This window comes from Nocardia sp. NPDC004582 (assembly GCF_053602115.1).
In genome coordinates, this window is sequence record NZ_JBSGCY010000023.1 from 1 (window position 1) to 55,932 (window position 55,932).

Here is a 55,932-nt window from a genome sequence, read left to right on the forward strand (position 1 = left end):
GCGGTCGCGAGCTCGACCGGCGGTGCCGAGGGCGCCCGCCTCGATCCGGAATCCACTGGCGCGCAACCGGAGCGCCTCCCGTTGCCCGAGCTGGCCGTGCCGCCCGCGTCCGGACCGGGCGTCCGGTACCGCCCCGCCGTGGCGGCGATCGAAGCGGCCCTGGACCCCGGGACCGATGTGGTCGCCGACGCCGGGAACACCGGCGCGGCCGTCGTGCACCACCTCGGAATCCCTGAGGGCGGACGGTTTCTCATCGCCCTGGGCATGGGCGGCATGGGCTATTCGTTCGGCGCCGGAATCGGTTGCGCGCTGGGCCGGGGCCGTCGCACCGTGGTGATCGCCGGGGACGGCGCGTATTTCATGCACGGCCACGAGGTGCACACCGCGGTGGAATACCAGGCGCCGGTCACGTTCATCGTGTTCAACAACAATGCCCACGCCATGTGCGTGACCCGCGAGCAGGTCTTCTACTCCGGCGCCTACAGCTTCAACAGATTCCGCGCGTCGGAGATCGGCGCGGGCGTGGCCGCCCTGTTCCCTGAGCTCCCGGCCTGGACCGCGCGCACCCTCCCCGAATTCGAGCGGGCCCTGGACAAGACGCGGGCAATACCGGGACCCGCGTTCATCGAACTGCAGTGTGACCCGGATGAGATCCCACCCTTCGCACCGTTCCTGAAGGAGTCTTTCGCATGACCGAGACCGTCACCGACGAGCCGATCGAAGTTCCGGAACTGGACGTGCCGGGCGTGTACCGCATCGAGACCACGGCCCTCAAGGAAGGCATGCCGCTGGTCCTGGACATGACCCGCGCGGTGTACCCGCACGACGAGATCTACGGACAGTACTGCACCGTCACCGAATACGTGGCCGCGCCGCCGGACGAGGTGTACGCCTACCTGGCCGACACCCGCAGCCTGTGCGAATGGACCTACAGCATGCGCGGTTTCGAGCGCACCGCCGACCCCGAGGTGTGGGTGTCCGACGACCGCATCGGCTCGCACACCCGCATCTACACCCGTACCGTCGCCAACCCCGAGGCCCGCACCGTCGACTACCACTGCGCCTGGGATCAGGCCGACCACCTGTGGATGGTCTACCTGATGCGAGTCGTGGACGCCCAGGTGGTGCTGAACAAGCCGGGGTCGGTCGTCACCTGGACCAATTGCCATCACCCGTTCTACGAGGACAACGCGTATCCCGAGACCGCGCCCGAGGGCCGCCCGGTGTGGGTCGGCGACTTCTGGCACCTCTTCGCCGCCGGGCACCTGCTGGAACTGCGCAATCTCAAAGCCATCTGCGAACACCGGCATGCCGCCGGACAGCCGATCAAGCCGGAATGGATGCACTGATCATGAGCGCCGACACCGTGAGCCTGCTCGACGTCGCCGGGTACCTGCCCGAAACCATCGTCCCCGCCGACTATTTCGCGCAGTACGCCGACCCGGACGAGGTCACCTCGAACCTCATGTTCAAGGCCCCCAAGTTCCGCCGCCATATCGCGCCCGGCGAGACCCCGGCCGATATGGCCGAACGCGCGGTCGCCCCGATCCTGGGCCGGCACGGCCGGGACGTGTTGCGCGGCATCGACATTCTGATCGTGCACACCCAGCTGCCCGATATCGGCATCGTCGGCAGCGGCGGCGACGTGGCCGCCCGGCTCGGCATCGCGCCGGAGTGGCTGATCGACCTGCACAACGGCGGCTGCGCGGCGTTCGTGTACGGCATGAAACTGGCCCGTCAGATCCTGCTGTCCTCCGACGCCCGCTCGGCGCTGGTGGTCACCATCCAGAACGTGGCCGGCCAGGTCTTCACCCAGGAACAGGTGCGCGGCAAGGCGCAGGCCGCCATTCCGGGCGACGGCGCGGGCGCGGGACTGCTGGTGAAATCCGGGGATTCGCCGATCCTCGACATCGAGACCCGCCACCTGCCCGAATTCGCCGGGCAGATGACCGTGATCGCCGACCCGCCGCGCCGCTACTGGGAGGCCGGCAGCGGCGAGATGCACGTCGGCTTCACCGAATCCAAGATCGCCAAGGTGCTGCAGCGCGGCAATCGGCTGGTCCCCGAGGTCGCGGCGGCGGTCTGCGGCCGGATCGGCGTGCCCACCCAGGACCTGGACCTGCTGGTCACCAACCAGCCCAACCGAGCCTTCCTGCGCAATTGGCGAGACGCCCTGCAACTGCCGCCGGAACGGCATCCCGACACCTTCGACGAGTGCGGAAACCTGTTCGGCGCGGGCATTCCCGTCACCTTCGATCGCGCGGTCGACGAGGGCCGGGTGCCGGCCGGATCGCTGGTCATGTTCGCGGGCTTCGCGCACGCGGGCGATTTCGCGGGGGCCGCGGCCCTCCGCTGGGGCGGACGCTGAAGGGCGGCACCGTGAGCCATCTGGTGACGGCCGGACATCGGCTGCAGCTCAACGAGATTCCCTACGGCCCGCCGCCCTCGGTGCAGGAGGCACTCAGCGCGGCGCTGGCCTCGGCCAACCGGTATCCGGAATTCCTGCCCCGCCGCCTGCCCGGGCTGATCGCCGAACGGCTCGGGTGCACGCCCGATCGGATCGTGGTGGGCGCCGGCGCGACCGGCGTGATCATGCACATCGTCCAGGCGTTCGGCGCGGGCGGGGCGGAGGTGGTGATGGCGACGCCCACCTTCGACGGATTCCCCATCCTGACCAGCATGGCCGGCGGACGGCCGGTCACCGTGCCGCTCGATGATTCCGGGCGCCAGGATCTGGCGGCGCTGGCCGCGGCGGTCACCGAACGGACCCGCCTGCTGGTGGTGTGCAGCCCGCACAACCCCACCGGAACCCTGGTCCCGGCACCGGAATTCGAGGCGCTGCTGAAGGAGGTCCCGGACACGGTGACCGTGGTGCTCGACGAGGCGTACGTGGACTTCGTGTCGAGTGCCGATCGCATCGATGTGTTCGCGCTGCTGGAACGGCATCCGAACCTGCTCGTCCTGCGCACCTTCTCCAAGGCGTACGGCCTGGCCGCGCTGCGGGTCGGCTACGCGCTCGGGACCCCGGGGCTGATCGCGCGAATCGCCCGCTGGCAGTTGCCCTTCGGCATGACCGCGCTGGCCGAGGTGGCGGTGCGGGCCTGCTACGAAGCCGAGGCCGAGATCGAGGCGCGGGTCGCGACCCTGGCCGCGCACCGCGACCGGCTCAGCACCGGACTGCGCGCCCTGGGCCTGTCGGTGCCCGACAGCTACGCCAATTTCTCGTACCTGACCCTGCCCGGCCCGGAGGCCGATCGGGTCGCGACGGCGCTGGCGGGCGCGGACATCCACGTCAAGTCCTATCCCACGGGTATCCGCATCACGGTCGGCGATCGGGCGGCCACGGACGCGGTGCTCGCCACGGTGCGCAGTACAGTGCAGTAATGCAAGAACATCCGCCTTCCGCACCCGCTGGGGCCGAAGCGGACGAGGAGATCGACTACGCGCTGCTCTCGCTCAATGCCCAGCTGTGCTTCGCGCTGTACTCCACGTCGCGATCCATGACCGCCGCCTACCGGCCGTTCCTGGACGATATGAACCTGACCTACCCGCAATACCTGGTGCTGCTGGCGCTGTGGGAGCGGCCCGGCATCGCCATGAAGGACCTGGGCGAACAGGTGCACCTCGACTACGGCACCCTCTCCCCGCTGGTCCAGCGGCTACAGACGCGCGGTCTGGTGGAGAGCGTGCGCAGCGCCACCGACGGCCGGGCCGTGGTCCTGCACGCCACCGAGGCCAGCCGCGAACTCCAGCGGGGCGCGCAACAGATGATCCGCACCGTGCTGGATCTGGTGGGAGTTCCGGTGGAGGACATCGAGGTGCTGCGCGATCAGGTCAAGGCCCTCGGCGCCCGGCTGGACGCCGCGGCGGCCGCCGCCCGCGCTCGCTGACCGTCGGCGTCGATCAGGCGAATTTGGCCAGGGCGTCCGCCACGATGGCGTCCAGGCGGGCGTGGTGCGCGCCCTTCCAATAGGTCTGGCCGCAGTCGACGCATTCGGCGAAGGTGTCGTAGCTCTGGCCGGTGTTGTCGGGCAGGCGGTCGCGGACCGTGGCCGGATCGGCGGGGCGCAGCGCGCCGTTGCAGGAGGTGCAGCGGGTCCAGGGGGCCAGGCGCGGGGCGAAACGGGACAGGATGTCGTCCAGCTGCTCGGCCGGGTGATGGCTGTAAACATAGGCGCCGGAATAGATTTCGCGGCGGCGCAGCAGGCCGCGATCGCGGGAGAGCAGGACCCGTCGCTCGGCGGCGGAGCGGGAGGCCAGGGCGGCGTCGCCGATATCCGGATTCTCGTAGGCCGCATCGATTCCCAGCAGGCGCAGCCGGCGCGCCAGGGTGCCCAGGTGGATGTCGAGCAGGAAGCGCAGGGGCTCGGCGCACACCTGCGGGCGGGCCACGGCCGACACCGCGATCTTCTCGCCGCCGTGCGGAATGTGGCCGGTGGCAACGGATTCGCCGTCCACCAGGACCGTGCCCACCTCGGTGAGCGGCACACCCAGCGACTCCACCACATGCCCCAGCGTCGAGGTGCCGTCCACCCGGACCGGCGTGCGGTCGCGCTGACCGACGAACACGCGCAGCTCCGGCGCGAACTCGACGGTGATCTCCCCTGCGTTCACCAGCCCAGGATCCCAGAAATCGGGTACCCGCGAGCAACTCGTTTTCCGGCGCCGGCGGGCAGGGCGGCCGCGGCCGAATGTGAAGTGGAGGCGAATTTCACCGGTGTAGTGGCCTGAAGCACAGGGGAATGGCGTGAGAACAGTCCGTTAACCAATTGTTTGCGCTCAGGCTGGTTGCGGATCTGTCCGGTAGATGATTTTCTTGGGTTCGCAGGTCTCATCTACCCATCGGGTGAAATCCTCGGCAGCGTCGCCAATCACAATTCGGACCTGCCCTCACCAAGTCGCCGCTCTCGGCGCGCTTGTCCTGATGAAGGTGAAAGGAAATCGGGCCATGTCTGCATTCGGATCTGCTCGTGCGGCCGCAGCCCTGCCGGCGGGAATCACCGCGCCCCTGCCTCGGGCATTGGGCTCGGGCAGCGCCGCCGCGGGCGCCGGGTCCGCCGGGAAATAGTGCTCGCCGACACAGTGGGCGGGGGATTTCGATGTGCGGCACAGTCGGCCGGCATATCACCATTCAATAGCTTCCAATTCGCCGGATAGCTCATAAACGGTCTCTATCGCGCTGGTTCGCGCACCGTGAATTCTTTACGGAAAGCGAACGGCCGCAGCGATACCGGCGAAGTCTCGATGAGGGAGACGGTCATGGATTACACCCACCTATCCGAATTCGCGGTGCGCTCGGGCGCACTCACCCTGTGGCGGGCCGAACTGGCCCCGGGAGCGGCGTGGACCACCGACGCCCGGCCCCTGACCAGCGTGCACGTCCGCCACTGCCGGGAGACGGACGCCGCCGACCCGCGACCGGGCCGGGGTCGCTGGATCGGAACCATCTTCGAAATGGACGCGCCGTTCCACCCCGCGCGCTGGCGCGAGACCGCGCGCCGCTGGCACGCCCGCCACGAGGGCCTGCGCACCACCCTGACCCGCCACGACATCCCCGAACCCGAGCGGCTGGTCTGCGCGGCCGCCGACGTCGACGTCACCGCCGAGCCGATCCCCGGTGTCACCGGCTCCCGCGCGATCAACGAATACCTCACCGCCACACTGGAATCGACACTCTCGCCACTCCAGTGGCCGCACTGCCTGCTCGCCACCGTGGAGCACGCCGACACCGGCGACTTCACCGTCCTGGTGGCCGCCGACCATTCCGTCCTGGACGCCTACTCGCAGGCCATCGTCATCCTCGAACTCCGCGCCCTGTACGCCGAGGTCACCCGCGGCGAGCCGCCCCGCGAATCGCCGACCTTCGGCAGCGCCGCGGACTTCGCCCAATGGGAACGCGACACGGCCGCCGCCCTCACCCCCGACTGCGACGCGGTCCGCTACTGGCGTGGCTTCCTCGACGGCTCCGGCGGCATGCTGCCCCGCTTCGAACCCGCAATCACGCCTCGGCGGAGGGCTGTAGCGCCCACCGGGGCCGGCGAATTCTCGCCGCCACCACAGACGTCGCTGTCGCGAAAGCTGTTGTCGCTCAGCGAACTCGAGCAGGTGGAGCGCGCGGTGATCGAGCGCGGTCACCGGCTCTCGGTGGCGGTGTTCACGGCCCTCGCCATCGCCTACCGCCGCGCCTTCGGCCACATCTCCCTGCGGGCGATCATGCCCATCGCCACCCGCCCCGACCTGCGCTGGCTCGAATCCATGGGCTGGTTCGTGAATGTCGTCCCCGTCGAGCTCACCCTGGCCCCCGATCTGGATCTGGACAGCGCCCTGGAGTCCACCCGCACCGTCCTGCGCCGCTCCCGCACCGCCAACGACGCCACCTGGACCCGCGTCCTGGAACTCCTGAACTGCACCGACCACCCCCGCTTCGGCATCTCCTTCCTCGACATCCGAGCCCTCCCCGACCACGAACTCGTCGAATCCCTGCGCGGCCACACCCTCCGCGCCGAGTCCTACTCGCCCGACGAGGTCTTCTTCTGGATCGTCCGAGCCACCGACGGCCTCCGCCTCTCCACCCGCTTCCCCGCCACCTTCCCGGAGTCCGAAATGGACCGCTTCCTCACTGAATTCACCCGCGCCATGCGCGAATTCACCGGAGCCGGCGACGGCGGCAGCCGAGCCACCGCCTCTCGAAAGCCTTTCGCGCTGCCGTCGGCCGCACCGGCTCACACCGCTACCGCCGAACCCGCCCCGGCGCGGATTCCAGCCGCCGCTCGGGTGTGACCACCATGTGCGCGCTATTGGAGATTTCACGCGACCGTCGCGCTGCCGCGTGGGGCCGACCGGAGGCAGTCGCCCGTCGGGTATCCGCGGCGCACTTCAGCGACGTCGGGATCGGGGGTGCGCGATGAAGGTGCTGCTCGCATTCGCCGGTAGCCGGGGTGACGCCCAGCCGGGCGTGCTGCTCGGCCGGGAACTCGCGGGGCGTGGCCACGCCGTCACGCTCGCCGTCTCGCCGAACCTGGTCGGGTTCGCCGCTCGATACGGTGTTTCGGCGGTGCCGTTCGGTCTCGACAGCGATGAGATGTTGCGCGCGCAACGTGATGATCGGCGATTTCGGCACCCGAATCCCGTACAGCGGGTGCGGGCGGTGTTGGACCTGCAACGCCGCGGATTCGCCGAGGCGGCGGGAGATCTGCTCGGCCTGGCCGGCGACTCCGACGCGCTGGTCACCGGCATGGCTTGTGAGGAGGTCGCGGCGGAAGTCGCACGGCACCAAGGGATTCCGCTCGCCGCGGTGCATTTCTTCCCGATCGAGCCGAATCGGGCGGTTCCGGTGGTTCCGGCGGCGTGGGGGCGACACCTTCCGGGCACGTTGAACCGGCTGGGCTGGCAGGCGTTGACCGTGGCGCGCGCGTGGGCCCTCGAGCCCGAGCGCGCAGCCTTCCGGCACGGCGCCGTCCGCGGCACGGCCTCGCACACCTCCTCCGTGCCCGCCGGCCACGAGGCTCGCGTCCGGCCGGTCGACGGGGCACCCGGATCGGGGTGGGGCGGGCGGATACCGCCCCTGGTCGATCGCGCGGGGTGGCGGACCCTGCCCAGGGCTCGAGCTCGAGCGATGGCTCCCAGCCCCGGAGCCTTCCCCGAGTCGGCACTCGCGGCGGGTCGGCGTGCTCCGGGTGAGCCACTGGGCGGCAACCTGATAGAGGGTGCGGCGACCGCCGGGATTGGCCTCGACGCTCCGGCATACACGGCGATTCAGGCTTACGACGCCGCGCTGTTTCCCGGGCTCGCGGACGAACTGCGGGAGATGCCGTTCACCGGGTTCCCGGTACCCGCCGACGACAGCCGCTCGATCTCCCAGGACAGTGCGGGGCGGCGTCCTCCGGAGTGGCCTGAGCCGGGAACCAGCGCGGTCGAGGAACGAGGTCCCGGACTCGGCGCGGAGTTGTTCGAGTGGCTGATCGCGGGTCCGGCTCCGGTGTACGCGGGTTTCGGGTCGATGCCGGTGGCTGAGCCGGTCGCGGTCGAGTCGCTGGTCCGAGAGGTGGGGCGGCGGCTCGGGCGGCGAATATTGCTGGTGGGCCCCATGTTCCGTCGCCGGATCGGGGACGAGCTGGCGGTGGTGGATCAGGTCGACCACCGAGCGGTGCTGCCATTGTGCGATGCCGCCGTCCACCACGGCGGGGCCGGGACCACCGCTGCCGTCTTGCACGCGGGGGTGCCGTCGGTGATCTGTTCGGTACAGGCGGATCAGTCCTACTGGGGCAGGCAGGTGCAGGCGCTCGGGCTGGGGGCGACCGCGCCGTTCGCGGGGATCACCGCGAATCGGCTGGAGCGGTTGCTGATTCGTGCGACCCAGCCGGAGGTGCGTCTGCGGGCGGCCGCCTACGGGGCGCGATTCCGCGACGACGGGGTCGCGCGCGCGGCGGATGTTGTCGAAGGCCTGCTGCCGCGGGCGACCACGCGATCGCCGGGCACGGAAGGGCTCTCGATCGCCACCGGTGGATATTCGGCCTCGACCATGATCGGAGGTGCGCGATGAGTGAGATCGCCATCGAAACACGCGGGCTCGGAAAGAGTTTCGGATCCATGACGGCCGTCGACGCGGTCGATCTGGACGTCACGGCCGGGACGGTGTTCGCGCTGCTCGGCCCCAATGGTGCGGGGAAGACGACCACCGTGCGGATGCTGGCCACGCTGGCGCGCCCGTCCCGTGGCACGGCGACGGTTTTCGGGTACGACGTGGTCGGGCAGGCCACGGCGGTACGGTCGATGATCGGGCTCACCGGCCAGTACGCGGCCGTGGACGAGAACCTGACCGCGTGGGAGAACCTGCGCCTGTTCGGGCGGCTGCTCGGACTCGGCCGACGCGGCGCGCAGGATCGGGCGGCGGAACTCCTGGACGAGTTCGAGCTGACCGCCGCCGCCAACCGGCGGGTGGGGTCGTTCTCCGGCGGCATGCGACGGCGGCTGGATCTGGCGGCGACGCTGATCACGGTGCCGCCCTTGATCTTTCTGGATGAGCCCACCACCGGCCTGGACCCGCACACCCGCGAGCGCATGTGGTCGGTGGTGCGCGGCTTGGTCGGGCGTGGCGCGACCATCCTGCTCACCACGCAATACCTCGAGGAGGCGGACGCCCTCGCGGACCGGATCGCGGTCATCGACCACGGCACCGTGGTCGCCGAGGGCACGGCGGGGGAGCTCAAGTCCTCCATCGGCGAGGAGATGCTGCGCATCGATCTGGCCGATCCGGCACAGCGCCCACTGGCCGACGCCGTCGTCGAAAGAACCACCGGCGCGACGCCTCTGCACGGCGACAATCCCGCCACGGTCGCCGTTCCGCTCTCCGATATCGGCATCGCCGCCGATATCGTCGCCGCCTGCCGCGACAGCGGAATCCGGCTGCGCGGCTTCGGGATCGAACGCCCCGACCTGAATTCGGTGTTCCTGGCGCTCACCCGGCGCCCGGCCCGCTCCACGCTTCCGGCCGAAAGGCGGACCGCATGACCGTCCTGTCCGACACCCCGGTGCTGGTCCACCCGGCCGCCCGCATCCCGCGACAGCCGCGCCTCACCAGGGTCGGGCCGCGCGCGGGGCTCGCGCAGTCGCTGTTCATGGCCCAGCGCGGCCTGCTGACCTTCCGGCACAGTCCACAGCTGCTCTACGACGCCGTGCTGCTGCCCATCGTGGGACCGCTATTGTTCGGCAGCGTCTTCGGCAAGGCGATCGCGGGCAGCCTGGACGCGTATCTGCCGACGCTGATCCCCGGTGTGCTGGTGCAGATCGTGCTCACCTCCTCGGTCGCGATGGGCGTCCAGCTCTCCGAGGACATCCGCTCGGGTGTCTTCGACCGCTTCGTCTCCATGCCGATCGCCCGCTTCGCACCGGTGGCCGGTGGCCTGCTGGCGGGCGCGACCCGCTATGTGATCGCCGCGCTCATGGTGCTGCTGGTCGGCTTCGGCATGGGCTACCGGCCAGACCACCCGCTGGGTCTGGTGGCGGGCGCGGCCCTGGTGGTGTTCGCCACCACCGCCATGAGCTGGCTGTTCGCCTTCATCGGCGTGACCGTGGCCAAACCCGCCGCCGTGCAGGGCATGTCGATGCTGGTGCTCACCTTCGCCAGTTTCGCCTCCAACGCTCTGGTCCCGGAGGCGGCCATGCCCGCCTGGCTGCGCCAGGTCTCGGACTACAACCCCGTCTCGCATCTGGTGGCGGCGGTGCGCACCCTGGCCGAGTCCGGTTCGGCCGGCTCCGACTTCGCCTGGTCGGTGGGTTCCGCGCTCGTCGTCGCGATCGTGTTCGCGCCCTTGACCGTTCGCACCCTGCGCGCCCACTGATCCGGAGGCCGTCATGCCCGCAGTCCTGAACCGGCTCACCGCCGACGACGACCTGTTCCTGAAACTGCACGACCTGTACGGCACCGCGCTGGTCAACCAGCTGGCCTGGCGGTTCGACGAACCACTGGATCCCGTGGTGCTGGAACGCCTGCACGCGCACCTCGCCCACGGCTTCCTGGCGCGCCGGGTGCTGACCACGTCGGTGCCGTTCGCCCGGCCGTGGTGGGTGTCGGCCGCCGCCGCCGAACCACTGGTCGTGCGACCGGAGCCGGTGCCCGAAACCGGCGTCCTGGATTGGCTTTTCGAACAGAGCGAGGTGGAGTTCGACCCGGTCACCGGGCGGGTATGGAGGCTGTCGGCCGCGCCCACGGCCTCCGGCGGCACCCTGCTGTCCCTGGTCACCTCGCACGTGGGCGCGGACGGCGGCGCGGTGCTCTACGCGGTGGGCGACGCCCTGCGCCGCCTGGACGCCGGTGACCCGCCGGATATCGCGACGAGTTCGGGCCGCCTGGTGGGCTCGACCCCGACCGGCGGGCTGTTCCGCGCGCATCTCACCGATGCCGTCGGCCAGCTGCGCGCCGCCGCCCGGGGTATCCGCGCGGCGGTCGAGGCCCGCGAAGTTCACGAGCCCGGCCGCAACCCGCGGCCCGCCGAACCGCGGCTGCCGCTCCCGGAACGTCATTCGGCCGCCGACCTGGTCGTGGAAGTCGATGCGGCCGAATGGAACTCCGTCGCCGCCGCCCACGACGGCACCGACAACGGACTCATGGTCGGCGTCGCCGTCGGCGTTCTCGGCCGCAGCGGCCGCGTCGAGGACGGCGCCGAGGTCCGGGTCGACATTCCGCGTTCCTTGCGCGGTGTCGACGATCCCCGCGGCAACGCCACCACGGGCCTGCCCATCGCCGTGCCCTACCGCAAGGGTGGGCGCACCGACCTGCGTCAGGTGCGGACCGCCATCAAGCGGGCGGCCCGCGCCTACTCCGATCCCGCCACCACCCCGGCGCTGCAACACCTGCAACCGGTCCAGATGATGCTGCCGACGTTCGTGCTGGGCTTCTTCTCCCGCACCGCCAAGGCTCCGGAATGCCTGTGCACGAATCTCGGCGAGACCGGTCGGGGCGTGGCGACCATCGCCGGGGCGCGCGCTCGCGCGGTGCTCATGCGCCCGGTGGTCTGCACCGCCGACACCGACCTGTTCCGCCGCGTGGAGGTCGGCCTGAACCTGTCCTGGTCCAGTGACGGCGACACCGTGACCCTCGCGATCACGGGTGCGGATCCGGATCGCTTCCCGACCCGGGAAGCCCTTCGTGCCCTGGTCGGAGACGAATTCGAGGCCTGGGGACTGCGTCCTCGGTTCTGGAGCTGAACCCTACTGGTCGGTACCTGTTGACGCGGCGCCAATGTACGCGTAACCATGGATTACAGATACTTAGGTCCATTTCCGAAAGAGGCTCTGACAATGACGTCAGCACATGCGACGGACGACCCCGCGGTCGCGCTTGCCCGGCAGTACGCCGACAAGCTCATGCTGCTCTCGCAGGGGTCCGTCGACAAGAATTTCGATCCGTTCACCGATATCGATTGGGACCACCCCGATTTCGAGGTCAAGGCCGACGACAAGCGCTGGATTCTGCCCGTCTCCGGTGACATGTTCGCCCGCCATCCCTGGTATCAGGCCCAGTCCGAGGCGCGCAAGATCGCGATCGGGCTGTGGCGGCAGGCCAATATCGCCAAGGTCGGCCTGCAGTTCGAGACCCTGCTCATCGGCGGCATGGTGCAGCACACCTTCAAGCTGCCCAATGGCTCCCCGGAGTTCCGGTACTGCACCCACGAGGTCATCGAGGAGTGCAACCACACCCTGATGTTCCAGGAGATGGTGAACCGCATCGGGATCGACGTGCCCGGCATGAGCACGATCCTCAAGCAGCTCACCTACCTGGTGCCGCCGCTGGCCTCGGTCTTCCCGAATCTGTTCTTCATGGCCGTGCTCTCGGGCGAGGAGCCGATCGACCACATCCAGAAGGCGATCCTGCGCGCCGGCGAGGACATTCACCCGATCATGCGCGGCGTCATGGCGATTCACATCGCCGAGGAGGCCCGCCACATCTCCTTCGCCCATGAGTTCCTGGAACACCATGTGCCGCAGGCGAACCCGTTCGACAAGTTCGTGCTGTCACTGGCCTTCCCGATCGTCATGTGGATCGGCGGCCGGGCGATCCTGGTGCCGCCGCGCGCCTTCTTCCGCGAGTTCGACATCCCGCGCGAGGTCCGCAAGGAGGTGTTCTTCGGCTCCGAGGACTCGAAGGAGGCGTTCGCGGGCTTCTTCGGTGACGTGCGGTCGCTGGCCAAGAAGATCGGGCTGATGAACCCGGTGTCCCAGCGGGTCTGGAACATCCTCGGTATCGGCGGCCCGACTACCCGGTATCGGTCGGAGCCGGACCGGCCTGGCCAGGTCCGCGCCGCCTGACGCAGCCGGTGGTAGACGTTACCGCAAATAACATGTAATACTCGGTACGCCCGGACGCCGGTGTCCGGGCGCGACGAGAAGCGAGTTCCCCAATGACGCGGCATGTCGACGTACTGATCATCGGCGCGGGCCTGTCCGGTATCGGCATGGCCTGCCACCTGACCAGGGAGAAGACCGGGCGCAGCTACCTGATCCTGGAGCGCCGGACCGCCATCGGCGGCACCTGGGACCTGTTCAAGTACCCCGGTATCCGATCCGACTCGGACATGTACACCTTCGGTTTCGGCTTCCGGCCCTGGCACGGCACCAAGGTGCTCGCCGACGGACCCCACATCCGCCAGTACATCGAGGACACGGCCGCCGAGTACGGCGTCACCGACCACATCCGCTTCGGCCGCAAGGTCACCCGGACCGCCTGGTCCAGCGAGCAGGGCGGGTGGACCGTCGAGGTGCTCGACGAGCGCACCGGCCAGACCGAGACCTACACCAGCGACTTCCTGGTGGGTTGCACCGGCTACTACGACTACGACAACGGCTACCAGCCCGAGTTCCCCGGCGCGGAGAACTTCGGCGGGCAGATCGTGCACCCGCAGCACTGGCCCGAGAACCTCGACTACCGGGGCAAGAAGGTCGTCGTGATCGGCAGTGGCGCGACCGCCATCACCCTGATCCCGGCCATGAGCAAGGACGCCGCGCACGTCACCATGCTGCAGCGTTCGCCCACCTACATCGCCGCGCTGCCCGCCGACGACCCGGTCGCGGTCGGCTTCAAGTTCGCCAAGGTGCCCGCCGCCATCGCCTACAAGGCGGGCCGGGCGCGCAATATCGCGCTGCAGCGGGCCAGCTACCAGCTCTCGCGTACCAACCCGAAGCTGTCGGCCAAGCTCATGCTGGCCGCGGTGCGCGCGCAGGTCGGGCCGAACATCGACATGAAGCACTTCACCCCCAGCTACAACCCGTGGGATCAGCGCCTGTGCGTGGTGCCCAACGGCGATCTGTTCAAGGTGCTGCGCAAGGGTGAGGCGTCGATCGTCACCGACACCATCGAGACCTTCACCGAGACGGGCATCCGGCTGTCCTCGGGCGCGGAGCTCGAGGCCGACATCGTGGTCAGCGCGACGGGTCTGAAGGTGCAGATGCTCGGCGGCGCGGAGCTCGAGGTGGACGGCGAGACGCTCGCCACCCGGGATCTGGTGGCCTACAAGGGCGCCCTGCTGGGCACTGTGCCGAACATGATGATCGTGCTCGGCTACACCAACGCCTCGTGGACGCTGAAGGCCGATCTGGCCGCGGAGTACTTCTGCCGCCTGCTGAACCACATGCGCGACAACGGTTTCAGCGAAGTGGTCGCGGTGCCCGAGGAGGGTGACCGGTCCGAGGCGTCGCTCATGGGCGGCGCGCTGACCTCCGGCTACATCCAGCGCGGCGACGGCGTCATGCCGCGCCAGGGCACCCGGGGGCCGTGGCTGGTGATCAACAACTACTTCCGCGACCGCGCCATGCTGCGCAAGGCTCCGCTGGAGGACGGTGTACTGCGGTTCCGCCGCGGCGCCCGCAAGGCTGCTCCGGTCGCGGCCGAAACCCGTTCGGCCTGATCGGATTCCGGATCTCGAACCCGGCCGTGCAGGGTGCGGCCGGGTTCGTCCTGTCCGGGGACCGCCGGACTCGGGGTGGGCGCTAGACCGGCTGGAAGCCGCTGCCCACGCCCTTGCCCGCGTCGACCGCGGCGCGCACGGTGTCGAAGGCGACGGCGATGACGGGGGAGTGCATCGGATTGTTGGCGTCGGTGCAGCTGAACCGGAGATTGCGGGTGTCGCTGATCAGCGGCGCGGAGACCATGCCGACCAGCTTGTCGCCGACGGTGACGGGCCCGCCCGAATCGCCGTAGCTCGAGCAGGCCTGCTCCAGCAGTCCGACCGGGCTCGATGTCCACACCACGCCGCAGGCGTGCCCGCTGGTCCGGCCGTTCTGGCACACCACGCTCCAGGCGGGCGGCGTCGGCGCGACCCCGGCGATGGTGGTGTCGCCGACCGAGCGCAGCGGGGTGACGAGAGCCGGATCGAATTCGATGACCGCGTAGTCGAGCTGCGCGTCCGCGGCGCGAACCACCCCGACCACCCCGGCGTCGGGGAACTGCTCCCCGTGCACCGGCGTCCCGGCCTCGGCGCAGTGCCCGGCGGTGAAGCCGACCAGCCGCCCGGCGGCGTCGTAACCGATGGTGGTCAGGCTGCACTTGGCGGTGTGGCCGCCCTGGCCCAGCACCAGGCCGGAGCCGCCGCCCAGCGCGGCCTGCTGGTCACCCGGTGCGGCCTGCGCGGCCGGGACGGTCGGCAGCCCGCAGGCCACGGCCACCGCGGCCGGTGCGATCCAGCGCTTCACCTGCATTGACCGACCACCTATCCACGATTCGACTCGACGCGTATTGCTCCACGGTAGCCCGCGGGTTCAGCGCAGCCAGATCGGACGTTGTGCGGCGAAGGGATCGGACTGGACGTGTGGCGCATCCGACCAGATCATGGTCTCGCGCCGGTCGAGAGTGTAGCGGGGCCAGGCGGCGCCCGGGTCGGCGTTGCTGATGAACGCGACCCACGCCTGGTGAATGGCGTCGGCCAGCGCCTGCGGCGGACGCTCGCCGGTCACCGCGGTCACCCCCGGGGCCCGCAGCAGGTCGAAGGCGAACGGGACGTCGAGGCAGTGGAACGACATGCCCTGGAACTTGGACGCGTTCGAGGTCCAGGTGAATTCGTAGAGCCAGGTGGGCTGCCCGTGACTCGCTCGCATCTCGGCCACCCGGTAGGACGGCATCCGGATCACGGCATCGCTCTGGGCCTGTCCCGCAAGCTGATCCGCCGACAAACCCGGGTAGGCCAGGTGCCAATCGCCGGCCCGGGAGGCGTCGAAGCCGAACGCGCCCAGGGCGGCGGGCAGCGTGGTATCGGTGACCGGCGGCCGTTCCCCGGCCAGCGGCGCGGCGTTGAATTCGTGCGCGGTGAAGCCGAGCATGAGTGGAACATCCTGGTCCGCACCGGATTTCAGTACCTCGGCGCTGGTGGCCGGGATGAGCGTGCCGTCGGCCCAGGGGGCCAGGCCGAGCAGGGTGGCGGCGGTGCTGTCGGGTCCGGGCGCGCGCAGTTTGTCCTCGAGATCCTGCAATCCCGACCGGCTCAGGTCCCGCAGCGCCGCGGCGGTGGCGGGCACGCCGGTGCGCTTGGTGAACAGCGCCGACATGGTCAGCGCGGTGGCGCGATCATTGGGCTGGGTGACCGCGCCGGACTCCGAAATGCCCGCGCGGAACAGCCCTTTCGCGGCCGGGGTGTTCAGCAGCGCCCACACCGCGCCGCCGCCCGCCGACTGGCCGGCGATCGTCACCTTCGCCGGATCCCCGCCGAACGCGGCGATATTGTCGCGTACCCAGGTCAGCGCCGCGATCCAATCCAGCACGCCGCGATTGTCCGGGGTGTCGTCGAGGTGCAGGAACCCCTCGATGCCCAGGCGGTACCCGGCCGACACCAGCACCACGCCGTCGCGATTGAACGCCGCGCCGTCGTACCACGGGCTGGCCGGGCTGCCGGCCACGAATCCGCCGCCGTGAATCCACACCAGCACAGGCAGTTTCGCGTCCGGGTCCGGCTTCGGGGTGAACACATTGACGGTCAGGATGTCGTCCCCGGCGATCGACGGCTCCGGAATCGCGGTCACCTCGGACAACTGCTCGACCTGAGCGGTCGGACCATACGCGGTGCAGTCCCGGGTCCCGGTCCACGCGGCCGCCGGCACGGGCGCGGCGAAGCGCAGCGCACCCACCGGCGGCTGGGCGAACGGAATGCCGAGGAAGGCGGTGCCGGTCTCCCGTCGTACCCCGCGCACCGCCCCCGCCGCGGTGGTCACGACCACCGTCTCCTTCGGCTTCTCGGACTCCGACGATCCGCGGGTACACGCCGTGAGGGCCAGCGCTCCCGCCCCGAGCAGCAGTGTTCGTCGTCCGATCCGTTCCACGCCCATACCAACCTCTGATCCAGAATTGATGTCAACACTTGACATACTTACTCGCCGCGGCCGACGCGCCTCGGCCCCCACCCTCGGCCGCGCACCGCTGAGACACCCGGGCGCGGGGCGTGTCGCCCGAGATTCGCGGGATATCGAGGGAGGTGGATGGTTCTATGGCTGGATGGACCTGCGCCAGGATCTGAGTGGCACTGTCGACGGCCTGATGCCCGAATTGAAGGCGCTGCTCGGGCAGCTGGTCGCCATTCCTTCGATCGCGTTCCCGGACTATCCGAAGGAGAATGTCCAGCGGGCGCACGATCTGGTCGCCGAGGAGTTGCGGAAATCCGGGGTGGAGGAGATTCGGGTGCTGGATCTGCCCGATACCTCCCCGGTGGTCTACGGGCGGATTCCGGCTCCGGAGGGAGCGCCGACCGTGCTGTTGTACGGGCATTACGACGTGCAGCCCTCGGGGGACGAGAGTCTCTGGCACACACCGCCGTTCACGCCGACCGAGCGGGACGGGGCGATCTACGGGCGGGGCGCGGCGGACTGCAAGGCCAATGTGGTCGCGCATATCGGGGCGTTGCGGGCGTTCGGGGGCAAGCCGCCGGTCGGGGTGACGGTGGTGATCGAGGGGCAGGAGGAGTACGGGTCGGTCTTCGACGACTATCCGGCCGACCACCCGGAGTTGTTCGCGGCCGACGCGCTGCTGATCTGCGACGCGGGCAATATCCGTGCCGGCCAGCCGACCCTGGTGACCGCGTTGCGCGGCGTCGCCGATGTGTTCGTCGAGGTGCGCACGCTGGCCGCACCGGTGCATTCGGGCCAGTTCGGCGGCGCCGCACCGGACGCGCTGCTGTCGCTGATCGCCGCGCTGGCCACGCTGCACGACGCCGACGGCAATGTCGCGGTGCCGGGTCTGCGCCGCGATCACTGGACGGGCGCGAACTACACCGACGCCGAATTCGCGCGCGTCACCGGAATGCGGCCGGGCATGCCGCTGCTCGGGACCGGCCCGATCGGTGAGCGGATCTGGTACGGCCCCGCGATCACCGTGATCGGGCTGGACGCCCCGCCCACGAAAACCGCCGCGTCCGCGGTGGTTCCGTACGCCAAGGCGTACCTGAACGTGCGCGTGCACCCCGAGCAGGACCCGGCCGAGGGTCAGCGCGCCGTCATCGAGCATCTGCGGAAGGCCGAGCCGTTCGGCGTCGAGCTCGAGGTGACCGGCGGCGATATCGGCACCGGATTCGCCGCCCGCACCGACGGTCCCGCGTACGCGGCCATGGGCGAGGCCATGACCCGGGCGTGGGGTGTCGACGCCATCGATTCGGCCATGGGCGGTTCCATTCCGCTGACCAATTCCATGGCCGCCGCCAATCCCGGTGCCGAGGTGCTCATGCTCGGAGTCGAGGATTCCGAATGCAATATGCACGGCTTCAACGAGCGGGTGCTGCTGAGCGAGCTGCGGAATGTGGCGCTGGCCGAGGCCGAGTTCTTCCAGCTCTTCGCCGACCGGGTGCGCCGATGAGCGACACCGCGACCATCGAGGACGCCCCGAAGCCCGTGCGGCACAAGAAGAAGCGCGGCTTCCCGTCCACGTACACGATCCTGGCCGGGGTCACCCTCGCGGTGTGGCTGGCGGCTTTCGTGATTCCGCCGGGCGCCTACGACCTGGACGCGCAGGGCCACCCGATCGCGGGCTCGTATCACCGTCTCGCGGAGGCCAAGGCGTTCTCCGCGCGGATCCGGGATCTGTTCCTGGCTCCGGTGAACGGCCTCTACGGCATTCAGGACGCCAAGACCTCGCAGGTCGCCCCGGATCTGAGCGGTTCGCTCTACGGCGCGGCCGCGGTGTTCCTGTTCGTGCTGGCGGTGGGCGCGTTCATCACCGTCGCGTTCGCCACCGGCGCGCTGGACAGCGGCATCGGGCGCCTGGCGTTCAAGCTGCGCAATCGGTCGATCCTGCTGATCGTCGGCATCATGGTGGTGTTCGCGATCGCCGGCACGGTCGAGGGATTCGCCGAGGAGACCCTGGGTTTCTACGCCCTGCTGGTCCCGTTGACCCTGGCGCTGGGCTACGACCGCATGACCGCGGTCGGCGCGATCATCTCGGGCGCGGGCATCGGTGTGTTGTGCTCGACGGTGAACCCGTTCGCCACCGGCACCGCTTCTTCGGCGGCGGGCATCGCCATCGGGGACGGCATCGTGCTGCGCCTGGCCATGCTGGTGGTGCTGACGGCGGTCACCGTCGCCTACGTGATCTGGTACGCGCGCCGCGTCAAGGCCGACCCGGGCAAGTCGTGGTCGGGCTGGCAGCCCGGTGACCGTGAGGTGAAAGCCGATGAGCACGAACCGGATCCGATGACCCGCCGCCAGGTGGCGGTGCTGTGGCTGGTCGGCGTCACCTTCGCGTTCATGATCTTCTCGATCATCCCGTGGGGCACCGTCATCAAGGGCCCGGACGCGAAACCCTACGGCTGGGAACTGGGTTGGTACTTCCCGGAGCTGACCGCGCTGTTCCTGGTGGGCGCGATCGTGGTGGGCCTGGTGGGCGGCCTGGGCGAGGCCAAGATGTCGGAGAACATCGGGAAGGGCTTCAGCGACTTCGTGGGCGCGGGCTTCGTCATCGTGCTGGCCCGCGGCGTCACGGTGATCATGAACAACACCCAGATCACCAGCACGGTGCTGCACGCGCTGGAGGGCGTGGTGTCGGGCACCTCGTCGGCGGCGTTCGCGGTGGCGGTGTTCCTGGTGAACGTGCCGCTGGCCTTCCTGATCCCATCCACCTCCGGGCACGCCACGCTGGCCATGCCGATCATGGCCCCGCTGGCCGATTTCGCGCATGTGCCGCGGTCGCTGGTGGTGACGGCCTGGCAGTCGGCGTCGGGCTGGGCGAATCTGGTGACGCCCACGACCGCGGTGGTCACCGGCGGTATCGCGCTGGCCAAGGTGCGCTACGACCGGTACGTGAAGTTCGTCGTCCCGCTGATGGCCGTGCTGTTCGTGCTGATCTGCGCGTTCCTGGCGATCGCGGCGTGGCTCGGCTAGCGGGCGCCGGGTTCGACGCCGGTGAACTGAGCCCAGCACTGCCGCAGATAGAACTCCATGTCGATGGTCGGGTCGATGAGCCACCGCGATTGCAGACCGTCGGACAGCGCCATGAACGCGGTCGCCATCACCTGGGGGTCGACGGCGGCCGGGACCTGGCCGGCGCGTTGCAGCCCGCGGATCAGCTCGGCGAAGGCGGCGGTGCCGAGTTCGTAGTGCAGCCGCATGTATTCGTGGGCGGGATGGCCGGGGTCGGCGGCCGCGGCCTGCATGTGGGTGAAGAGTTCGATGAGTCCGGGGACCTGGGTGTTGTGGCGGATGAGCCGGATCAGGGCTTCGGGGGTGGCCTCGCCCAGATTGGCGGCGTCGACCTGATCCCGCTTCAGCAGGACCGCGACGAACAGTTCCTCCTTGGAACCGAAGTAGTGCAGCAGCCCGCTCTGGCTCAGCCCGACGGCCTCGGCCAGTTCGGCCACCGAGGTCGCGAGGAAGCCGCGTTCGGCGATGGTCTTCAGGGCGGCCTCGAGGATCTGCTCCCGCCGTTCGATGCCTTTCCCGTAGGGTCCGCGTTTCGCCATCGGTCGAGTCTAAGCGGACTGTGAGAGTTCCTTGTCCACCAAAACCGTGAGTAGTACGGTTTTCGCCATGCGCTTACGCCGCCGCACCCTCGCCCTGGCCGTCGTGGCCGCCACCGCCGGCCTCACTCTCACCGGCGCCCCCGCCTTCGCGCGGCCGGAGCCGCCCACGCGGATCGCGCCGCTCGGCCCCGACTTCCTCTGGGGCGTCGCGGCCTCGGGCTTCCAGTCCGAAGGCCATGCGCCGGACAGCAATTGGTCGCGTTACGCCGCCTCCGGGAAGACCGAGGACACCTACCGCGACTCGATCGACTTCTACGACCGGTTCGAGTCCGACATCCAGCTGGCCAAGCAGTTGGGCGTGAAGGTGTACCGCATCGGCATCGAATGGGCGCGGGTGCAGCCCCAGCCCGGGGTGTGGGACGAGGACGGACTTCGCTTCTACGACAGGGTGATCGGCGCGATCGACGCGGCGGGCATGCGGCCCATGCTGACCATCGACCACTGGGTGTACCCGGGTTGGGAGGCCGACCGCGGCGGCTGGAATCGGGCCGGCATGGTGGACGACTGGCTGGCGAACGCGCGGATGGTGGTGGACCGCTACGCCTCCCGCGACCCGCTGTGGGTGACCTTCAACGAACCCGCCATGTACATGATCAACGAGGTCCGGCTGGGCATCCTGCCCGCGACCTCGGTGCCGGTCATGCAGGATCGAATCGCGCAGGCGCACAACGCCATCTACGACTACATCCACCGGGCGCAGCCGGGCGCCATGGTGACCAGCAATGTCGCCTATCTCCCGACCGTCGAGGATCTGGTGAACGGCCCGCTGCTCGGGAAGATCGCGGCCAAGCTCGACTACATCGGGATCGACTACTACTACGGGGTGTCCCCGGACGCGCTGAACTCGGGATCGCTGTCGGAGATGTGGAAGAACCCGCTGCAGGCCGACGGCATCTACTACGCGCTGGACCACTATTCGCGCGCCTACCCCGGCAAACCGCTCTACATCGTGGAGAACGGCATGCCCACCGAGAACGGCTTGCCCCGCGCCGACGGCTACACCCGCGCCGACGACCTGCGCGACACCGTCTACTGGGTCCAGCGCGCCAAGGCCGACGGTATGAACGTGATCGGCTACAACTACTGGAGCCTCACCGACAACTACGAATGGGGCTCCTACACACCGCGATTCGGTCTGTACACCGTCGACGTGCTGACCGACCCGGCGCTCACCCGGCGTCCGACCGACGCGGTCGGGGCCTACACCGAGATCACCGGCGCGGGCGGCGTCCCCGCCGGCTATCGCCCGACCCGTGACCCCAAGGCCTGCTCGCTGGTCGCCGCACCGTCCAGCTGCGCCGATCCGGTGACGCTGCCGCACTGACCACCCGGCGGCTCGCCGGATCGGCCGCGCGACACCCGCGCCCGCGCATCGGGTGTCGTTCCAGCGCGGCCGATCCGGCGAGCGAATCCCCTCAGCGCAGGGCGGGAATGACCTCGCGTTCGAACAGCTCCAGACCCGAAGTGTCGTAGGCGGTCTCGGGGAAGTAGTGGATCGAGTAGCCCAGTCCCAGATCCTTGACCTGGGAGAGCCGTTCGACGATCTGCTCCGGCGTGCCGACGGCGGGGGAGTCGCGGAACACATCCTTGACGTGCCGGGCCGCGCCCTCCGCGCCGAGGAACGGCGTCAGCCGGGACTCCAGCCGCGCCAGCCGATCCTCGACCTCGGCCTCGGTCGCGCCGACCAGCGTATTGAAGTTGGAGCTGCGGGTGATGGCGTCGAAATCCGTTCCCACCGCGGCACAGTGGCCGCGCAGCAGCTCCGACTTCTGGGCGAAGGTCTCCGGGTCGCCCGCGAAGTTGGTGTACCGGGCGTACTTCGCCGCGATCCGCAGCGTCACCTTCTCTCCGCCGCCGGCCACCCAGATCGGAATCCCGCCCTCCTGCAAGGGAAGTGGCCGCACGATCGCACCGTCCACCTGGTAGTGCTTGCCGTCGAGGGTGGCCTTGCCGGTCGTCCAAGCCTGCTGGAAGATCCGCACGCCCTCGTCGAGCCGCCCCAATCGCTCACCGGCGGAGGGGAATCCGTACCCGTACGCGCGCCATTCGTGCTCGTACCAGCCGCCGCCGATGCCCATCTCCACGCGACCGCCGGAGATGAGGTCCACGGTGGCGGCGACCTTGGCCAGGTAGGCCGGGTTCCGGTAGCTGATGGCGGTGCACATCTGCCCCAGCCGGATTCGCGAGGTGCTCGCCGCCAGCGCCGACATCAGCGTCCACGCCTCGTGGGTGGCCTCCTCGGTGGGTACGGGGACGGTGTGGAAGTGGTCGTAGACCCACAGCGATTCCCAGGCGTCCCCGGAATCCGCGCGCGTGGCCAGGTCCCGCATCACTCCCCAGTGCGCGGCCGGGTCGATGCCGACCAGGTCGAGCCGCCAGCCCTGCGGGATGAAGATGCCGAAGCGCACGAGATGTCTCCTCTGTTCGAATCCGGTTCGATCGAATCGATTCCGGCACCCACTGTTCCCGTCACCCGCCCCGGCGGCAACCGTTCGACACAGCCCGCGCCGAACTACGGCGCGCCGTGGTCGGGTCCGGCGATAATGGCCGGGGCCAGCACCTTCCGCAGCGCGGACGCGATGGTCTCGAGTTCGTCCGCGTCCAGCTTCTCGCCGAAACGCCGTTCGATGCCCGCCAGATAGTGCGGCGCGGACTCCCGGAATCTCCGCCGTCCCGCATCGGTGATGGCCACGAACGCCGAGCGCCCGTCGTCCGGATTGGATTCGCGCCGGACCAGCCCCTGCGCTTCCATCTCGGTCACCAGTCTGCTCACCCGGGTGCGGCTGAGCACCACTCGCTCGCCCAGGTCGCTCATCCGGAGCCGGTGTGGCGCATCGAGTTCCAGTAGGACGTCGTACCAGCTCAGCGGTAGTCCGGTGGCGCGGCGCAGTTCGGCGTCGAGTTCGGGCACGAGCCGGGCGTGGACCTGGAGCAGCGCGGCCCAGGCGTGCACGGCCGGATGGGATCGGGGGGACACCGGCCCATCCTAACCGGTTGCGTGCGCGCGCACATAAGTAGTAGCGTGCACACGCACATAAAATTCCGTGAAAGGAACTCCCATGACCGCACTCATCACCCGCGCGGAACTCGCCGAGGAAATCGCAGCGGGAACGGTCACCGTCCTCGACGCCCTCGGTGGCGAGTACTACGCCAAGGCGCATCTGCCCGGCGCGCTCGCCCTGGTCGAAGCCGATGTGGAAACCGAAGCGCCGCGCCTGCTTCCGGATCGCGACGCCGCCATCGTCACCTACTGCTCGAACGCGGCCTGCCCCAACAGTCAGAACGTGGCGACCAAGCTGGAGCGGCTGGGCTACACCAATATCCGCAAATACCGCGACGGCATCGAGGACTGGGCCGAAGCGGGCCTGGCCATCGAAAGCTGATCGGCTCTCGGGGATTCAGTCCTTGACGGTGATCGACAGCCGGGGCCGGGTGGGGTTGTCGGGGGAGACCCGCTCCCAGACCGCGTCCAGCATCGGGGCCAGCAGCAGTTCGCCGAACTGGCGCAGCAGCACCGCCACGATCTGGTCCGACTCCGGCTTGTCGGTCGAGGCCAGGCCCGCCGCGCGGAGTCCGGCGACCTCGCTGCGGGTCAGCTCGACCACCGCGTCCAGCAGGTGGATCCGGGTCTCGGAAGGCTCGAGCAGGGACCGCCGGATGTAGTTCACCACGGCGGGGTTGGCGTGCAGCATGTTCCGCACCGCCTCGTCGCGGGCGGAGGCGACCTCGGCGTGGGTGCCGGTCGGCGGGATCGAGGCGACGGCCTGTGCGAAGTATTCGACGACCAGTTTGTCGACCGCGTCGCGCAGGCCGTCCTTGGTCTTGAAGTGGTGCTGAACCAGCCCGAGGGTGACGCCGGCCTCGGCCGCGACCGCGCGCAGCGACACCCGCGAATCGCCGTACTGGGCGAACAGGTCCATGGCGGCGTTGCGGATGCGGGCCTTGGCGGTCAGGTCCTCGTTGGTGGCTCGTGGGTTCAGCATCGCCCCTCAACTTAGCGGTTCCGGGCCGTGTACCCGGCAATTGATGTGATTGACCGGTTCACGATACAACTGTATCGTTCGCGATATGGAGGAACCAACGCTGCGGCCCCTGGCCGGGGTCGAAGTCGTATCGCTGGCGGTCAATCTGCCCGGTCCCCTGGCCGCCGCCCGGCTGGCCGAGCTGGGCGCGCGGGTGATCAAGGTCGAGCCGCCCACCGGTGACCCGCTGGCCGCCGCCGCGCCGCAGTGGTACGAGCACCTGGTCGCGAGCCAGCAGGTCCTCGCCCTCGACGTGAAACAGGACGCCGACCGCGCCAAACTCGACGAGTTGCTGGCCACCGCGGACCTGCTCATCACCTCCATGCGGCCCTCCGCCCTGGCCCGCCTCGGCCTGGCGCAGCCGCAGCGGCGCTTCCCGGAACTGTCGCTCATCGAGATCATCGGCCACGCCGACGAGCCCGAGGTCCCGGGCCACGACCTGAATTACCAAGCCGTGCACGGCACCCTGACCCCGCCGCACATGCCGAAGGTCCCGATCGCCGACATGCTCGGCGCGGAACGCGCGGTCTCCACCGCCCTGGCCGCCCTGGTGCACCGGGCGACAACCGGTGCGGGACAGCCGTATCGGGTCGCCCTGGAAGAGGCCGCGGCCCGCGCGGGCGACGCCGTGCGCTACCGCCTCATGGGTGACGGCGCGGCGCTGGGCGGCGCGTTCCCCGGCTACGGCATCTACGAATGCGCCGACGGCCACGTCGCGCTGGGCGCGGTGGAGCCGCACTTCTTCCTGGGCGCGCTGGCCGCCTTCGGCGCCGACGGGACCCACGACGCCTTCCGGAAGGCCTTCGCCGACCAGACCATCGCCGAGCTCGAAGCCATCGCCGCTCGGGAAGACCTGCCGCTCAACGGCATCCGACGCACCAACGGAGAGTGACACCGATGTCCGAACTGTTCCCCGACTACCGCCCCTCCTGGGAGACCGATCAGCACCGGGAGCTGCGCAAGCACGCCGCGGAGTTCTTCCGCAAGGAGGCCGTGCCCAACCGCGAGCGCTGGACCGCCCAGCACATGGTCGACCGCGAGTTCTGGAACAAGGCCGGCGCCGCGGGCCTGCTCGGCCTGGACCTGCCGGAGGAATTCGGCGGCGCGGGCGGCGATTACGGCATGCAGGCCATCGTCCAGGAGGAGCTGGTCTACGCCCACGACAACGGTTTCGGCTTCTCCGTGCACTCGCCGATCGTGTCGCACTACATCCACAACTACGGCAATGACGAGCAGCGCGCGAAGTGGCTGCCGGGCATCATCAGCGGTGACCTGGTGCTGGCCATCGCCATGACCGAGCCGGGCACCGGATCGGACCTGCAGTCGGTGCGCACCACCGCGATCCGCGAGGGCGACCACTACGTCATCAATGGCTCGAAGACGTTCATCTCCAACGCCACCCACTGCGATCTGCTGGTGATCGTGGCCAAGACCGACCCGTCCAAGGGCGCGGCGGGCGTCTCGCTCATCGTCGCCGAGACCAAGGATCTGCCGGGCTTCGAGCGCGGCCGGGTGCTGGAGAAGATGGGCCAGCACGCCCAGGACACCCGTGAGCTGTTCTTCTCCGATATGCGCGTCCCGGTGGCGAATCTGCTGGGCGCGCAGGAGGGTCTGGGCTTCTACCAGCTCATGGAGCAGCTGGCCCGGGAGCGGCTGATCATCGCCAGCCTGTGTTCGGCGCTGGCCGAGGCCGCGGTGCTGGAAGCGTTGCGCTACTCCAAGGAACGCGAGGCGTTCGGCCGCCCGATCGGCAAGTTCCAGCACAACGCCTTCACCCTGGCCGAGGTCAAGACCGAGGCGCTGGCCATCAAGACACTGGTGGACTACGCGATCCAGCAGTACATCGACGGCAAGAACGACCCGTCGACCGCGTCCATGGCCAAGCTGTTCGCGGCGGAGACCTGCGACAAGGTGGTCGATCGGTGCCTGCAGCTGTTCGGCGGCTACGGCTACATGATGGAGTACCCGATCGCGAACATGTACACGGGTTCTCGCGTGAACCGCATCTACGGCGGCACCAGCGAGATCATGAAGGAGATCATCTCCCGCTCGCTGTGAGGCGGGCCCGGCGGCGGGCGGTTGGGGGCCGCCGCCGGGGTATCCGGTCTCAGGCCGGGCGGGACCGGCTCACGATGGCCAGGCACCCCGCGCAGGCGGCGGCGAGCACGCCGAACATGGCCGGGTAGCCGAAGCCGATGCCGTTGTGGCAGAACGCCATCAGGGCCGGGACGCCGAAGCCGAGGTAGCTGACCGCGTAGAACACCGCGGTCAGTCCGGCCAGGTCGTCGGGGCGGGCCATGCGCTCGATCTCGAGTAGGCCCGCGACCAGGCCGCTGCCGAATCCCATGCCCAGGGCGACCGCGGTCAGCACGGTCAGCCACAGGGTGAGTGTCGCGGAAGCGGCCGCGGCGAGCAGCATTCCGAGGATGACCAGGCTCAACGCCAGTACCGGCAGCCGCAGCGAGCCGGGACGATCGATCTTGCGCGCCACCGACTGGATGCCGAAACCGCAGCCCAGGGTGATCACGGTGATCAAGGCGGAGAACGCGATCGGGGCTCCGTGCACCTTGGGCATCATGAGTGTCGGCATGATGGCGTACGCCGCGGCCGACGAGGTGAACAGCCACAGGCACACCGGCAGCGCGACCGTGCGGAAGCGGTGATGCGCGCCGACGGGGACCTTCAGATCATCGAGTAGTCGGCCCGGATTCGCCTGGGGCACGATGGTTTCCGGCGCGCGGAACAGCAGCGCGGCCGCCATCGCGCACAATGTCACATTGATCAGATAGGCCAGCGAGTCCGGCCACGGACCCCACTGGGCCAGCACGCCGGCCACGCCCGCGCCGACGCCGAAGCCGCCGGTGAGGCTCATGGCCGAACGGCGCGCCCCGGTGCCGGAGGCGGTGTCGGCGGTGAACGGCGGCTGCGACAGCTCCTTGAGCCAGCTGCTGCCCACCGCCATGGCCAGGCCCAGCGCGATGCCGCACAGCACGCGGCCCGCGGAAAGCATGGGGACCGAATGGGATCCGAAGGCCAGCAGCGTCGAGCCGGTGGCCGCGATGAACGGCGCGGGCCGCATGAGCGGGCGGCGGCCGTAGCGGTCCGACAGCGGGCCGCCGATGAGCAGAGCGGGCACGATGCCCAGCACGTATTCGAACAGCAGCAGGTCGACCGTGGTGACCGGCAGCCCGTCACGCTTGTACATGACCAGCAGCGGTGTGAATTCGTTACCGCCCCAGGCGATCGCGAAGATGGCCGTCGCGACGCCGAGCCACGCCTTCGGGTGGGTGCCGAGCCGGGTGGTGCGGGTGTCGAGGGTGGTCAGGGTCGCCATCACAGGCCTCTCGGGGTGACGCCGTGCACGTCGGTGAGGTGTTCGGCGAGGGCCTCGGCGAATCCGGCGCCGTCGGCGGCGTCGATCAGATCGGCGAGGCGGGTGTGCTGTTCGATGATGCGGTGCGGGTTGGTCTCACCGCGCCGCAGCGCGACGCTGTTCATCCGGCGCTGGCGTTCGCGCAGCGAGTCGTAGAAGCCGATGAGCAGCGGGTTGTCCGCGGCCACCACGTATTCGCGGTGGAAATCGGCGTCGGCGATGGCGAATTCCTCGAGGTCGCCGGCGTCGGCGAGTTCGCGCTGGCGGTCCAGGGATTCGCGCAGCCGGGGGATGAGTCCCGCGCGGGCGATCCGGGTGAGCGCGTCCACCGCGCCGGTTTCCACGATGTAGCGGGCGTGGATCACATGGTCGGCCTCATGCGAGGGAACGGGCACCACGAGGGCGCCGCGCTTGGGGTAGAGCCGCATCCAGCCCTCGGTCTCGAGCCGCAGGAAGGCCTCGCGGACGGGGGTGCGGGAGGTGCCCAGCTCCCCGGCCATCTCGTTCTCGCTGACCAGCTCCCCGCCGGGCAGATCGCCGCTGAGTATGCGTTCCTTGATTTCGCGGTAGGCCCGCTCGGCGGCGGAGAAAGTCTTGGACACGACTTGCATACTAGAGGTGTCGTGGGATGATTTGCCTGGATGTGGCGGGTTTCACGGGCCGGGATGAAAGAGTTGCGCGGTAACCCTCTCACGCGGAATGATTCACCTTGTTGGCAGTACGTCAGTAAGTTGCCATTAACTTCTGGGACGAGGAGGTCCGCATGGCGAACGATGCCCCCGCGCTGAACGAGGTCGTGAACGGCGGTCTGGAGTTCACGATTCCGATCGCGCACAAGATGGGGGTGCGGGCCGAGGAGGTGCGCCCCGGCTTCGCGGCCACCACGGTCCCCATCGAGGGCAATGGCAATCACTTCGGCGTCATGTACGCCGGTGTGTTGTTCACCGTCGCGGAGATCCTGGGCGGCGCGATCGCCATCTCCAGCTTCGACACCGCCAAGTACTTCCCGCTGGTGAAGGATCTGCACGTGTTCTTCCGCAAGCCCGCCGCCACCGATGTGCGCGCCGAGGCGTCGCTGTCGGAGGCGGAGATCGCGCGGATCACCGAGGAGGCCGACGCCAAGGGCAAGGCCGATTTCACGCTGACCGCGAAGGTGACCGACGCCAACGGTGTGGTGGTCGCCGAGACCGAGGGGCTGTACCAGCTGCGCGCCCACGGCAAGTAGGCGCCGAGTCCGCGGATGACGCGTCCGCGAACATGATCGAGCCCCGGGATCGCTCCCGGGGCTCAGTCGTTCTCGGGGCCGATCAGGCGATGATGATCCAGCCCTTGCAGCCGGTGCCCATACTGCCCGGCCAGTCCGAGCCCGACACCTCGAACGGGATGGCGCCGGGCATCGGGGTGCCCAGGTCGACGGTGGTGGTGACCGCGCCGTAGGTGTCGGGCAGCGGGGTGCGCTGACCGGCCAGGTCGATCTTGGCGTCGTCGGTGAAGTTGCTGGAGGTGGTGATCTCGAGCGTGGTGGGCGTGAACGAGTGCGCCATCAAGGTGGTCTGGCCGCACCGGCCCTTGGCGTAGTCGAGGGTGATCTTCTGCGGCCCGGCGTCGGCGGCGGCCGGGGCGGCCAGCGCACCGGACAGGGCACACGCGGTCGCCGCCAGGGTGATGCGGCGGACGTACACGGTCTTCACGAACAAAACCCCTTTCGTGTGGTCACAGCTGTGGATCCCCCCTTGATCGATCGACGACGATCATGCCGTGGCCGCGTCCCCGGCACGCGGCGGACGCGCGGAAGAATACGGGCGAGTCCGCGGGCTTACGTGTTTCGGATTTCCAGGCGCAGCGGCAGGCTGCGATGCCGGCGTACGAAAATGCTCGGAAACCACTGCGGCGGGGCGTCTTCGGCCAGGTCGAATTCGATCGTGCGCTCGAGCAGCGCCGTCAATGCCGCGGTGGCCTCCAGCTTCGCCAGCGCCGACCCGACGCAGAAGTGGATGCCGCGTCCGAAGGCGAGATTGTTGGCCCCGCTGCGCCGGTCCAGGTCGATGGTGTCCGGATCGTCGAAGCGGGCCGGGTCCCGATTGGCCGCGCCCCACTGCAACAGCAGGTGGCTGCCCGCGGGAATCTCGATGCCGCCCAGCACGGTATCGGTGGTGACGTGCCGATGATGGCCTCGGAACGGCGATTCCAGGCGTAGCGCCTCGTCCAGGAAGGCGGGCATGAGCGCCGGTTCGCGCCGCAGCTCGTGCTGCAGCTCGGGGTGGGTGGCGAGCAGCCGCGCGCCGTTCGCGATCAGCCCGGCGGTGGATTCGCCGCCCGCGCCGACCAGTTGGACCAGGATGAGCACGGCCACCACGTCGGTGATCTCCCCGGCCGCGCAGGCGCGGGCCAGCACGCCGAGCAGGTCGTCGCCCGGGTCGCGCTGGGCGGCCGCGAATTCGGTGTGCAGGTAGCCGGTGAGTTCGGTGGCGGCGGTGACCAGGTGCACGAAACGGTCGGCGTCGACCACGCCGCCCAGCATCTCGGTGCTGTCGTAGGCCCAGGTGAGCAGTTGCGGCACGGCGGCGTCGGGCAGTCCGATGATGTCGGCGACGAGGGCCAAGGGGAGGCGGTCGGCCATGCCCGTCGCCCAGTCCATGCGATCGCCGCGCAGTTCCTCGGCCCACAGTCGGGCCACCAGTTCGGTGACGGTCGGTCCGAGGCCGCGAATCCGCTTGGCCAGCAACGGTTGCACCAGTTTGCGCTGGGCCTGATGGCTCGGGTCGTCGGCGGTGGCGAGCACGTGGATGGCCTGGCCGCCGCCGTCCATATCGAAGGTGACGGGCGGCTGCCCGTCCTGGCGCAGGAGTGCGCCGGTGAGGTTCGAGGAGAACTCCGCGCCGCGATTCACCGCCTCGGTCACCAGATCCCAGGACGTCACCAGGTAGAAGTCGGTGCCCGGGATGCGGTAGACAGGGGACCGCTCACGCAGCCGCCGGTACAGCGGGTAGGGATCGTCGATGTGCGCGGGGTCGAACACGTCGAGTGCGTCGGGGGAGGTGCGGGTCATGCGGCCACCGTCGCCCTGACCTGAATCGAGTGTCAACAACCGTCTCGCGGTGAGACGGTTCCGCCGCTCCGACCCGTCCGCACGCAGGAGCTTTCCCGGTTTCATGAGACTTCGAACCCCCGTCCGGACCGGCCGACTAGTATCGAACGACTACGCGATAGCGCTTGCTGGCCCAGGAGGCTCGGGTGATCGTGCGTGCACAGGGGTGGATGAGGCGGGGCTCCGGCGCGGTGTTCGCGGCGGTGGCGCTCCTGGTTTCGATCTTCGCGGTGAACGGCCCGGTGGCTCGGGCCTATTCGGGACCCGCACCCGACACGGTCACCATCGACAGCGGCGCGCTGCACGGTGTGGTGACCCCGTCGTACCGGCTGTTCGATGGAATCCCTTACGCCGCACCACCGGTCGGCGCACTCCGCTGGCGGCCGCCCGAGCCGGTGGCGTCGTGGCCCGGGGTCCGCGAGGCCCGCGATCCGGGCCCGAACTGCGCCCAGCCCACCGGCTTGGGCGGCCCGCGCACCACCGTCGAAGACTGTCTCTACCTCAATGTCTGGACGCCTCCGACCCTCCCCGCCGACGGCCGCGCCCTGCCCGTCATGGTGTGGATCCACGGCGGCAGTCTGCAAACCGGCTCCGGAAGCATGTACGGCGCAGCCCCTTTGGTCTCCCAACCCGATGGTGACGCCATCATCGTCACCATCAACTACCGCCTCGGCCTGTTCGGCTTCCTGGCCGCCTCGGCCTTGGACGACGGCTCCGGCTCCGGCGATTACGGCCTCATGGACCAGCAGGCCGCTCTGCGCTGGGTGCACCGCAATATCGCCGCGTTCGGCGGGGACCCCGACCGCGTCACCCTCGACGGCGAATCCGCCGGCGGCGTCTCGATCTGCGCCCACATGGCCACCCCCTCCGCCAAACCCCTCTTCCGAGCCGCCATCCTCCAGAGCGGCCCTTGCGCGAGCCAATCCCTCCCCGACGCGGAAGCCGAAGGCGACGCCTGGGCCGCCGCCGCGGGCTGCCCCGCCACCGACGACCCGACCTGCCTCCGCAGCCTCGCACCCGACATCCTGGTGGACCGGGCCCCCGACGACACCAACATCGTCCACGGCAACGCCTACCTCCCCGAAGGCCCGCAAACCCTCCTGAAATCCGGTGGCATGTCCCACATCCCCACCTTCGTCGGCTCCAACCACGACGAGGTGGCCCTCTGGGTCTGGATCAAATACGGCATCCCCCTCGGCCCCACCATGACCGCCGCCGACTACCCCCACCTCCTAGCCGCCAAGATCCCCGACCTCACCCCACCCCAGATAGACCAGGTCATCGGCGAATACCCCCTGCGCGACTACCCCCAACCGGCGCTCGCCCTAACCCGCTCCTGGACAGACCAACTCGTCTGCAAACTCATCTCCCAGGTCGCCGACCTCTCCCGCCAAAACCCGACCTACGTCTACGAATTCGACGACCGCGGCGCATTGGCCCCACCCAGCACCTTCCCCATGGGCGCCTACCACGCCGCCGAACTCCCCTCTTTGTTCGACCTTGCCCAAGCAGGCTTCGCCCTGGACACCGTCATGTCTCCCGCCCAACACCGCCTGCAATCCGAAATACGCCGCTACTGGTCCCGCTTCATCAACGCGGGCACCCCCGACCCCGCCGGCCTACCCGCCATCCCCCGATACGCTTCCGCCACACCAACCTTCCTATCCTTCCGCCCGTACGGCAACCAGTTCTCCGATGCCTTCGCCACCGACCACCGCTGTGGCTTCTGGAGCACTTTGACGCGGTAGGCCGGCACACCGGCGCAGTTGGATCAGCGACTGGAAATCCTCGACCCGGACGTAGCGGACGCCGCCTACCAATATCTCTGGCAGGCAGGCCTTGTCGTTGGCTCCCGGGAACCCTTCGAACCGCTACCCGGTCACTGATTCTTCGTATTCCGCGCCGTCGCGGCGCGTGAGGTTCGGTCGTGTGGAGTCGGCCAGTGCCTGGTACAGCCAGTCGTGGGCGCGGCCGATGGTGACTCGGGTGTTGAGGAGCTGTTCGGTCAGGTTCCAATAGTGGTGAATTCGAGGGTCGGAATCGGTTGCGTCGAGCAGTAGGTGCTCACGGAATCGCTGGGAGTCGCGTTCGCCGCGTGCGGTGGCGTGGGCGGTGACGAATCGGTCGAGTTCGTCGCCGGGGTGTGGGTGAACGCCTTCCGCCACGAGGGGAACTACGTCGATCATCAGCTCGCCCATGTCGTGGTACAGCGCTCGCGGGTCGCGGATCAGCTCGGGGCGATTTCGCCAGTATTGCTGTCGGACAGCGCTGTTCAAGCCGGGGTCGGCGGTGAGGGCGGCCAGTTCGGCGTAGGCGACGACCTCGTCGACGGATGGTTCGGTGGGTGGTTCCGGGACATTCCAGCACACCCAGCCCTCGCGGTCGCATTGCGGAATCGGTGTGAGAATGCGGTGCCAGAATCGGATGAGGTTCTCGTGCAACGCATTACCGTCCTGTGCGGCGGCCAGTAATGCGAGTCGTTCGGCGCGCTGTGCCGGGGCGGTCGCTTCCATGGCCCGCACGGAGGCGCGACGCCAGGCCAGCGACCGGAATTCGATATCGAGCTTGGCGCTTTCTGCGGCGATCGCCTCGTCCATCGACGTCTCTCCGCGCAGCACGCCGGTGATCGAGTCCAGCCCGAGTCCGAGCGCCCGTAACCGCCGCACCAGCAGCAGGCGTTCGGTCGCGCTGTCGGCGTCGAACATCCGATGCCCACCCCCGCTGCGCTGGGATTCGAGAATGCCTTCGTCGCAGTAGAACCGGATGGTGCGCACCGAGAGCCCCGACTCGCGCGCCAATTCCCCGATGCTCATGAGCGCGGCGGGCTTTGTGTCGTCCGTCACAACGTATTGAACCTCCACCCCACTGGAGCTTTTAGCGTACTGGCACTGCCGTTCAGGTATATGTCGTCACACCGAGGAGAGTGTTTCGTGGCCAGCACCCAGGAAGAAATCGTCACCGGGATCGCGGAGATCGTCGAAGAGGTGACGGGAATCGATGCGTCCGAGGTGACGATCGAGAAGTCCTTCGTCGAAGACCTGGAAATCGATTCGCTGTCGCAAGTGGAGATCGCCGTCCAGTTGGAGGACAGGTACAACGTGAAGGTCCCCGACGAGGACCTCGCGAGCCTGAAAACCGTCGGCGACGCCGTCGCGTACGTCCAGAAGATGGAATCCGAGAAGCCGCAGCTTGCGGCGGAATTGGAGGCGAAATACAAGGAAGACCAGGCGAATTGAGCGACACGGTGATTGCCGATACGCGTTTGAATCCCGCCGCCGTCGAGCTCGGCAGCTTCTACCGGCAGCCGCCGGCTGCCGTATGGCGGTTCTTGACCGAGCCGGATCTACTCGAAAAGTGGCTGCTCAGGCCGACCGGCCTCGCGCCCGCCGTCGGAACCCGCTTCCGATTCACCGCTCCGGATTCGTCGATAGACGAGATTTTCTGCGAGGTGCTGACCGCCCGTCCATACGAGCAGCTGTCCTATACCTGGACGTACCCGCGGGCCGACTATCCCGCCCGGTGGATTGTCGACTGGTCCCTGCACCCGCAGGGACATGGCACCCGACTGCTGCTGACGCAGACGGGTTTCGACATCGAGGACCGTCGCCAGAGGATGGCCCGCAACGCCGTCGAACGCAGCTGGAAAAGACTCCTTCTACCTCGCCTCGGCCAGGTGATCCACCACTGACCTGCCCCCCGGATGTCCGAATCGTCTCCCACATCTCGGCCCGCTCTACGGCCGCATTGCCGCGCGGGTCACCGTGACTCCGCCGTCGGGGTGTCAGAAGCCGAGGAAGGTGCGGAGGGGGCCGGTGAGCATGCCTGAGGTGAGGGCGTCCAGGGCGGCGGCGTCGGCGATCCGCTGCCGGCGCCGCCACGACGCTGGTGCCGCCCAGTACCGCCGCGATCGGAATCGCCACGCTCGCGAATCGCGTGAAAAATGTTGTCCGGTAACGATATTTACGGCTCGACGACATCGGCCACCTCCCCTTCGGCGCTCGAACTGTAACAGGTTGCAATTCGGTGGGGTCGCTGTTCGCGAGCGTTTCGAAGGAACTGCCGGGCGAGTACATTCGAGGGGTGACGCTCGGTATGGGGGAGCCGTTGGCGGGCGCGCGATTGCGGGCCGCGATCCGGGAGGCGCACGCCGAGGCGATGGCCGCGGTGGCCGCGGCGGAGCCGGGAGCGCCGGCGGTGCCGCGGGATCTGATCGAGTTGCTGGCCCTGCAGCGGCGGGTGGCGGTGATCGCCGAGCGATTGGACGCCGAATCGGTGGCTCTGCGGATGCGACGCGAGGACGATTGGGGATGGGATCGACTTCGGAGGGAAGGCAGTTCGATGAGTGTCAGTCTGGCCAAAGGCGGGAACGTCTCGCTGTCGAAGCAGGCGCCGAATCTGACGAAGGTCGCGGTGGGCCTGGGGTGGGATGTGCGCAGCACCACCGGAGCCGATTTCGACCTGGACGCCAGCGCCATGGCCTGCGGGCCGAACCAGCGGGTGGTGTCGGACAAGCACTTCGTGTTCTACAACAACCTGCGATCGCCCGAGGGCACGATCGAGCACACGGGCGACAACCTGACCGGTGCGGGGGAGGGGGACGACGAGGTGATCAATGTGGACTTGGCGGCCATGCCGCCGACGATCACGAATATCTTCTTCCCCGTATCGATTTACGAGGCGGAGGCTCGGCGGCAGGCGTTCGGGCAGGTCCGGAACGCGTACATCAGGGTGGTGGACGCGGTCACGGGCACGGAATTGGCCCGCTTCGATTTGACCGAGGACGCCTCCACCGAGACGGCGATGGTGTTCGGCGAGTTGTACCGGAACGGCGCGGAATGGAAGTTCCGGGCCATCGGGCAGGGGTATGCGTCCGGATTGGGCGGGATCGCACGGGATTACGGCGTCAACGTCTGACCCTGCTTCAGACCGGAGTCCGGTAGTAGCGTGACCACGCGGGCGCGCGGACCCAGCCGCAGCCCGATACGGATGGCCGCGACCACGTTCGCGCCGGAGGAGCTTCCGGCGCGCAGGCCCTCCTCGCGGGCCAGCCGCTGCGCCATGGCCTCGGCATCGGGACTGGACACCGGCACCACCTCGTCGACCAGGGTCGGATCCCACAGGGGCGGTGGATAACCCAGGCCGATGCCCTCGATCCGGTGCGGACCGGGCGGTCCGCCGGAGAGCACCGGCGACTCGGCGGGCTCCACGGCCACGACCTGGATCCGCCGCTGCTTGTGATAGCGGAGCAGCGCCGCGCTCCCGCGCAGTGCCGCGGCACTACCGACCGCCTGCACGAACGCGTCCACCCGGCACTCGGTCTGAGCCCAGATCTCCTGCCCCAGACCGTGATAGCCGGTGATGGCGTCGGTGTTGTTCAGATGATCGGGCCAGAAGACGCCGGACTCCCGGCCCACCCGCTCGGCCGCGGCGGCGGAATCGACCAGCCGCAGCCGATACCCCTTGGCCGCGCACACCAGCTCGAGCGCGGAACCGCCACTCCCACGCGCGTATTCGACCACCGTGTCCCCGGGGCGCAGCCGCCCGTCCCGCTCGGCCACCGCGATCATGGCCTGGGCGGCCCGATCCTTCATGCTGCCGGACGGATTCTGGCCCTCGAGCTTCACCAGGATCTCCGCGCACCCCTCGGGCGTCACACGGTGCAGCCGCACCAGCGGGGTATTGCCGATCGCCGCCAAGACGTTGTCGCCGATGAACATGATCCGCGCCGACCTTCCCGGGCCCCCCGACTGGGCTCAGGATCGATTGTCCGGCAGCCGGGCCCCCCGTGGACCGGATCGGCGCAGGTTCGGTCCCGCCGCGGGTTCGGTGCGCGAGACGAAATCAGCGCGCGAGACGAACTCAGTGCGCGATCGGCGCGCCGATCACCGGCAGCGGCTGCGGCCGCTTGGCGACCCGCTGATCACCGGAGGAGATCCCGCGCAGCCGCCGCATGGCCCACGGCCCCAGCGCGGTTGCCGCCCAATGGAATTCGGCCGCCATCGACCGCAGCAGCCCCTGCTCGGGCAGCGCCGGAATGATCGGACGGGTCCAGGTGTCGTCCGAGCCGGGCAGCCGCAGCGCCTCGGCCATGGCCTCGGCGATGCGCTCATGCCCGAGTGGACTGGCGTGCAGCCGGTCGGGACTCCACAGCCGCGGATCGGTGACGACGGCGTGATGCCCGGTCTCGGCGACCAGCACCCCGTGCCGTCGCGCCGCCGCGCGCAACCGGTCGTTGAGGATCGCGACCCGCCCGCGCAGGGGCCGGGCCAGTGGAATCGTCTCGGCGACATCGGGAAAGGTCAGGGTGGCCACGACCGCGCCGGTGGCGGTGAGCGCGGCGAACATCGCCTCCACGTCCGCGACGATGCCGTCGGGATCGAAGTTGGGGCGCAGCAGGTCGTTCATGCCCGCGAGCACGGTCGCCAGATCGGGTCGCAGCGACAGCGCCGGGTCCAGCTGGTCGGCCCGGATCTGCCCGGCGAGCTTCCCGCGCACCGCCAGATTGGCGTACGACAGGCCGGGATTGGTGGCGGCCAGCCGCTCGGCCAGCCGGTCCGCCCAGCCCCGCAGGCCGGTCCGGTCGTCGCCGTCTCCGACGCCCTCGGTCTGGCTGTCGCCGAGCGCGACGTAACGGGTGTAGGTGCCATCGGTCATGGCGGATCGGCCTTTCGGTGACTGTTCGTGGATCATCCCAGGAAATCGGCGGCTCCGGCGGCCGCCGCGAACACGTTCACGCACCCGCCGCCTGGTGTTCGGCCGCCGCTGCCTCCCGTTCGATTTGCGCGACGGCCTCGGCCTGGATCCGCGGGAACTGGGCGGCCATCGCCTCGGCCAGCGCCTGCGCGCCCGAGAGCGGGCGGACCATCACGGTGAACTCGTCGATCCTGCCGTCGGCGTCGAAGTGCAGGAAGTCGCAGCCGGTGATGCGCTTGCCCGCCACGGTGGTCTCGAAGACCAGCGCGTGATCGGCGGCGTCGGGCCCGCCGATCTCCTTCACGTACCGGAAGTCCTCGAATACCCGCAGGACGCCGCGCAGGATGGCCGCGGTGATGGCCTTACCGGGGTAGGGCTTGAACGCGACCGGACTGGTGAACACCACATTGTCGGCGAGCAGCGCCTCGATGGCCGCGGCGTCGCGAGCCTCGACGGCCTGACGGAAACGCTCCGCCTCCCCGTGCTTGTGCATGATCCCTCACATCCAGGTAGTCAAATCATTGTCTATTGATTCGAACGGTAGCGCGAATCCTCATGAGATGTCCAGGGTTCGTATAGACAATTAATTCACTATAGCGACCGGTTTGGGTGTGGAGACGACAACGGCCCGGTCCCCTGCGGGAACCGGGCCGTCGGGTCGGACGCTTACTTGCCGATGACGCCGTACTGGGTCAGCAGCTCGCCGATCTCGTTGTTGCCGAGCCGCTTCGCCACCCCGCGCCACAGCAGCTCCGGCCCGGGCAGGTCGATCGGATCACCGTCGCGCAGCCGGGTCATGGCCGTCAGCAGCGTGCGGATGTCATAGGTGGAGTTGAACACCTCCGGCACACCCCGCTCGATATCGAGCAGCTGATACGCCGCCTCCATGCCGGTACGCACCGAGTACTCGGTGGTGAAGATGCAGTCCCGGCTGGTCTCCGCGAACTGGCCGATGAACGCGAAGTTCACCGCACCGGCGGGCACCACGTCGGGCCGGTCACCGGCCTTGCGCGGCATGAAGAACGCGGTCACGTACGGCATCATGACCGGCACGCAGCGTGCCGCCTCGGCCGCCAGCTCGGGAATGTCGGACTCGGGCACACCCAGGTGGTACAGCCATTCCTGGGTGATCTCCTCGCCGGTGCACTCCTGCATGGTCTTCTTCACGTAGTCGCCGGGCTTGTCGGCGAACAACGCGTACACCCAGACCACGATCTGATCCTTGGGCTGCTGCTTGAAATGCGGCTGCCGGTTCACCGTCCAGCTCAGCAGCCAGCTGGAGTCCTTCACGGTGACGATGCCGCCGGTGACGACCTTGCCGCTGAAGGGATCCCGCTTGCAGATCTTCTGAGTGTATTCGGGGATGCGCTGATCCAGCGTGGTGACGGTGGCCGACTCCCACTTGGTCTCGGGAATGTGCGAGCCGAACACGTCCGGCCGCCCGAAAGCCTCGTCCTTGGCCGCGATGCGCCGCCACAGATCCCAGGCCGGGGCCGGGCCCTCGTTGAGCTTGGCGGGCGTGTGCTGGTCGCCCTCGTCGGAGTTCTCGGTGAGCGATCCGATGGTCATCAGCAGCAGGTCGTCCGGACCCAGATCCACCCCGCCCTCGACGCCCTCCGAGGTCCAGTGAATCCTGGTGGCCTGCTTGCGATCCCCGCTGATGTCGAAGTCGACGTCGGTCACGGTGGTGTCGAACTTGAACGTCACACCCTGGTCCAGCAGCCACCGGTACAGCGGCAGCACCAGCGACTCGTACTGGTTGTACTTGGTGAACTTCAGCGCCGAGAAGTCCGGCAGCCCGCCGATGTGGTGCACGAACCGGTGCAGGTACAGCTTCATCTCCAGCGCGCTGTGCCAGTCCTCGAAGGCGAACATGGTGCGCCAGTACATCCAGAAGTTGCTCTCGAAGAAGTCCTTCGAGAACACCTCGTTGATGCGCTTGCCCTCCATCTCCTCGCGGGTGGCGAGGAAGATCTTGGTGACGTCCTTCTGCGCCTTGTCGTTCAGCGTGAAGAGGTTCTTGGTCTGCGCGCTCTGCCCGCGATTGACGGTGGCGCGCTCCAGCGAGAAGTTCGGGTCGTCCTTGTTGAGCCAGTAGAACTCGTCGAGCACGCTGGCGTCCTCGACCTCGATGGACGGGATGGACCGGAACAGGTCCCACAGGCATTCGAAGTGGTTCTCCATCTCGCGGCCGCCGCGAATGACGAAGCCCTTCTTGGGTTCCTTGATGCCGTCGAGTGCGCCGCCGGGGATCTTCAGCTCTTCCAGGATGGTGATCTTGCTACCGGGCATCCGGCCGTCGCGGATCAGAAAGGCCGCGCCCGACAGCGAGGCGAGACCCGACCCGACGAACCAGGCCGTCTTGCCGTCCACGCGCGCCGGCTTGCGGGGCCGCGCGAAGGCTTCGTAGTTGCCGCTGGTGTACTCCATCAGAACTCCTGTCCGTGGGGGATCGGTCTGGAAAAACGGTGTGCGCCTAGGCCGTGTACTTGTAGAACCCCTCTCCGGTGGCGATGCCGAGCTTGCCCTGGTCGATGTAGTTGTCCTTGAGCCACTGCGCGATGCGCTGCGCGGCGGCGTCACCGTGCGCCATGATGTTGTAGGGCGTGGTGAGCCCGATGATGTCGAGGATCTGGAACGGCCCGGCCGGAGCGCCGGTGCCGATGCGCCAGGTCTTGTCCACCGCCTCGGGATCGGCGTAGCCGCCCTCGGCGAGGTTCATGGCCGCGTTGAGCAGCGGCACCAGCAGCGAGTTGAGGACGTAACCCGCCTTCTCCTTGTGCAGTTCGATGGGCACCATGCCGATGGCGGTCGCGAAGTCCACGACCGCCTGATAGACGGCCGGATCGGTGTCATCGGTGCCCATGATCTCGGCGGTGTTGAAGTGCCACACCTGATTCGCGAAGTGCAGCGCCAGGAACCGGTCGGGCCGGCCGGTGAAATCCTTGATGGCGCTGGGCAGCAGGGTGGAGGAGTTGGTGGCGAAGATGGTGCGCTCGGGGGCGAGGCGGCCCAGCTTCTCGTAGATCTCCTGCTTGAGCGAGAGCACCTCCGGCACCGCCTCGATCACCAGGTCGGCCTCCGAAACCGCCGCGCCCAGATCGGAATTGAGCGCGATGCCCGCGGCGGTCGCCTCGGCCTTGCCGTCGCCCGCGCCGGGCACCTGCTCGCGGTAGGTGGCGGCCAGTTTGTCGAAGCGCCCGCGCGCCGCGGTCAGTGCCGCGTCGTCGATGTCGTATCCGGTGACGTCGAAGCCGCGGAACGCGGTCTGGAACGCGATCTGCGAACCCAGCACTCCGGTGCCGAGCACGGTGACCTTGCGGATCTCGATGCCCATTGTCATTGCCTCCCTGTGGATGTGAAGAATCCGGCGATTATCTGTGCGATCTGCGCCCGCAGATCCGCCATGGCGTCATGGCCGGGGTGCGCGCCGGTGGACGGCCGGGCCAGGGCCAGATGCAGCACCGCGAAGATGCTGCGTCCGGCCACGCGCGCCTGCTCCTCGACCTGTTGTGCGCCGGTCGCGCCGGAATCGGCGACGAGCCGATCGGCGATCATGGATTCCAGCCGGGCCACCAGGGCCAGGCCCTCGGAGCGGTACTTGTCGGTGGGTGAGCCGAACAGCAGTTCACGCTGATAGACGATGGTGTTCTCGGGTCGCTGCGCGGCGGTCCGCAGCAGCGGGCCCAGCATCGCGCACACCGCGGCGACGGTGTCGGACTGCGCGCGAGCCTGATCCGCGCCCTGCTCCAGTGCGGTGCGCAGCTCCTCGTTGTAAACCATCAGCAACAGTTCGCCTTTGGTGGCCGCGTAGCGGAACAGCGTGCCCGCCGCGATATCGGCGCGATCGGAGATCTGCTGGGTGGTGACCCGATCGAAGCCCTGCTCGGCAAACAGGGTGGCGGCCGCCTCGAAGATCCTGGACTGCTTGTCGTGCATCTTGCGTTGCCGTCGTCCGACGTGCGCCGACGTTGCCATTGTGGCCATCGGACACCTCCAACCCTGCCTTCGTAACTGAGTGGACTCAGAAATGAGCGTACTCCTAGCTACCGAATCCGCAACCCCGCCCCGACCGGCCGGGCGTATGTTGAGGGCATGGCCACGCACCTGACCCACTGGGGCGTTCTCGAAGCGGACAGTGACGGCGAACGGCTGACCGCGGTCCGCCCGTGGCGCGCGGATCCCGAACCCACTCCGCTGATCGAGAATGTCGCCTCGGCCCAGCATCATCCGGCGCGCATCGATCAGCCCTATGTGCGGCGCGGCTGGCTGGAGCACGGTCCCGGGCCCGGGCCGCGCGGCGCGGAGGAGTTCGTGCCGGTCCCGTGGGAGACGGCGCTGGATCTGCTGGCCGGTGAATTGTCCAGGGTGTACCGGGAATTCGGCGCGGGCGCGGTCTACGGCGGTTCCTACGGCTGGGCCAGCGCGGGCCGATTCCATCACGCGCAGAGCCAGATTCACCGATTCCTCAACTGCCTCGGCGGCTACGTTTCGCACCGCAACAGCTACAGCCTGGGCGCGTCGACGGTGTTGCTGCCACACATCCTCGCCGACATGGGCACCATCATGTCGCGGGCCACCACCAAGTCGGTGCTGGCCGAGCACTCGAAGCTGATCATCTCCTTCGGCGGCCTGTCCCCGAAGAACGTGGTGGTCTCGCCCGGCGGAGTCTCCAAGCACAACGGCCGCGGCTGGATCCGGACCGCGCACGCCAACGGCTGCCGGTTCGTCACCATCGGACCGCTGCGCGATGACAGCCCGGCCGAGGCCGAGGCCGAATGGATCGCGTCGAGGCCCGGCAGTGATGCCGCGCTGATGCTGGCCCTGGCCCAGGTGCTGGACGCGGAAGGGCTGGCGGACAACGCTTTCCTGGACCGCTACACCGTCGGCTACGACCGCTTCCGAGACTATGTGCGCGGCGTGGCGGACGGCATCGTCAAGGACCCCGAGTGGGCCGAGCCCATCACCGGTGTGCCCGCTGATCGGATCCGCACCCTGGCCCGCGAGATGGCGGCCACCCGCACCCTGGTCACGGTGAGCTGGTCGCTGCAGCGGGCCCGCTACGGGGAGCAGCCGCTGTGGCTGGGCGTGGTGCTGGCCGCCATGCTCGGCCAGATCGGTCTGCCCGGAGGCGGATTCGGCCACGGCTACGGTTCCGCCGGGAATGTCGGGCTGGCCGTGCGGGTCACGTCCCCGCCGAAACTGCCGCAGGGGCGCAACGCCGTCCACGACTTCATCCCCGTCGCGCGGATCGCGGACATGCTGCTGCACCCGGGCGCGCCGTACGAATACAACGGCGAGCATCGCACGTATCCCGATATCCGCCTGGTCTATTGGGCCGGTGGCAATCCCTTCCATCACCACCAGGACCTGGCCCGGCTGCGCACCGCCTTCGGCCGGCCCGACACCGTGGTGGTGCACGATCCGTTCTGGTCGGCCACGGCCCGGCACGCCGACATCGTGCTGCCCTCGACCATGACCATCGAGCGTGACGACTACGGCTCGGGCGAGGGTGACCGCCACCTGTTCCCGATGCCCGCCCTGACCCGGCCGCACGCGCAGGCCCGCGACGACTACTGGATGTTCGGCGAACTAGCCGAAAGGCTCGGCGTCGGTAAGGAATTCACCGAGGGCCGCACCGCCGGCGAATGGCTGCGCCACCTCTACGACGAGTGGCGCGAGCGGTTGCGCGCCCGCGGCTACCAGGTGCCCGACTACGACACGTTCTGGGCCGGGGAATCCCTGGACCTGCCCGTCGAAGCCGAGGAGCACATCGCCTTCGCCGACTTCCGCACCGACCCGGACGCGCACCCGCTGCACACCCCGAGCGGCCGGATCGAGATCTTCTCCGAGACCATCGCGGGGTTCGGCTACGACGACTGCCCCGGCCACCCGGTGTGGCTCGAACCCGACGAGTGGCTGGGCGGCCCACTGGCGGCCCGATTCCCGATTCAGTTGGTGGCCAACCAGCCTCGGACCAAACTGCACAGTCAGCTCGATATCGGCGCGCACAGCCAGTCCTCGAAGATCCAGGGCCGCGAGCCGGTCCGGCTGCACCCGGACGACGCGGCCACGCGCGGTCTCGCCGCGGGCGACATCGTCCGGATCTTCAACGATCGCGGCAGCTGCCTGGCCGGGCTGGAGATCAGCGATTCGGTGCGGCCCGGTGTGGCACAGCTGTCCACTGGCGCCTGGTACGACCCCGACCCGGCCGACGCGACATTCTGCCGCCACGGAAACCCCAACGCGGTCACCCGGGATCGCGGCACCTCCCGCTTGAGCCAGGGGTGCACCGGCCAGCTCTCCCTGGTGGAGATCGAGCGCTTTGGCGACCCACTCCCGCCCCTGACCGTCACCGGCCCGCCCGCCATCGCCAACCCCTGAAGCCGCCGAGCCCGCCTGCCATCGCCCCGCGTGCGGGACCGACCCTCGCGTTCGGTCTACCGGTTCGCGCCGGGTCGGCGCCCACCACTGCGCGCGGCGCCCTGCGCGACGAGCGCTTCGATGACGGTGCGCGCGGCGTTGGACGGCGTGCGGGCGGCCGCGTGGCCGACGCACAATCGCCACGGCAGCGGATACGGCCGGTAGTCGGCGTACGGGACGTCGGGGGTGAGCCGCGCGACCGACTGCGGGATGAGCGCGACCCCGAAATCCTTGGCCGCCAACTCCAGTGCGAACGCCTGATCGGCCACCTCGATGACCGGGTAGCGGCCCGGGAACAGCTCGTCGGCGATGGTGCGGATGCCCCAGCCCGGCGGGAAGTCGATGAAGCGCACCCCGTGCAGATCGGCGGCGTGGAAGGGGCGGCCCGCCAGCGGATGTTCGGGCGCGGTGCACAGCACCAGGGTCTCCTCGGCGATGAGATGCGTGGTGAGGCCGGGGAATTCGTCGGTGATCCCCGCGAGGAGCGCCAGCTCGAGCGAATTGTCCAGCAGCCCGGCCACATTGCCGGCCATCCCGGAGATGCTCTGGCGCATCCGCAGGGTCACCTCGGGATACCGCCGGTGCAGTTCGGCGATGATGCCCGCCAGGTCGATATTGTGGATGTTCATCAGATTGCCGACGACCACCTCCCCGCGGATCTCCCCACGCGCGGCGTCGATGGCGTCCACGATGTCGCCGCGGGCGCGCAGCAGGGTGCGGGCGGGCGCGACCATGGCCCGGCCCGCGACGGTCAGCTCGAGGGTGCGCGGCGTGCGGTCGAACAGGCGCACCCCGAGTTCGTGCTCGAGTTTGGCGACGCTGGTGGAGACCGCCGACTGCACCAGATTGAGATTACGGGCCGCGGCGGTGAAGGACCGGTGGTCGCAGCAGGCCAGGAAGCACTCGATCTGACGCAGCTCCATGGGCCCAGCCTAGACGTGTCCATCTATTCGATAGATGGCAGTATCAAAAACCATCGCTTTTGTAGATTCGAATCTCCGCCCACGATGGATCGGTGACGGTTTCCACGCTCCGCGCCCAGGCGCCCGCCCCGATCCCTGCCGAGGCGTCCCCGACGCTGACCCGGACGACGGTGCTGGTATTCGCGGTGACCGCGGGCTCCTCCGCCGCGGGCAACTACTACCTGCAACCCCTGCTGCACCAGGTCGCCGGCGACCTGCGGGTGTCCACCGCGAGCGCGGCCCTGCTGGTGAGCGCGGCCCAGATCGGGTACCTGTGCGGCCTGGCGTTCCTGGTCCCGCTGGGCGATTTCCTGCGCCGCCACCGCATGGTGCCGGTGCTGCTGCTGGCCTCGGTCGCGGCCCTGCTGGTGTCGGCGTTCGCGCCGAACTACGCGGTGCTCGTCGCCGGGGTGGTGGCCACCGGCGTGGCGGCCTCGGCGGCGCAGGTGGTGGTGCCGTGGGCCTCGGCGCTGGCCGATCCGGCGCGGCGCGGGCAGGTGGTCGGCACCGTGATGAGCGGTCTGCTGCTGGGAATCCTGTTGTCCCGGGTGCTGTCCGGGGCGGTGGCGCAGCTGGGCGGCTGGCGCGCGGTGCTGCTGGTGGCGGCCGGACTGCAGGTGGTGATGGCGATCAGCGTGTACCTGCTCGCGCCCGCCACCCCGCGCGCGGCGACCGGCGAGAGCTATCCGCGGGTGCTGGTGTCGATCCTGGGTCTGATCCGCCGCCACGCGGTGTTGCGGCAGCGCATGCTGCTGGGGTTCATCCTGATGGGGTCCTTCTCGCTGGTGTGGACCGCGCTGGCGTTCCAGCTGTCCGGCTCGGGCGGAAGTTCCTACCACTACGGCGAATTCGTGATCGGCCTGTTCGGCCTGGCGGGTGTGGTCGGGGCGCTGGGCGCGCCGGTGGTGGGCCGGCTGGCCGACCGCGGGCACCTGCGCCGCGTCACCACGCTGACCTGGCTCGTACTGCTGGCCAGCTGGGCGCTGGTGGTGTGGGGTGGGCACAACGTGGTGGCGTTGATCGCCGCGCTGGTGGTCTTCGACTTCGGTATCCAGGGCGCGCATCTGACCAATCAGTCGGCCATCTACACCCTGGACCCGGCCGCGCGCAGCCGCCTGACCACGGCCTACATGGTCACCTACTTCCTCGGCGGCGTGACCGGATCGGTAACGGCCGGGGCCGCGTTCGAGGCGGGCGGCTGGGCGCGGGTGTGCGAGATCGGGGTGGTCGCCACGGTGGCGGGCCTGGTGCTGTGGGCGGTGTTCGCACTCAGGTCGGCCGTCCGCAGCAACTGAACGTGCGTCCGATTCACTCTGTGGCATAAAACGATTCGCCGGGACACGGTGCCACGCACGAAACAGATATGGGTTCGTTTCATCCGGGTGTCGGGCCGAACCCATAGAGTGGAGAACGTGGCCGCACTTCTCACCCAAGGGCAGACCGGTGAACTGGGCGTCTCGGACATCATCGTGACGGTGCACTTCAGCGCGGGAGTCGATCTCGCCGCGCTGCTCCTGACCGATCGCGGTGCGGTACGTGACGATACCGATCTGATCTTCTACAACCAGCCCACCGGCCCCGGCATCCAGCTGGTGCCCGGGCAGCACGCCGTCGCCGTGAACCTGAGCGCGGTGCCGCCCGGGGTGGCCCATATTCGCATCGTGGTCAGCCTCGACGATCGCGACAGCCGCTTCGGCGACCATCCCGCCCCGCACATCGGCATCGCCGACGATCGCGGAAACCCGTTGTACGAGTACGTGATCGACGGCCTCGGCAACGAGACCACGGTGGCCGCGGTGGACCTCGACCGCGGCGAGGACGGCTGGTACGCCCGCGCGGTCGGCTTCGGCCACCCCCGCGGCTTCGCGGCGCTGGTCGCGGATCACGGTGTCTCCATCAGCAATTCGCCGCACACGGCGCGCCCCGTCACCCCGGTGATCGCGCCGGTCATGAAGTCCGGCGACACCGTGGCCCTGCGCCGGCAGGGGCAGGACCTCAGCTTCGTCAAGATGGGCCTGGGCTGGGATCCGGTGCACGTCCAGCACAAATGGGGTTCGCGGCCGGTCGAGATCGACCTGGACGCCTCCGCCCTGGTCTACGCCGGGCACGATCTGATCGACGCCGCGTACTACGGCCAGCTGGTCACCAAGGACGGGGCCATCCGGCACTCCGGCGACAACCTGACCGGTGAGGGCAAGGGCGACGACGAGACCATCACCGTCGACCTGACCCGGATCGGCCCGCAGGTCACCACCATCGTCTTCGTGATCACCTCCTACGCCGGCCACACCTTCGAACGGGTCCGGAACGCGTTCTGGCGCTTGATCGACGGCACCACCAGCACCGAGCTCACCCGCTCCAACCTGAGCTCCGGCGGCGCGCACACCGGCATGGTGGTGGCCAAGGTGCATCGTGAGGACGGCATCTGGAAGGTGTCGGCGCTGGGCCATCCGATCGAGGCCGGGCACCCGGTCGAGGCGGCCGGCCAGGTGCTCGGATTGCTGTGAGCGGACTCAGTCCACGGTGATGAACCGGCCCAGCTGCGGCACCGCCTCGCCGGGGTGCTTGGCCTGGAAGCCCTCGCCGATGGCCTGCAGTTTCCATTCGCCGCCCGAGCGGAACACCTTCGCCATGGCGATGGCCGTGAACGGCATGCCGCCCGCCAGCGCGTAGCGGGCCAGCTCGGCCTGGGTGGTGTCGTCCACCAGGCGGCAGTAGGCGTTGCTGACCTGTTCGAAGGTGTGGCCCTGGTAGGAGGTCACGATGAACAGCAGCGTATTCACATGGCGCGGAACGCGACTCAGGTCGACCATGATCACCTCGTCGTCGCCGGCCGCGCCCTCACCGGTGAGATTGTCCCCGGAATGCCGGATGGACCCGTCCTTCGAGATCAGCTGACCGTAGTAGGCCACGTCCACCAGATGCCGGTCGGCGAACATGGCCACCCAGGCGTCCAGGTCGATGTTCGCCGCGCGGCGGCCGAACAGTCCGCCCTGTTTGGCCGGGTCCCAGCCCAGGCCCATGCGGATGCGGGTGAGCGCGACCCCGCCCTCCTTGCGCAGCGTGACGCGTTGGCCCTTGGACAGATTCACCGGCTTGGCGCCCGAGAGCCCGCCGTCGGCGGGCTGCGGCGAGTAGGGCGGCGGTGGCGGCGGCTGAGTGTGGCCGGCCGGTGCCGGGGGGACCGGGGGCGGCGCGATGGGTGGCGGATAGGCCGACGGCGGCGGCGGGGGAGCGACAGGTGTCGGCGTGGGACGCGGCGCGTCCTCGACCGTCACCCCGTGATCGCGGACCAGGGCGGCGAATCCGCCCGCGTACCCCTGCCCGACCGCCCGCACCTTCCAGGCGCCGTAGCGCCGGTACAGCTCGACCGCGATGACGATGGACTCGCTCTGCAAGTCCTCGATCTTGTACTCGTACAGCGCGTTCCCGCCCGGATCGGAGACCACCGCGACCGGCGGGGCGATCCGCCCGAAGGTGGCCCCGGTCCCGTCGAGGGTGATCACCGCCCGGATCTGGGTGATCTCGGCGGGCACCTGCGCCAGCGAGACCGCCAGGTCGGCGGGCTGCCCGGACACGCCGTTGCGCAGCCGCACGCCCGGACCGGCCGGTTGGTTGTAGAACACGAAGTCGTTGTCCGAGCGCACTTTCCCTTGCTCGGTCACCAGCAGCGCGGACAATTCGGCGGTGGCCGCGACCCGGACGGAGACCACCACCTCCATCGCGGCCAGTGCGCCGTTCTGACCCTTCACCAGTGTTGTGGACAAGGCCGATCCTCCCGTATCGAAAACGCCCACCTGCCACTCTAGGAGACCGGTCGGCGCTCAGCAGGCGAGCTGGTCGGCCAGGTCCAGGAAATCCACTGCGCTCCTGTCCGCGGGCTGCCGGGAGGTCTCCGCGCAATAGGCGAAAGCCTACGAGATCTAGGCTGCGTTCATGGAGATCGGCCGGGCCAGTCGGACAGCCTTGGCGACCGCGTAGGCTTCGACTCCGTCGCGGCCCGGCCGCTGGCGGAGCTGTTCACCGAATACCTCGGCGAGCCGCTCGCCGGCCTGCCCGCCCGGAACCGGCCCGCGCCCCTGCTGCACGCCGCCGCCGGGGCGTGAGCCCACTTTCCCCGCAACGGCCCTGATCCCCGCCAATGCGGCAGGGTCGCAATGGTGGCGGTCCGCAGGAACTTGTTGGCCACCCAGGCGAGCGGTCTGGTCCGCGCACCGCCCGGCTCGCTGCCCGTCGACAAGCGATCGCGACCGTCATAGCCGAAAGTGCCAGGTCGCGACCCTCGACTGTGACAAGGCTCACTATACAGGTGACTAGGTCGTTACCAATGTGCCATTGACAACTGGCACATTGAATCGCGATGCTGGGCCCATGAGGACGAGGTCAATGGCGACCTTCCCGCCGGCGGCGGTCCCCACCCGGGCGGCGACGCGGACGCGACTCGCGGCCGCGGCGTCGGTGGTGGGGATACGCCAGGTCAATGGGTGGTTGCCGAACAATCGAATCGGAATCGAGGCCGGGCGCGCGCTCATCGCCGCGATCATGGCGGCGGGCGGACCCACCCCGGCGGGGACCGCGGTCACCCCGGTGCGCTCCGGCGGCGTGCGCGGCGAATGGGTCCGGGCCGCCGGTGTGCGGCACGGTGATCGGGCCATCTATTACCTGCACGGCAGCGGCTACGTGGTGTGCTCGGCCAAGACCCATCGCGGACTCGCGGCCCGGCTGTCCAAGGTCACCGGGCTGCCGGTGTTCGTGGTGGACTACCGGCTCGCGCCCGAGCACCCGTTCCCCGCGGCCGCCGACGACGCCGCGGCGGGCTACCGGTGGCTGCTCGAACATGGTTACCGCGCCGGCGATCTGGTGATCGGCGGCGACTCGGCGGGCGGCCACCTGGCCCTGGACCTGCTGCTGCAGAACGCGATCGACGGCACCGCGCAGCCCGCGGGCGCGTTCATGTTCTCGCCGCTCATGGATCCGACCCTGAGCCTGGCCGAGCGCCGCGACCGGGTGCTGCCCGATCCCATGGCCCCGGCGCACACCGGGCGGCGGCTCATCGAGCTGTACACCGCCGCTGAGCCCGCCGATTCGCCCCGGCTGCGGCTGACCATCCCCGCGGGCGCGGCGCTGCCGCCGCTGTTCGTGCAGGCCAGCGTGGGGGAGATGCTCGCCGACGACGCCCGCCACCTGCGCGATATGGCCGCCGCGGCGGGTGTGCCGTGCGAACTGGAGCTGTGGCCCGGGCGCATCCACGTCTTCCAGGCACTGCCGCTGCTGGTGCCCGAGGCCGGGCCCGCGCTGCGGCGCGCCGCCGGGTTCGTGACCTCGGCACTGGCGCAATCGGATTCGACGCCACGAAAGCGGGTGGGCTGACATGTGGCCGATCGACGAAGTGAAGTTCGCGCTCGGCGGCGAGCGCCGCTCCCAGCGTGCCAAGGCCGTGGTCACCGGCGCGGGCAGCGGGATCGGGCGGGCGTTCGCGCTCGAGCTCGCCGCCCGCGGGGGTGCGGTCGTGTGCGCCGACATCGACAAGGACCGCGCCGACGAGACCGTGCGGCTCATCGAACGCACCCACGGGCGCACCGCGCACGCGGTGCGCTGCGACGTGTCCCGGCGCGAGGACGTGGAGAGCCTGGCCCTGCACACGGAACTGCTGTTCGGTGGCGCGCCGACCCTGGTGATCAACAACGCGGGCGTCGGCATCGGCGGAAAGCCGGTGGGCGACATCGGCTTCGGTGACTGGGAATGGGCGCTCGGCATCAACCTGTGGGGCGTCGTGCACGGCTGCGAGATCTTCGCGCCCCAGCTGCGCGCGGCCGGACGCGGCGGCATCATCAATGTGGCCTCGGCCGCCGGCTTCGCGGCCGCGCCCGGGATGGCCGCCTACAACGTGTCCAAGGCGGCGGTGGTGTCGTTGTCGGAGACCATGGCGGCCGAGCTGGCGGGCAGCGGGGTCGCGGTCACCGCGCTGTGCCCGACCTTCGTGCGCACCAATGTGGTGACCGACGGCCGGATCACCTCGGGCTCCTCCCGATTGGCGGACGGGCTGATGCGCTGGACCGGTTTCTCGCCCGAGTCGGTGGCCCGCACCACCCTCGACGCCCACGACCGGGGCGCGCTGTACGTGCTGCCGCAGCTGGACGCCCGCGTGGTCTGGCACCTGAAGCGGCACTTCCCGGCCCTCTACGCCCAAGCCCTCGGCGTCCTCAATCGTGTGCTGCCGCAGCAGGACACGGCGGCGACCGGCGCGAACCTCCAGAAGACAGGAGTCTGACATGTCTGCGAAAACCACCTCCTTCGACTTCGACGCCATGCTGGCCAAGATCAAGTCCAGGCAGTGGGCGCTGGCCGACATCGACTGGGACGCACCGGGAGCCGAGCTCATCGACCCGGCCCTGCACGCCAAGCTGAAGCCGTTCATGGCCGATCTCATGTGGATCGAGAACGTCGGCGCGCGCGGCTTCGCGGCCATGGCCAAGAAGGCCCCGACCCCCACACTGGCCGAGATCTACCGCTACTTCCACGCCGAGGAGCAGCGCCACGCCAATGCCGAGCTGGCGCTCATGCGTCGCTGGGGCATGCTCGAGGGCGACGAGATCCCCGAGCCCAATATCAACGTCAAGCTGGTCATCGACTTCCTGGACAAGTACTCCGACGGCATGTCGCTGTCCTTCCTGGGCACCGTCATCCCCATGCTCGAGGTGGCCCTCGACGGCGCGCTGATCAAGTTCGTCACCGACGAGATCGCCGACCCGATCGCGCAGGAGGTCTTCAAGAAGATCAACAATGACGAATCCCGGCATCTGGCCACCGATTACGCGGTCATGGAACTGCTCGGGCACGCCAGCGCCCGCAAGCTGGCCATCGACCTGGTGGGCGGCTGGGTCAAGCCGTCGCTGTTCATCGGGCTGCTCAGCTATATCCCGCTGCTGAACAAGATGCGCGACAATATCGTCGACATGGGCGTGAGCGAGGAGAAGCTCTACGCCGCCATGGCCCGCTTCAAGCAGGTCGGCGAGCGCGCGCCGATCGTGAACCGGCTGCCCATGTACCGGTTCGTGAAGATGCACTCCGACTGGGTCGTCAACCGCGAACACCCGTATCACCTGTTCGCGGACGCCATGGTCAAGGTCACCGGGGCCATCCCGGACCGCCTGCTGCCCACGCAGCCGACCTGGTCCAAGGAACTCACCTACGAGCCCGTCGCGTGAACGCCGTGAGCAAGCCACTGGACGTGGCGATCATCGGAGCCGGATTCGCGGGCATCGGCGCCGCCATCAGGTTGCGGCAGAAGGGGATCGGCGACTTCGCCGTCTTCGAGCGTGGCGACCGGGTCGGCGGCACCTGGCGCGACAACACCTACCCGGGCGCGGCCTGCGACATCCCGTCGCGGCTGTACTCCTACAGCTTCGCGCCCAACCCGGACTGGTCGCGCACCTACTCCGGCAGCGCCGAGATCCTCGGCTACATCGACTCCATGGTGGCGGAGTCGGGCATCGCGCCGCACCTGCGCTTCGGGCACAACGTGACCGGCATCGTGTTCGACGACGAGACCGGGCTGTGGACGCTGTCGTTCGGCGCCGGACGGCGAAAAGTGCGGGCGCGCACCGTGATCCTCGCCTCGGGCCCGCTGTCCAATGCCGGGTTCCCCGATATCGCGGGCATCGACGGCTACGAGGGCCACAAGATCCACAGCGCCCGCTGGGATCACGACTACGACTTCACCGGCAAGAAGGTGGCCGTGGTCGGCACCGGCGCGAGCGCCGTGCAGATCATCCCCGAACTGGTGAGACAGGCCGCCTCGGTGAAGGTCTTCCAGCGCACGCCCGGCTGGGTGCTGCCGCGGGTGAACCGGCGCACCAACGGCCTCACCAAACAGCTGTACCGGCAGCTGCCGGTCACCCAGTCGCTGGCCCGGGAGGCCTGGTTCTGGGGCCACGAGTCGGTGGCGCTGGGCGTGGTGTGGAATACGCCGCTGACCCGGGTCGTCGAATCGGTCGCCTTGCTGCACCTGCGTTCCCAGGTGCGTGACCCGTGGCTGCGACGGCAGCTCACCCCCGATTTCCGGGCCGGCTGCAAGCGGCTGCTGATGAGCAGCGAGTACTACCCGGCTCTGCAGGCCGACAACTGCAAACTCATCACCTGGCCGATCGCCGAACTGTCCCCGCACGGCATCCGTACCGCCGAGGGCATCGAGCACCGCTTCGACTGCATCGTCTTCGCCACCGGGTTCGAGGTGTCCAAACAGGGCTCCCCGATTCCGGTGACCGGGCGCGGCGGCCGGGTGCTGGCCGACGAATGGCGCGGCGGCGCATACGCGTTCAAGAGCGTCACGGTGGCCGGATACCCCAACCTGTTCCTCACCTTCGGGCCGAACTCGGGGCCGGGCCACAATTCGGCGCTGGTCTACATGGAGGCGCAGATCGACTACCTCACCGACGCCATCAAGATCGTGCTCGACCGCGGGCTGCGCACGCTCGAGGCCCGGCAGGATCGGCAGGACCGCTACAACCGCGGCCTGCAGCGCCGGTTGACCGCCACCACCTGGAACTCCGGGTGCAGCAGTTGGTATCTCACCGAGGACGGGTTCAACGCGACCATGTACCCCGGTTTCGGCAGCCAGTACGCCCGGCAGCTGGCCAGGGTGGATCTGGCGGATTTCCACCTGCGCTAGGGTGCTGAGCAGCAGCGCCAATGCTCTGGCGGAGCCGGGGATCGCCGGCGGAAGGGACGGGAACAGGACGAATGGCGGAGTACCGCATCGACGATCTCGCCCAGGCCGCCGGCACCACGACGCGCAATGTGCGCGCCTATCAGGAGAAGGGGCTGCTGCCCACGCCCACCCGCCGCAGCGGGCGCGCGCTCATCTACGACGACACCCACCTGGCCCGGCTCCGCATCATCGACGCGCTGCTGCAGCGCGGGTTCACCATCGCCCACATCGCCGACTTCATCACCAGCTGGGAGACCGGCAAGGATCTCACCGAGATCCTCGGGCTGCAGAGCGCGGTCACGGACAGCTGGGGCAAAACCGAAGAGCCGGTGGCGATTCCGCGTGAGCTGGTGGACACGTTCTTCGGCGACACCGAAGCGCACCAGGTCGACCGCGACCAGCTGGAGCGGCTGGAGAAGCTCGGCATGGTGCGGCTGCGCGACGAGACCGTCGAGCTCACCCGGCCCGAACTGCTCGGCATCTTCGCCGACCTCAGCTCCTACGGCTTCGGGCTGCCCGAACTCATCGACCTGCACGCGGCCATCACCGAGCGGCTCGAATCGATCGCCCGGCTCATGGTGGTGGCGGCCAAGGACCACATCGAGTCCGCGCACGGACCCGGGTGGCTGCCCGAGACCGACGCGGAGATCGCCGAAACCACCGGGATGCTCAACCATTTCCGGGAACTCGGGACCCGCTCGGTGCGCGACAGCCTCGATCAAGCGCTCGACAAGGTGCTGCACGCCGAACTCGGCGCGTACCTGGAGACGGCCGCCCGCCGCCGCGCGCAGGACTGATCGGCGCGGGGCGGGATCGATTCAGCGCGGGGCGGGATCGATTCAGCGCAGGGCGGCGCGGGCTCCGGCGGCCTCGAGTTTGATCCGGGCGGCTTCGGCCGAGTCCTTGTCGACCTTCTCCAGCACCGCCTTCGGCGCGGACTCGACCAGATCCTTGGCCTCCTTGAGGCCGAGCCCGGGAATGATCTCCCGCATGGCCTTGATGACCTGAATCTTCTTGTCCCCGAAGGATTCCAGCACGAGATCGAATTCGTCCTGTTCGTCGGCCGTCTCGGCCGGGGCCGCGTCCACCGCGACTTGGACGGCCACCGGCGGCGCGGCGCTCACGCCGAATTCTTCCTCGAACGCCTTCAGGAACTCCGAAAGTTCCAGCAGCGTCATCCCTTTGAATACGTCGAGCAGTTCGACGACGGTCATCTTGGCCATGATGTAACCCCTTGCAACGCTGACCAGGCGATACAAGTAATTCTAGGCGGAAGGAACCGCCAAGGTCATCAGATATTCGCGCTCCCCGCGTGTCAGCGGGCGTGGCGCGCCGTCGGCGGTCGCCACGAGCGTGGAAGTCGCGGAGAGATAAAGGTATTCGCCATCGCGAACCTCGTGGCGCAGGGTGAACGAGGTGGTGCCGACCTTCGCCACCGCGGAGCTGACCGTCACCGGCGCGGCTCGGAACACCAGCGGCATACGGTAGCTCAGCCGCTGACCGGCCACCACCGCGCCCCACGGCTGCCCATCGGATGCGTAGCGCTGCAGCAGGTCCGCGCGCGCCTCGTCGAGGTACTGGGCGAACACCACATTGTTGAGGTGCTGCTGCGCGTCCATATCGGTGCGGCGCAACTGGATGTCGTAGGTGTGCATCAGGCTTCCAGATCCTTCAACAGCAGGCGCTGATCGTCGGGCAGCGGCCGCGACCGCTGGGTGTCCTGGTCGAAGGCGACCATGGTGCACACGGCCGTCGAATACACCACGTCGTCGTCGCGGATCTCCTGCCGCAGTACGAAGGAGGAGGTGCCGACCTTCGAGACCCACGTCTCGATGCGCACCGGCTGCGGGCGATAGCGCAGCGGCGTCAGATAGTCGATATCCATCTGCGCGACCACGTTGGCCCCGCCGAACCCGCGCGTCCAGAACAGATCGATACGGGATTCCTCCAGGTAGCGCAGGTGCGCCGCATTGTGCACATGCCCGTCGGAGTCCATATCGGACCACCGCAGCGGGCATTGGAAAAGATGTCGGGCCACCCCGCATTCATATCAAGCGGGCCGGGGCGGCAACCTTCCGGCCATCGTCGCGATGGCCGAATTTGCAAGAGTCGTGTCGTTGACGCCACCGCGCCCGGGCAGCAGGCTGAAGACATGCGGGTGGTGCTGATGGTGGTGTT

Annotated in this window: 56 protein-coding genes (1 of these 56 only partly in view); 32 read left to right on the forward strand and 24 right to left on the reverse strand. The window is 69.0% G+C overall.

All coding sequences use genetic code 11. The features are described 5' to 3' along the window. The 5 genes from ACWELJ_RS09660 to ACWELJ_RS09680 all read left to right on the forward strand — a co-directional run. The coding region (locus ACWELJ_RS09660) for a thiamine pyrophosphate-dependent enzyme (RefSeq protein WP_452365749.1) at positions 1–693 on the forward strand (693 nt) is incomplete at its 5' end. Between the two features lie 23 nt (positions 694–716). Further along, positions 717–1,349, forward strand: coding sequence for an SRPBCC family protein (locus ACWELJ_RS09665; RefSeq protein ID WP_452365804.1), 633 nt, complete (start codon positions 717–719; stop codon positions 1,347–1,349). Between the two features lie 2 nt (positions 1,350–1,351). Further along, entirely contained in the window at positions 1,352–2,368 is a 1,017-nt protein-coding gene (locus ACWELJ_RS09670; RefSeq protein ID WP_452365750.1) for a 3-oxoacyl-ACP synthase III family protein, read from the forward strand. Positions 2,369–2,379: 11 nt separating this feature from the next. Then, positions 2,380–3,384 (forward strand): pyridoxal phosphate-dependent aminotransferase, encoded by a 1,005-nt coding sequence (locus ACWELJ_RS09675; protein WP_452365751.1) that lies wholly within the window; start codon positions 2,380–2,382, stop codon positions 3,382–3,384. Positions 3,385–3,500: 116 nt separating this feature from the next. After that, positions 3,501–3,890 carry a MarR family winged helix-turn-helix transcriptional regulator gene (locus ACWELJ_RS09680; protein ID WP_452365805.1) on the forward strand — a complete coding sequence of 130 codons (390 nt, stop codon included), beginning with the start codon at positions 3,501–3,503 and terminating at the stop codon, positions 3,888–3,890. 13 nt (positions 3,891–3,903) lie between these two features. Here the strand turns inward: ACWELJ_RS09680 and ACWELJ_RS09685 are convergent, their stop codons facing one another. Next, complete coding sequence (locus tag ACWELJ_RS09685) at positions 3,904–4,614, reverse strand: Mut7-C RNAse domain-containing protein (RefSeq protein ID WP_452365752.1); 711 nt, start codon at positions 4,612–4,614, stop codon at positions 3,904–3,906. Between the two features lie 645 nt (positions 4,615–5,259). On the opposite strand from ACWELJ_RS09685, the gene ACWELJ_RS09690 reads away from it, so the two are divergent. The 7 genes from ACWELJ_RS09690 (at position 5,260) to ACWELJ_RS09720 (ending at position 14,402) form a co-directional block, all read left to right on the forward strand. Further along, positions 5,260–6,780, forward strand: a complete 1,521-nt coding sequence (locus tag ACWELJ_RS09690) for a condensation domain-containing protein (RefSeq protein WP_452365753.1) — start codon at positions 5,260–5,262, stop codon at positions 6,778–6,780. 124 nt (positions 6,781–6,904) lie between these two features. Beyond that, positions 6,905–8,542, forward strand: a complete 1,638-nt coding sequence (locus ACWELJ_RS09695; RefSeq protein WP_452365754.1) for a glycosyltransferase — start codon at positions 6,905–6,907, stop codon at positions 8,540–8,542. Next, positions 8,539–9,510, forward strand: a complete 972-nt coding sequence (locus tag ACWELJ_RS09700) for an ATP-binding cassette domain-containing protein (RefSeq protein ID WP_452365755.1) — start codon at positions 8,539–8,541, stop codon at positions 9,508–9,510. Before ACWELJ_RS09695 ends, ACWELJ_RS09700 begins: the two co-directional genes overlap by 4 nt. Beyond that, positions 9,507–10,340 carry an ABC transporter permease gene (locus tag ACWELJ_RS09705; RefSeq protein ID WP_452365756.1) on the forward strand — a complete coding sequence of 278 codons (834 nt, stop codon included), beginning with the start codon at positions 9,507–9,509 and terminating at the stop codon, positions 10,338–10,340. The genes ACWELJ_RS09700 and ACWELJ_RS09705 overlap by 4 nt, the downstream gene beginning before the upstream one ends. Positions 10,341–10,353: 13 nt before the next feature. Further along, positions 10,354–11,706 (forward strand): hypothetical protein, encoded by a 1,353-nt coding sequence (locus ACWELJ_RS09710; RefSeq protein WP_452365757.1) that lies wholly within the window; start codon positions 10,354–10,356, stop codon positions 11,704–11,706. Between the two features lie 93 nt (positions 11,707–11,799). Continuing rightward, positions 11,800–12,807, forward strand: coding sequence for an AurF N-oxygenase family protein (locus tag ACWELJ_RS09715; RefSeq protein WP_452365758.1), 1,008 nt, complete (start codon positions 11,800–11,802; stop codon positions 12,805–12,807). Between the two features lie 92 nt (positions 12,808–12,899). After that, complete coding sequence (locus tag ACWELJ_RS09720; protein ID WP_452365759.1) at positions 12,900–14,402, forward strand: flavin-containing monooxygenase; 1,503 nt, start codon at positions 12,900–12,902, stop codon at positions 14,400–14,402. 82 nt (positions 14,403–14,484) lie between these two features. Here ACWELJ_RS09720 and ACWELJ_RS09725 read toward each other — a convergent pair whose 3' ends face one another. Further along, positions 14,485–15,192, reverse strand: a complete 708-nt coding sequence (locus ACWELJ_RS09725) for a hypothetical protein (RefSeq protein WP_452365760.1) — start codon at positions 15,190–15,192, stop codon at positions 14,485–14,487. A gap of 60 nt (positions 15,193–15,252) precedes the next feature. Continuing rightward, entirely contained in the window at positions 15,253–16,809 is a 1,557-nt protein-coding gene (locus ACWELJ_RS09730; RefSeq protein ID WP_452365761.1) for a carboxylesterase/lipase family protein, read from the reverse strand. Positions 16,810–16,975: 166 nt separating this feature from the next. On the opposite strand from ACWELJ_RS09730, the gene ACWELJ_RS09735 reads away from it, so the two are divergent. Together ACWELJ_RS09735 and ACWELJ_RS09740 are read left to right on the forward strand one after the other, a co-directional pair. Beyond that, positions 16,976–18,325: a M20/M25/M40 family metallo-hydrolase gene (locus tag ACWELJ_RS09735; RefSeq protein WP_452365762.1), complete on the forward strand. Its 1,350-nt coding sequence runs from the start codon at positions 16,976–16,978 to the stop codon at positions 18,323–18,325. After that, positions 18,322–19,845 carry a YfcC family protein gene (locus ACWELJ_RS09740; protein WP_452365763.1) on the forward strand — a complete coding sequence of 508 codons (1,524 nt, stop codon included), beginning with the start codon at positions 18,322–18,324 and terminating at the stop codon, positions 19,843–19,845. The genes ACWELJ_RS09735 and ACWELJ_RS09740 overlap by 4 nt, the downstream gene beginning before the upstream one ends. On the opposite strand, the gene ACWELJ_RS09745 is transcribed toward ACWELJ_RS09740, so the two are convergent. Continuing rightward, positions 19,842–20,423 carry a TetR/AcrR family transcriptional regulator gene (locus ACWELJ_RS09745; protein WP_452365764.1) on the reverse strand — a complete coding sequence of 194 codons (582 nt, stop codon included), beginning with the start codon at positions 20,421–20,423 and terminating at the stop codon, positions 19,842–19,844. The genes ACWELJ_RS09740 and ACWELJ_RS09745 overlap by 4 nt on opposite strands. Positions 20,424–20,490: 67 nt before the next feature. On the opposite strand from ACWELJ_RS09745, the gene ACWELJ_RS09750 reads away from it, so the two are divergent. Then, complete coding sequence (locus ACWELJ_RS09750; protein ID WP_452365765.1) at positions 20,491–21,807, forward strand: family 1 glycosylhydrolase; 1,317 nt, start codon at positions 20,491–20,493, stop codon at positions 21,805–21,807. 91 nt (positions 21,808–21,898) lie between these two features. Here ACWELJ_RS09750 and ACWELJ_RS09755 read toward each other — a convergent pair whose 3' ends face one another. Next, a complete protein-coding gene (locus tag ACWELJ_RS09755; RefSeq protein WP_452365766.1) occupies positions 21,899–22,891 on the reverse strand; it encodes an LLM class F420-dependent oxidoreductase in 993 nt (330 codons plus the stop codon). Positions 22,892–22,995: 104 nt separating this feature from the next. After that, positions 22,996–23,460, reverse strand: coding sequence for a MarR family winged helix-turn-helix transcriptional regulator (locus ACWELJ_RS09760; RefSeq protein WP_452365767.1), 465 nt, complete (start codon positions 23,458–23,460; stop codon positions 22,996–22,998). Between the two features lie 82 nt (positions 23,461–23,542). Here ACWELJ_RS09760 and ACWELJ_RS09765 point away from each other — a divergent pair, with 82 nt between their 5' ends. After that, positions 23,543–23,866, forward strand: a complete 324-nt coding sequence (locus ACWELJ_RS09765; RefSeq protein WP_452365768.1) for a rhodanese-like domain-containing protein — start codon at positions 23,543–23,545, stop codon at positions 23,864–23,866. Between the two features lie 15 nt (positions 23,867–23,881). Here ACWELJ_RS09765 and ACWELJ_RS09770 read toward each other — a convergent pair whose 3' ends face one another. Beyond that, on the reverse strand, positions 23,882–24,466 hold the full coding sequence (locus ACWELJ_RS09770) for a TetR/AcrR family transcriptional regulator (protein ID WP_387307930.1): 585 nt from the start codon (positions 24,464–24,466) through the stop codon (positions 23,882–23,884). 100 nt (positions 24,467–24,566) lie between these two features. On the opposite strand from ACWELJ_RS09770, the gene ACWELJ_RS09775 reads away from it, so the two are divergent. Together ACWELJ_RS09775 and ACWELJ_RS09780 are read left to right on the forward strand one after the other, a co-directional pair. Further along, positions 24,567–25,397, forward strand: coding sequence for a CoA transferase (locus ACWELJ_RS09775; RefSeq protein WP_452365806.1), 831 nt, complete (start codon positions 24,567–24,569; stop codon positions 25,395–25,397). A 5-nt stretch (positions 25,398–25,402) separates the two neighbouring features. Further along, the gene (locus ACWELJ_RS09780) at positions 25,403–26,563 is read left to right on the forward strand and encodes an acyl-CoA dehydrogenase family protein (RefSeq protein WP_452365769.1); all 1,161 of its coding nucleotides are present in this window, start codon (positions 25,403–25,405) and stop codon (positions 26,561–26,563) included. A gap of 49 nt (positions 26,564–26,612) precedes the next feature. On the opposite strand, the gene ACWELJ_RS09785 is transcribed toward ACWELJ_RS09780, so the two are convergent. Both ACWELJ_RS09785 and ACWELJ_RS09790 read right to left on the reverse strand, forming a co-directional pair. Further along, positions 26,613–27,839 (reverse strand): MFS transporter, encoded by a 1,227-nt coding sequence (locus ACWELJ_RS09785; protein ID WP_452365770.1) that lies wholly within the window; start codon positions 27,837–27,839, stop codon positions 26,613–26,615. Continuing rightward, a complete protein-coding gene (locus ACWELJ_RS09790; protein ID WP_379278955.1) occupies positions 27,839–28,489 on the reverse strand; it encodes a GntR family transcriptional regulator in 651 nt (216 codons plus the stop codon). Before ACWELJ_RS09790 ends, ACWELJ_RS09785 begins: the two co-directional genes overlap by 1 nt. A 152-nt stretch (positions 28,490–28,641) precedes the next feature. Here ACWELJ_RS09790 and ACWELJ_RS09795 point away from each other — a divergent pair, with 152 nt between their 5' ends. Next, entirely contained in the window at positions 28,642–29,103 is a 462-nt protein-coding gene (locus tag ACWELJ_RS09795; protein ID WP_452365771.1) for a PaaI family thioesterase, read from the forward strand. An 82-nt stretch (positions 29,104–29,185) separates the two neighbouring features. Here ACWELJ_RS09795 and ACWELJ_RS09800 read toward each other — a convergent pair whose 3' ends face one another. Together ACWELJ_RS09800 and ACWELJ_RS09805 are read right to left on the reverse strand one after the other, a co-directional pair. Further along, positions 29,186–29,569 carry a hypothetical protein gene (locus tag ACWELJ_RS09800; protein ID WP_452365772.1) on the reverse strand — a complete coding sequence of 128 codons (384 nt, stop codon included), beginning with the start codon at positions 29,567–29,569 and terminating at the stop codon, positions 29,186–29,188. Positions 29,570–29,694: 125 nt separating this feature from the next. After that, the gene (locus ACWELJ_RS09805; RefSeq protein ID WP_452365773.1) at positions 29,695–30,927 is read right to left on the reverse strand and encodes a cytochrome P450; all 1,233 of its coding nucleotides are present in this window, start codon (positions 30,925–30,927) and stop codon (positions 29,695–29,697) included. 209 nt (positions 30,928–31,136) lie between these two features. On the opposite strand from ACWELJ_RS09805, the gene ACWELJ_RS09810 reads away from it, so the two are divergent. Then, positions 31,137–32,714 (forward strand): carboxylesterase/lipase family protein, encoded by a 1,578-nt coding sequence (locus ACWELJ_RS09810; protein ID WP_452365774.1) that lies wholly within the window; start codon positions 31,137–31,139, stop codon positions 32,712–32,714. Between the two features lie 123 nt (positions 32,715–32,837). Here ACWELJ_RS09810 and ACWELJ_RS09815 read toward each other — a convergent pair whose 3' ends face one another. Beyond that, the gene (locus ACWELJ_RS09815; RefSeq protein ID WP_452365775.1) at positions 32,838–33,809 is read right to left on the reverse strand and encodes a MerR family transcriptional regulator; all 972 of its coding nucleotides are present in this window, start codon (positions 33,807–33,809) and stop codon (positions 32,838–32,840) included. An 87-nt stretch (positions 33,810–33,896) separates the two neighbouring features. On the opposite strand from ACWELJ_RS09815, the gene acpM reads away from it, so the two are divergent. The 3 genes from acpM (at position 33,897) to ACWELJ_RS09830 (ending at position 35,880) form a co-directional block, all read left to right on the forward strand. After that, positions 33,897–34,202: a meromycolate extension acyl carrier protein AcpM gene (acpM, locus tag ACWELJ_RS09820; RefSeq protein WP_452365776.1), complete on the forward strand. Its 306-nt coding sequence runs from the start codon at positions 33,897–33,899 to the stop codon at positions 34,200–34,202. Further along, the gene (locus tag ACWELJ_RS09825; protein WP_452365777.1) at positions 34,199–34,654 is read left to right on the forward strand and encodes an SRPBCC family protein; all 456 of its coding nucleotides are present in this window, start codon (positions 34,199–34,201) and stop codon (positions 34,652–34,654) included. Before acpM ends, ACWELJ_RS09825 begins: the two co-directional genes overlap by 4 nt. A gap of 650 nt (positions 34,655–35,304) precedes the next feature. Continuing rightward, complete coding sequence (locus ACWELJ_RS09830; RefSeq protein WP_452365807.1) at positions 35,305–35,880, forward strand: TerD family protein; 576 nt, start codon at positions 35,305–35,307, stop codon at positions 35,878–35,880. Here ACWELJ_RS09830 and ACWELJ_RS09835 read toward each other — a convergent pair. From ACWELJ_RS09835 to ACWELJ_RS09860, 6 genes are all read right to left on the reverse strand, one after another. Further along, positions 35,862–36,683 carry a PLP-dependent cysteine synthase family protein gene (locus ACWELJ_RS09835; RefSeq protein ID WP_452365778.1) on the reverse strand — a complete coding sequence of 274 codons (822 nt, stop codon included), beginning with the start codon at positions 36,681–36,683 and terminating at the stop codon, positions 35,862–35,864. The two genes, ACWELJ_RS09830 and ACWELJ_RS09835, sit on opposite strands and share 19 nt — an antisense overlap. Positions 36,684–36,825: 142 nt before the next feature. After that, positions 36,826–37,620: an SGNH/GDSL hydrolase family protein gene (locus ACWELJ_RS09840; RefSeq protein ID WP_452365779.1), complete on the reverse strand. Its 795-nt coding sequence runs from the start codon at positions 37,618–37,620 to the stop codon at positions 36,826–36,828. A 76-nt stretch (positions 37,621–37,696) separates the two neighbouring features. After that, a complete protein-coding gene (locus ACWELJ_RS09845; protein ID WP_452365780.1) occupies positions 37,697–38,152 on the reverse strand; it encodes a nuclear transport factor 2 family protein in 456 nt (151 codons plus the stop codon). A gap of 173 nt (positions 38,153–38,325) precedes the next feature. Beyond that, the gene (locus ACWELJ_RS09850; RefSeq protein WP_452365781.1) at positions 38,326–40,089 is read right to left on the reverse strand and encodes an oleate hydratase; all 1,764 of its coding nucleotides are present in this window, start codon (positions 40,087–40,089) and stop codon (positions 38,326–38,328) included. A gap of 46 nt (positions 40,090–40,135) precedes the next feature. Next, positions 40,136–40,996 carry a 3-hydroxyacyl-CoA dehydrogenase gene (locus tag ACWELJ_RS09855; protein ID WP_452365808.1) on the reverse strand — a complete coding sequence of 287 codons (861 nt, stop codon included), beginning with the start codon at positions 40,994–40,996 and terminating at the stop codon, positions 40,136–40,138. A gap of 2 nt (positions 40,997–40,998) precedes the next feature. Beyond that, positions 40,999–41,646 (reverse strand): TetR/AcrR family transcriptional regulator, encoded by a 648-nt coding sequence (locus ACWELJ_RS09860; RefSeq protein WP_452365782.1) that lies wholly within the window; start codon positions 41,644–41,646, stop codon positions 40,999–41,001. Between the two features lie 108 nt (positions 41,647–41,754). Between ACWELJ_RS09860 and ACWELJ_RS09865 the strand changes: the two genes are divergently transcribed. Then, positions 41,755–44,043: a molybdopterin guanine dinucleotide-containing S/N-oxide reductase gene (locus tag ACWELJ_RS09865; protein WP_452365783.1), complete on the forward strand. Its 2,289-nt coding sequence runs from the start codon at positions 41,755–41,757 to the stop codon at positions 44,041–44,043. 56 nt (positions 44,044–44,099) lie between these two features. Here ACWELJ_RS09865 and ACWELJ_RS09870 read toward each other — a convergent pair whose 3' ends face one another. Beyond that, positions 44,100–45,005, reverse strand: coding sequence for a LysR family transcriptional regulator (locus ACWELJ_RS09870; protein WP_452365784.1), 906 nt, complete (start codon positions 45,003–45,005; stop codon positions 44,100–44,102). A 92-nt stretch (positions 45,006–45,097) separates the two neighbouring features. Between ACWELJ_RS09870 and ACWELJ_RS09875 the strand changes: the two genes are divergently transcribed. Together ACWELJ_RS09875 and ACWELJ_RS09880 are read left to right on the forward strand one after the other, a co-directional pair. Continuing rightward, positions 45,098–46,339, forward strand: coding sequence for an MFS transporter (locus ACWELJ_RS09875; RefSeq protein ID WP_452365785.1), 1,242 nt, complete (start codon positions 45,098–45,100; stop codon positions 46,337–46,339). Between the two features lie 117 nt (positions 46,340–46,456). Then, positions 46,457–47,551 (forward strand): TerD family protein, encoded by a 1,095-nt coding sequence (locus tag ACWELJ_RS09880; RefSeq protein ID WP_452365786.1) that lies wholly within the window; start codon positions 46,457–46,459, stop codon positions 47,549–47,551. Positions 47,552–47,557: 6 nt separating this feature from the next. On the opposite strand, the gene ACWELJ_RS09885 is transcribed toward ACWELJ_RS09880, so the two are convergent. Continuing rightward, complete coding sequence (locus tag ACWELJ_RS09885; protein ID WP_452365787.1) at positions 47,558–48,811, reverse strand: TerD family protein; 1,254 nt, start codon at positions 48,809–48,811, stop codon at positions 47,558–47,560. Between the two features lie 156 nt (positions 48,812–48,967). Then, positions 48,968–49,186 (reverse strand): hypothetical protein, encoded by a 219-nt coding sequence (locus ACWELJ_RS09890; RefSeq protein ID WP_452365788.1) that lies wholly within the window; start codon positions 49,184–49,186, stop codon positions 48,968–48,970. A 229-nt stretch (positions 49,187–49,415) separates the two neighbouring features. Between ACWELJ_RS09890 and ACWELJ_RS09895 the strand changes: the two genes are divergently transcribed. From ACWELJ_RS09895 to ACWELJ_RS09915, 5 genes are all read left to right on the forward strand, one after another. Beyond that, entirely contained in the window at positions 49,416–50,414 is a 999-nt protein-coding gene (locus ACWELJ_RS09895; protein ID WP_452365789.1) for an alpha/beta hydrolase, read from the forward strand. Between the two features lies 1 nt (position 50,415). Further along, positions 50,416–51,315 (forward strand): SDR family NAD(P)-dependent oxidoreductase, encoded by a 900-nt coding sequence (locus ACWELJ_RS09900; protein WP_452365790.1) that lies wholly within the window; start codon positions 50,416–50,418, stop codon positions 51,313–51,315. A 1-nt stretch (position 51,316) separates the two neighbouring features. Next, complete coding sequence (locus ACWELJ_RS09905) at positions 51,317–52,252, forward strand: ferritin-like domain-containing protein (RefSeq protein WP_452365791.1); 936 nt, start codon at positions 51,317–51,319, stop codon at positions 52,250–52,252. Next, positions 52,249–53,715, forward strand: a complete 1,467-nt coding sequence (locus ACWELJ_RS09910) for a flavin-containing monooxygenase (protein ID WP_452365792.1) — start codon at positions 52,249–52,251, stop codon at positions 53,713–53,715. Before ACWELJ_RS09905 ends, ACWELJ_RS09910 begins: the two co-directional genes overlap by 4 nt. A gap of 71 nt (positions 53,716–53,786) precedes the next feature. Further along, positions 53,787–54,551 (forward strand): MerR family transcriptional regulator, encoded by a 765-nt coding sequence (locus ACWELJ_RS09915; RefSeq protein ID WP_452365793.1) that lies wholly within the window; start codon positions 53,787–53,789, stop codon positions 54,549–54,551. A 42-nt stretch (positions 54,552–54,593) separates the two neighbouring features. Here ACWELJ_RS09915 and rplL read toward each other — a convergent pair whose 3' ends face one another. The 3 genes from rplL to ACWELJ_RS09930 are packed head-to-tail and all read right to left on the reverse strand — an operon-like array spanning position 54,594 to position 55,792. After that, positions 54,594–54,977: a 50S ribosomal protein L7/L12 gene (gene rplL / locus ACWELJ_RS09920; protein ID WP_452365794.1), complete on the reverse strand. Its 384-nt coding sequence runs from the start codon at positions 54,975–54,977 to the stop codon at positions 54,594–54,596. Between the two features lie 42 nt (positions 54,978–55,019). Continuing rightward, positions 55,020–55,409 (reverse strand): acyl-CoA thioesterase, encoded by a 390-nt coding sequence (locus ACWELJ_RS09925; protein WP_452365795.1) that lies wholly within the window; start codon positions 55,407–55,409, stop codon positions 55,020–55,022. Then, positions 55,409–55,792 carry an acyl-CoA thioesterase gene (locus tag ACWELJ_RS09930; protein WP_452365796.1) on the reverse strand — a complete coding sequence of 128 codons (384 nt, stop codon included), beginning with the start codon at positions 55,790–55,792 and terminating at the stop codon, positions 55,409–55,411. The genes ACWELJ_RS09925 and ACWELJ_RS09930 overlap by 1 nt, the downstream gene beginning before the upstream one ends. Positions 55,793–55,906: 114 nt before the next feature. Between ACWELJ_RS09930 and ACWELJ_RS09935 the strand changes: the two genes are divergently transcribed. Next, a protein-coding gene (locus tag ACWELJ_RS09935) for a GlxA family transcriptional regulator (RefSeq protein WP_452365797.1) crosses the window boundary here: on the forward strand, positions 55,907–55,932 show its 5' end (the start). The gene runs 949 nt beyond the window's last position; only the first 26 of its 975 coding nucleotides appear in the window; the start codon lies at positions 55,907–55,909; the stop codon falls past the right edge of the window.

Bases quoted from the DNA above. Each gene is read 5' to 3' on its own strand.
- ACWELJ_RS09845 (WP_452365780.1), bottom strand. From the start codon at position 38,152: ATGCACAAGCACGGGGAGGCGGAGCGTTTCCGTCAGGCCGTCGAGGCT.
- ACWELJ_RS09780 (WP_452365769.1), top strand. From the start codon at position 25,403: ATGTCCGAACTGTTCCCCGACTACCGCCCCTCCTGGGAGACCGATCAG.
- ACWELJ_RS09695 (WP_452365754.1), top strand. From the start codon at position 6,905: ATGAAGGTGCTGCTCGCATTCGCCGGTAGCCGGGGTGACGCCCAGCCG.
- ACWELJ_RS09905 (WP_452365791.1), top strand. From the start codon at position 51,317: ATGTCTGCGAAAACCACCTCCTTCGACTTCGACGCCATGCTGGCCAAG.
- ACWELJ_RS09860 (WP_452365782.1), bottom strand. From the start codon at position 41,646: ATGGCCACAATGGCAACGTCGGCGCACGTCGGACGACGGCAACGCAAG.
- ACWELJ_RS09680 (WP_452365805.1), top strand. From the start codon at position 3,501: ATGACCGCCGCCTACCGGCCGTTCCTGGACGATATGAACCTGACCTAC.
- ACWELJ_RS09725 (WP_452365760.1), bottom strand. From the start codon at position 15,192: ATGCAGGTGAAGCGCTGGATCGCACCGGCCGCGGTGGCCGTGGCCTGC.
- ACWELJ_RS09765 (WP_452365768.1), top strand. From the start codon at position 23,543: ATGACCGCACTCATCACCCGCGCGGAACTCGCCGAGGAAATCGCAGCG.
- ACWELJ_RS09810 (WP_452365774.1), top strand. From the start codon at position 31,137: ATGAGGCGGGGCTCCGGCGCGGTGTTCGCGGCGGTGGCGCTCCTGGTT.
- ACWELJ_RS09795 (WP_452365771.1), top strand. From the start codon at position 28,642: ATGGCGAACGATGCCCCCGCGCTGAACGAGGTCGTGAACGGCGGTCTG.
- ACWELJ_RS09735 (WP_452365762.1), top strand. From the start codon at position 16,976: ATGGACCTGCGCCAGGATCTGAGTGGCACTGTCGACGGCCTGATGCCC.
- ACWELJ_RS09830 (WP_452365807.1), top strand. From the start codon at position 35,305: ATGAGTGTCAGTCTGGCCAAAGGCGGGAACGTCTCGCTGTCGAAGCAG.
- ACWELJ_RS09835 (WP_452365778.1), bottom strand. From the start codon at position 36,683: ATGTTCATCGGCGACAACGTCTTGGCGGCGATCGGCAATACCCCGCTG.
- ACWELJ_RS09785 (WP_452365770.1), bottom strand. From the start codon at position 27,839: ATGGCGACCCTGACCACCCTCGACACCCGCACCACCCGGCTCGGCACC.
- ACWELJ_RS09745 (WP_452365764.1), bottom strand. From the start codon at position 20,423: ATGGCGAAACGCGGACCCTACGGGAAAGGCATCGAACGGCGGGAGCAG.
- ACWELJ_RS09790 (WP_379278955.1), bottom strand. From the start codon at position 28,489: ATGCAAGTCGTGTCCAAGACTTTCTCCGCCGCCGAGCGGGCCTACCGC.
- ACWELJ_RS09850 (WP_452365781.1), bottom strand. From the start codon at position 40,089: ATGGAGTACACCAGCGGCAACTACGAAGCCTTCGCGCGGCCCCGCAAG.
- ACWELJ_RS09720 (WP_452365759.1), top strand. From the start codon at position 12,900: ATGACGCGGCATGTCGACGTACTGATCATCGGCGCGGGCCTGTCCGGT.
- ACWELJ_RS09690 (WP_452365753.1), top strand. From the start codon at position 5,260: ATGGATTACACCCACCTATCCGAATTCGCGGTGCGCTCGGGCGCACTC.
- ACWELJ_RS09900 (WP_452365790.1), top strand. From the start codon at position 50,416: ATGTGGCCGATCGACGAAGTGAAGTTCGCGCTCGGCGGCGAGCGCCGC.
- ACWELJ_RS09670 (WP_452365750.1), top strand. From the start codon at position 1,352: ATGAGCGCCGACACCGTGAGCCTGCTCGACGTCGCCGGGTACCTGCCC.
- ACWELJ_RS09750 (WP_452365765.1), top strand. From the start codon at position 20,491: ATGCGCTTACGCCGCCGCACCCTCGCCCTGGCCGTCGTGGCCGCCACC.
- ACWELJ_RS09805 (WP_452365773.1), bottom strand. From the start codon at position 30,927: ATGACCCGCACCTCCCCCGACGCACTCGACGTGTTCGACCCCGCGCAC.
- rplL (WP_452365794.1), bottom strand. From the start codon at position 54,977: ATGGCCAAGATGACCGTCGTCGAACTGCTCGACGTATTCAAAGGGATG.
- ACWELJ_RS09895 (WP_452365789.1), top strand. From the start codon at position 49,416: ATGAGGACGAGGTCAATGGCGACCTTCCCGCCGGCGGCGGTCCCCACC.
- ACWELJ_RS09915 (WP_452365793.1), top strand. From the start codon at position 53,787: ATGGCGGAGTACCGCATCGACGATCTCGCCCAGGCCGCCGGCACCACG.
- ACWELJ_RS09740 (WP_452365763.1), top strand. From the start codon at position 18,322: ATGAGCGACACCGCGACCATCGAGGACGCCCCGAAGCCCGTGCGGCAC.
- ACWELJ_RS09925 (WP_452365795.1), bottom strand. From the start codon at position 55,409: ATGCACACCTACGACATCCAGTTGCGCCGCACCGATATGGACGCGCAG.
- ACWELJ_RS09870 (WP_452365784.1), bottom strand. From the start codon at position 45,005: ATGGAGCTGCGTCAGATCGAGTGCTTCCTGGCCTGCTGCGACCACCGG.
- ACWELJ_RS09855 (WP_452365808.1), bottom strand. From the start codon at position 40,996: ATGGGCATCGAGATCCGCAAGGTCACCGTGCTCGGCACCGGAGTGCTG.
- ACWELJ_RS09700 (WP_452365755.1), top strand. From the start codon at position 8,539: ATGAGTGAGATCGCCATCGAAACACGCGGGCTCGGAAAGAGTTTCGGA.
- ACWELJ_RS09840 (WP_452365779.1), bottom strand. From the start codon at position 37,620: ATGACCGATGGCACCTACACCCGTTACGTCGCGCTCGGCGACAGCCAG.
- ACWELJ_RS09705 (WP_452365756.1), top strand. From the start codon at position 9,507: ATGACCGTCCTGTCCGACACCCCGGTGCTGGTCCACCCGGCCGCCCGC.
- ACWELJ_RS09710 (WP_452365757.1), top strand. From the start codon at position 10,354: ATGCCCGCAGTCCTGAACCGGCTCACCGCCGACGACGACCTGTTCCTG.
- ACWELJ_RS09730 (WP_452365761.1), bottom strand. From the start codon at position 16,809: ATGGGCGTGGAACGGATCGGACGACGAACACTGCTGCTCGGGGCGGGA.
- ACWELJ_RS09865 (WP_452365783.1), top strand. From the start codon at position 41,755: ATGGCCACGCACCTGACCCACTGGGGCGTTCTCGAAGCGGACAGTGAC.
- ACWELJ_RS09715 (WP_452365758.1), top strand. From the start codon at position 11,800: ATGACGTCAGCACATGCGACGGACGACCCCGCGGTCGCGCTTGCCCGG.
- ACWELJ_RS09770 (WP_387307930.1), bottom strand. From the start codon at position 24,466: ATGCTGAACCCACGAGCCACCAACGAGGACCTGACCGCCAAGGCCCGC.